We start from the raw sequence: 57,671 nt of genomic DNA on the forward strand, positions 1-57,671 counted from the left end.
GTTCCTGCCCCTGCCACTGGGCGGGGGTCAACGCGTCGGCGAGGTCGGCCAGGGCCTGCGGGTTGCCGGCGGCGATCGCGGTCAGTGCCGCGAGCACCGGTGCGGGCGGCTGCGGTCCGGGCCGCCGGTCGGCCAGCAGGCTGCGGCTGTCGCGATCTTCGAGCGGGAGCAACCGGTGGGTGCGGATCCCGGCCACGCCGGTGTCGCTGCCGGCGCTGAGCAGGATCGTGACCGGCAGGTGGTGCAGGCGCCGGGCCACGAAGGCCAGGGTGCGCGCGGTCGGTGGATCGCCGAGGTCGAGATCGTCCACGGTGCACAGCAGCGGACGGTTTCGGGCGACGGCGGTGAGCAGTCCCAGGACCGCCGTCGACAGGGCGAGCCGGTCCTCCTCGGGACACCCCTCCCCGGCCAGGGCGCACCGCAGCACCTGCCGCTGCCGCCCGGGTAGCGCCGCGGCGCGGTCGAGCACGGGATCGAGCAGCCGTTGCAGGCCCGCGAAGGGCAACGTGGCCTCGTCGGGCAGGCCGGTCGCGGCAAGCAGCGCGCGACCGCCGGCATGGCGCTGGGCGTACGCCAGCAGGGCGCTACGGCCGGCGCCGGGCTCCCCGTGCAACAGCAGCGCTCCCCCGGCCGGCCGGTCGAGCAGTTCCCGGATCTCGCGGCACTCGTGCTCCCGCCCCCGCAGCACGGTTATCTGCACTCTCGATGCATAAACCATGCATCGAGTCTCGCCCATGGAAGACCGCTTGAGAAGAGCTGAGCTGGAAAGAGGCGACCATCGCTGTCACCACCGTCAGCCACTCCACCGGACACGCCGCCCGGCGGGAGCCGGTCAGCGGTCGGCGGGCTCCGCGAGTAGGGCACCGACCGTCCGGGCCATCACCGCGCGGGCGGCGTCCACGCCCAGCCCGAGGCCGTCGCGCAGGGTCGACCAGGTCGGCCAGGTGCTCGCCGCCACCACCGCGTTGACCACCTGCTCCCGGCCCGGGTCGGCTCGATCCAGCTCGGTGGCGAAGAGCTTCTCGACCTCGTCGCGTACCCGGGCGATGTGCTTGAGCCGGTTCCGGCGCAGTTGGGCGGAGAACGGCTCGCGCATCTGCGCGGCGCGCGCCGACGGCGCGATCAGTTGCAGCAGCTTCGCCCGCTGCCGGCAGTACGCGTCGACCCGCTTGGCCAGCGGCAACGTGGGCGAGATCGGCCGCCAGGCGGCATCCTGCTGGCGGAGTAGCTCCGCGCCGCTCGCCTCGAACAGGGTCTCCATGTCCTTGAAGTTGGTCCAGAGCGTACGCAGGGAGATGCCGGCCCGCTCGGCGATCCGCTCGCCGGTGGGGCGCAGGTCGCCCTCGGAGATGAGCGCGAGGTGCGCCTCGACGATCGCCGCCCGGGTGCGTTCGGCCCGAGCGGTCCGCCCGTCGACCCGGCCCGCCGGCTCGCCCCGCCCCGGCGCTTCGGCCCGGTCCGGCGCCTCGGCCCTGCCCATCCGCGCCCGTCCTCTCCCCGTCCGGTCTTCTGTTCGTGCGAGCCGAGTCTAGACGCGCGCCGGCGAGGGCGTTTCGACCCGATACCGGCGTAGTTCCCGGCGGGCCAGCGACTGCCGGTGCACCTCGTCGGGACCGTCGGCGATCCGGACCGCCCGGGCTCGGCTCCAGAGCCGGGCGAGCGGGGTGTCCTGGCTGACCCCGGCCGCACCGTGGGCCTGAACGGCCCGGTCGATGATCCATTCGACCGTCTCCGGCACTGCGATCTTGATGGCCTGGATCTCCGTGTGGGCATGCCGGTTGCCGACGGTGTCCATCAACCACGCGGTCTTGAGCACCAGTAGGCGGGCCTGCTCCAGCCGCACCCGGGCCTGCGCGATCCAGTCCCGCACCACGCCCTGCTCGGCCAGTGGACCGCCGAAGGCGTGCCGCTCGCCGACCCGCCGGCACATCAGCTCGAGTGCCCGCTCCGCCATGCCCAGCAGCCGCATGCAGTGGTGCACCCGGCCCGGTCCCAGGCGGGCCTGGGAGATGGCGAAGCCGGAACCCTCCGTGCCGACCAGGTTCTCCACGGGCACCCGGACATCGACGAAGTCGATCTCCGCGTGGCCGCCGTGGTCGCTGTCGTCGTACCCGAAGCTCGTCATGCCGCGCCGGACGGTGACCCCCGGCGTGTCCCGTGGCACGAGCACCTGGCTGTGCTGCTGATGCCGGGGCGCGGACGGGTCCGTCCGTCCCATCACGATGAAGATCGCGCAGCGAGGGTCCATCGCGCCGGTGACGAACCACTTGCGGCCGTTGATCACGTAGTCGTCGCCGACCCGTTCGACGCGGGTGGCGATGTTGGTGGCGTCGGAGGAGGCGACCGCCGGCTCGGTCATCGCGAACGCGGACCGGATGCGGGCCTCGAGTAGCGGCTCCAGCCAGCGCTCCCGCTGGACGGCCGAGCCGAACTGCGCGAGCAGTTCCATGTTGCCGGTGTCGGGAGCGGCGCAGTTGAGCGCCACCGGGGCCAGCCACGGGCAGTGCCCGGTGATCTCGGCCAGCGGCGCGTACTGCAGGTTGGTCAGGCCGGCGCCGTGCTCACCGGGCAGGAACAGGTTCCACAGCCCACGCCGGCGTGCCTCGGACTGGAGCTCGGCGACGACCGGCGGCACCGTCCACGGCTCGTCGGGTTCGCGGGCCTGGGCGGAGAAGACCGGCTCGGCCGGGTACACGCATTCGGCCATGAAGCCACGCAGGCGCTCCCGCAGCCGCTCGGTCGTCTCGTCGTAGCGGAAGTCCATCTCATTGCCTCCGAATCGTGGCCAGGCCCTCGGCGACCAGCCCGGGCGCGGTCCGGTCCAGGTACGCCGCCAGCCGGCCCAGGTCGAGTCCGGGCAGCGCCGCCGCTCCGCTCGCCGCGTCAGGCGGAGCCACGGCGCCGGACCGGTCAGCCACGGGGACGCTCCGCGTCCTGCTGGAGGCGGTTCATCCCGCGCAGCCAACGGTCCGGGTCGGCGGCCCGATTGGCGTACCAGGTGGCGACCTCGGGATGCGGCAGCACCAGGAACCGGTCGTCGGCCAACGCCTCGACCACACATTCGGCCACCCGCTCGGCGGTCAGGGCGGTGGAGTCCAGCAGCGCGCTGCTCATCGCGTCGGCCCCGGCAAGCATCGGGGTACGCACACCCTGCGGGCAGAGGGCCTGGACGGTGACGCCCCGGTGCGCGTACGTGGCGCGCAGCCATTCGGCGAAGCCGAGCGTGGCGTGTTTGGTCACCGCGTACGGCGCCTTGCCGAGCAGCGTGAGCAGGCCGGCGGCGGAGGCGGTGACCAGCAGCCGGCCCCGCCCGGCGGCGAGCCAGTGCGGGAGCAGCTCGCGGGCGGCGTACACGTGGGACATCACGTTGACCCGCCAGGCCGCCTCCCATGCCTCGTCGACCGCGTCGATGCCGCCGCCGGGCGCCACTCCGGCGTTGGCGCAGTACAGATCGACGCCGCCGAACCGCCGGCGGGCGAAGCCGACGAGCGCCGCCACGCCGGACGGGTCGGCGGCGTCGCCGGGGCAGGCGTGGCCACCGACGCGCGCCGCCACGGCCCGGGCCGCGCCGGCGTCCAGGTCGTTGACCACCACCCGGGCGCCGGCGGCGGCGAACCGGGAGGCGAGCGCCGCCCCGATGCCGGAGCCCGCACCGGTCACCACGACGGTCGCGCCGGGCAGCGCGAACGCGGTCATCCGGCACCCCGGGCCGCGAGTACCCCTGAAGGCGCGCCGACGATCCGCGTGTTCGGCGGGGGCATGTTTCTCCGTCCACTGGTTCGGGCGTGGTCCGCACCGGGACGCGGTGCGGACCACGGGAACGAGAGGGTCAGGCGGTCGGTACGCCGTTGGCCGGTGGCGTCACCGCCGGGGCGGCGTACTCGTTGACCGGCCCGTCGGACTCGTCGGTCTCGTACGTCGGGCCGAAGTAGCTCTGCTTTCCTCCGCTGACCCGGCTCAGCCGGCCGCCGCCGTACCCCGAGTGGTCGGTGCCGGAGAAGCGCAGCGGAGCGACTCCCGGCCCCTGGTAGCCGCCCTTGGCGACGGCTTCCACCAGTGACTCGCGGGTCAGGTCCTGGCCGGCGGCCTGTAGCACCTGCACGAAGAGGTAACCGACGGCCATGCCGTAGACCGTGTTGCCGTCGAACTCCGCGCCGCCGTTGTGCTCGGCGTTCACCTTGGTGAACAGCTGGATCCACGGGTCGGCGGTGTCACCCTGCATCGGCAGGTAGTTGACGCCGACCAGCCCCTCCAGCAGGCCGGCGGCGTCGCCGAGCTGCCGGGACAACGTCGGGTGGTCGGCGCCCACGTTCGACACCAGCCACTGTGGGCTGAATCCCAGCCGGGCGGCGGTGCCGATGGAAAGTGCGGTGAAGCCGGGCACGGTGGCGAGGATGACGACCTCGCAGCCGGCCGACTTGAACGCGCCGATCTGGGGAGCCACGTTGGTGTTGCTGGTGACGTACGTCTGGCGCGCCGCGACGCCGTCAGCGCCGAGCACCTTCTCCACCCCGACCAGGGCGTCCCGGCCGAAGTCGTCGTCCTGCCCCAGGAAGCACACCTTCTTGCCGGGCAGCTCGGTCTTCACGTGGTTGGCCAGGATCTTGCCCTCGACGGTGTAGTCGGGGTTGAAGCCGAAGGTGCCCGGATAGCGGTCGGGCTGGTCCCAGCTGCGACTGCCGGAGGCGACGAAGAGGTCGGGCACCCGGTTGGTGTGCAGGAAGTCCAGCACACCGGTGTGGGTGGGCGTGCCGAGCCCGTTGAGGATGGCGAAGACCTTGTCCTGCAGGACCAGTTGGCGGACGACCTGCTGGGTGGTGGCGGGGTTGTACCCGTCGTCCATGATCTTGTAGGTGATCTTCCGACCGTGCACGCCGCCATTGGCGTTGACGTAGTCGAAGTACGCCTTCGTCGCCGGGGCGATCTTCGAGTAGCCGGCGGAGGCCGGACCGGTCAGCGGCATGTGGGTGCCGACGACGATCTCCGTGTCGGTGACGCCGGGCACCGGCTGACCGGCACCGGGACCATCGTCGGAGCCGCAGGCGGCGGAGGTGAGCAGGAGAGTGAGGGTACTGGCGATGGCGAGACCGCGCCGTGCCGTGGATCGCATGGGACACCGACCTTTCATCGGTCCGGTTACGCGAATTGGGGTGAGGGGATGGTGGGTGGGACGGACTACGAACGGTGGTGGCGCCACCGGACCCGCAGCGTCCCGGTGAGGCGGGACAGCAGACCCTGCACGCCACCGGGCGCGGCGATCATGACGACGATCAACGTGACACCGAAGATCGCCAATGGCAGGTTGCCCTCCAGCCGCTGTGCCGCCGCCGGCGAGAGGGTGAACAGGCTGGTCAGGGAGTGCGTCAGGTCGGGCAGGGCGACCAACAGGAAGGCGCCCCACACCGCGCCGGCGAGCCGACCGAGACCACCGATGACCACCGCCATCAGCAGGAACAGCGACAGCGTCAGACCGAACGCGCCGGGCGAGACGCTCTGCGCGAGCACCGCCAGCAGCGCGCCGCCGAGGCCGGCGCTGGCCGCGCTGACCACGAACGCGATGACCTGGGTGCGGGCGACGTGGATCCCGGCCAGGCGGGCGGCGACCTCGTCGTCGCGTACCGCCCGGAAGGCCCGGCCGTACCGGCTGCGAACCAGGTTGGCCAGCAGCACCAGGCAGAGCAGCGTCGCCACGGCGGCTGTCCAGAGCTGCCACCGCTCGTACGGGAAGTAGGGGCCCAACGCCCGGGGAGCGGGCGCCATCGGTACCGAAAGGCCCTGCTCGCCGTTGAAGACGCCGTTGAAGGTGACGGTCAGCGCCGGCACCACCACCGCCACCGCCAGGGTGAGCCCGGCCAGGTACGGGCCGCGCAGCCGGGCGGCGGCCACCCCGACGACCGCGCCGACGACGACGGTGGCCAGCACCGCCACGGCCAGCGACAGGATCAGCAACCCGCCGGCGGTGAGGCCCCGCTCGGCGAAGGCGTTCTGCACCAACGCGAGGGTGTACGCGCCGGTCGCCATCAGCGCGCCGTGCCCCAGCGAGAGCTGCCCGCAGAGTCCGGTGAGGACGGTCAGCCCGGCGGTGGCGCAGAGGTACGCCGCCACGGTGGCCAGTTGGAAGTTGCGGAACGAGTCGAGCTGGTAGCTGAGCACGAGCACCACCAGCGCGGCGCCGGTGGCGAACGCGAGGTGGCGCAGCACGGTCGGCACGCTCCGGCCGGGGCGGACGGGCTCGGCGGCGTGGCGGGCGGGCGGTGCGACCGCCCGGGTGGCGCTCACACCCGCCTCGCCGTGACCGGGGCGAACAGCCCACCGGGACGCAGCAGCAGCACCGTCAGCAGCAGCGCGAGCACCGCGAGGGGTATCAGGTCGCCGCCGGCGTAGCCGCTGACGTAGGAGAGCAGCAGGCCGACGCCGAGCCCACCGACGACGGCGCCGGGCGGGCTGTCCAGCCCGCCGACCACCGCGGCGGTGAACGCGGAGACGAAGACCAGATCCATCGCGTGCGGGTGCAGTCCCAGTTCGGTGGGGATGACCAGCATCCCGGCCAGGGCACCGACACCGGAGGCGAGCGCCCAGCCGAGGGTGAGCATGCCGCCCACGTTGACCCCGAGCAGGCGGGAGACCTCGGGTGCGAACGCCGCCGCGCGCATCCGCAGCCCGATCGCGGTCCGGGTGAAGATCCAGACCAGTGCCGCGCCGACCACGCCGACGGTGCCGAAGACGAACAGGTCGTACGGGGACAGCACGGCGGTGCCGCCGACCGTCAACGCGGTGCGGCTGAACGGTGCCCGCGCCGGCAGGTACTCGTTGCCGTAGACCATGCCCAGGACCGCCTGGATCAGCAGGACCAGCCCGAGCGCGACGATCACGGGGTTGAGCGGTGACCGGTGGTCCACCAGCCGCATCACCGCGACGTCGACCACCACGCCGAGCAGCAGGCCGGCGACCAGCGCCGCGGCGAAGCCCAGCCAGTACGAGCCGGTCGCGGCGGTGACGCTGTACGCGACGTACGCGGCGGCGACCGCCATCGCCCCCTGCGCGAAGTTGACGATCCGACCGGCCCGCCAGATGAGCACCAGCGCGAGCGCGAACGCGGCCAGGACCGCGCCTCTCGACAGGCCGTCGAGAGTGAGGAAGAGAAAGCGGTCCAACGATCCTCCTTCCCTTCAGAATCCGAGGTAGGCGTGGCGTAGGTCGGTGTCGTCGCGCAGCTGGGCGGCCGGTGCGGCGAGCACCACCCGGCCGAGCGACATGACGATGCCCTGGTCGGCGACGGCGAGCGCGCTGCGCACGTTCTGCTCGACCAGCAGCACGGTCAGCCCGGTGTCGTCGCGCAGTTGCCGCAGCAGGGCCATGGTCTGGGCCACCACCTTGGGCGCCAGGCCGAGCGACGGCTCGTCGAGCAGCAGCAGTCGGGGCCGGCCGACCAGCGCCCGGCCGAGGGCCAGCATCTGTCGCTCGCCACCGGAGAGCTGGTGGCCGAGGTGGCGCCGACGCCGGGCCAGCGGCTCGAACAGCTGGTATGCCTCGTCGAGGGCGCGTGCGGCGGCTGCCCGGTCACGCCGCCACAGCGCGCCGAGGCGCAGGTTCTCCTCGACGGTGAGTTCGCCGATGACGCCACGTCCTTCCGGCACGTGTGCCACGCCGCGCCGGACGAGCTGCTCGACCGGGGTGCCGCGCAGGTCCTTCCCGTCGAGCAGGATCCGGCCGGCGGTCGGACGCAGCATGCCGGAGAGGGTGCGCAGCAGGGTGGTCTTGCCGGCGCCGTTGGCGCCGATGACGGCGGTGATGGTGCCGAGCGGCACGCTGAGGTCCACGCCGTGCAGCACCGGCACCGGACCGTAGCCGGCGGCGAGAGCGTCGGCGCGCAGCAGATCATTGCTCATGTCGGCGCTCCGCTTCGCTGCGCTCCGCTTCCACGGTCGCGCCGAGGTAGGCGTCCACCACGGCCGGGTCCTCGCGGACCGCCTCGGGGGGCCCGGCGGCGACGACCCGTCCGAAGTCGAGGACCACGATCCGGTCGCAGACCGCCATGACCAGGTCCATGTGGTGTTCCACCAGCAGCACGGCGCAGGGGTCGGCGGCCCGGTGCGGCAGGCCCCGGATCAGGTCGGCCAACGCGTCGACGTCCTCGGCGCCGAGGCCGCCGGCCGGCTCGTCGAGCAGCAGCAGCCGGGGGCGGGCGGCCAGCGCCCGGGCCAGACCGACCCGCTGGCGTACCGCGAACGGCAGGGTGTCCGGCGCGGCACCGGCGTGGGTCGCGATGCCCAGCTCGTCCAGGACGGTCAGCGCGTGCTCGCGCAACCGGCGCTCGTCGCGGTCGCTGCGGGGCAGGCCGAGCAGGGCCGGCAGCAGGCCGGCACGCGCGGTGTGCGTTGCGCCGGCCATCACGTTCTCCAGCACGGTGAGCCCGGCGAACAGGCCGGTGCCCTGCAACGTCCGGGCGATGCCCAGCCGGGTGAGCCGGTGCGGTCGTGGGCGCAGCGGCCGGCCGTCGAGGCTCAGTGAGCCGGTCTGCGGGGTGACGAAGCCGCAGACGACGTTGAACAGGGTGGTCTTGCCGGCACCGTTGGGGCCGATCACGCCCACCACCTCGCCCGGGCAGACCCGCAGCGAGACGTCCTCGAGTGCGGTGAGGCCGCCGAAGCGGACACCGATGTGGTGCAGGGCGAGACCGTCCTCCATCAGCCCTCCCTCACCCACGATCCGAAGTTATTACACTGGGAGTGTACATTTCTGAATTGTTTCGTCAAGGCCTTCGATGCCACTCGTTCCCTGCCCACCGACGGTGAGCCGCGCCAGGACCCGGCTCGGTCAGTCGGCCCGGTCGGGCACCTCGGCGGGCGCGGGCAGGTCGACCAACCGGGCCAGTGCGGCCCGGTGCCGGTCGGTGGTGCCGAAGGCGACGGCGGCACTCTTGGCCCGCTTGAGGTACAGGTGCGCCGGGTGCTCCCAGGTGAACCCGAGCCCGCCGTGCAGCTGGACGCAGACCTCGGCGGCCCGCACCGCCACCGGAGCGCAGTACGCCTGCGCCAGCGCGGCCGCCAGCGACGCCTCCGGATGGCCGGCGGCGAGGCGGTCGGCCGCGTGGCGAGCCACCGCCCGCGCCTCGGTGATCTCCACCCACAGGTCGGCCAGCCGGTGCTTGACCGCCTGGAACGAACCGATCGGGCGGCCGAACTGCCGGCGGTCCCGCACGTGTGCGACCGTCGCGTCCAGACACCACTGCGCCAGGCCGACCTGCTCGGAGGCGAGCAGCGCCGCGCCGGCGGTCAGCGCGGCCGACACCGCCCGGGCCGCCATAGGGCCGGCGGCGACCAGCCGGGCCGGCGCACCGGTGAACGCCACGTCGGCCAGCGGCCGGGTGGCGTCGAGCGACACCACGGGGGTCAACCGCACCCCCCGGTCGGCCGCGTTCACGGCGTACAGCCCGTCGCCGGCCGGCACCAGCAGGACGTCGCCGGCCAGCGCGTCGGCCACACCGGTCACCGTGCCGGTCAGCACCGGACCCGGCGCCACCGTGACCGGTCGGGGTGCGGCGTCCGGCGCGGTGGCGAGGCAGACCGCCAGGGCCACGTCCCGCTCCCCGGTGGCCAGCTGGCCGAGCAACTCGCGCTCGCCGCAGGCCAGCAACGCCCGGGTGGCCACCACCACGCCCAGGAACGGCACCGGCGCGACCGCCCTACCCAGCTCCTCCAGCACCACCGCGACCTCGCGGAAGCCGGCCCCGGCTCCGCCGTACTCGACGGGTACGGCCAGGCCGGTCACGCCGAGCTGGTCGACCAGCCGGGTCCACAGTGCCGCGTCGTAGGGCTCGCCGTCGTCGAGGCGGGCCAGGGTCCGCTGCCACGGGGCGTGCGCCGCCAGCAGCGCCCGCACGGTGTCGCGCAGGGCCTCCTCGTCGGAGTCGTAGAGCAGGTCGCTCATTTGTCCACCCGGGGTTCGGCGGGCAGCCCGAGCACCCGCTCCGCGATGACGGTGCGCAGGATCTCCGAGGTGCCGCCCTCGATGGAGTTGCCCCGGGCCCGTAGGTAGCGGAAGGTGGCGGTGCGGCCGAGCAGGTCGGGTTCCGTCGGGCGGCGCATCGTCCAGTCGTCGTACCGCAGCCCTTCGGCGCCGAGCAGCTCCACCTCCAGTCCACTGATCCGCTGGCTGAGTTCGGCGAAGGAGAGCTTCACCGCCGAGCCCTCGGGGCCGGGCTGACCGGCGGCGACCAGCTGGCGCAGACGCAGCGCGGCGAGTCGGGCCGCCTCGGCGCGTACCCACGAGCGCAACACCTCCTCGTGCAGGCCCGCGGTACGCAGCTCGGGCCGCTCCCGCCAGAGCCGCGCCAGCACGCCGACCATGCCGCCCTCGCGGGGCAACGGTCGCCCGCCGATCGCGACGCGCTCGTTCATCAGGGTGGTGCGGGCGATCTGCCAGCCCTCCCCCACCGCGCCGACCCGCTGGTCGTCCGGCACCCGGACACCGGTCAGGAAGACCTCGTTGAACTCCGCCTCGCCGGTGAGCTGGCGCAGCGGGCGTACCTGTACCCCCGGTGCGGTCATGTCGCAGACGAAGTAGGTGATGCCGCGATGCTTGGCCGCGGCCGGGTCGGTGCGGGCCAGCAGGATCGCCCAGCGCGCCTCGTGGGCCATCGACGTCCACACCTTCTGACCGTCGACCACCCAGTCGGCGCCGTCACGGACCGCCCGGGTACGCAGGCTGGCCAGGTCGGATCCGGCGTCGGGCTCGCTGAACAGCTGGCACCACACCTCCTCGCCGGTCCACAACGGCCGCAGCCAACGTCGGCACTGCGCCTCGGTGGCGTGTCGCAGCAGGGTCGGCGCGGCCATGCCGAGGCCGATGCTGTTGCGCCGGGGGCGGTTGTCCGGCGCGCCCGCCTCGGCGAAGGCCGCGTCGGTGACCGCCTGCAGCTGCGGCGGCGCGCCCAGGCCACCGTGCCCGGGCGGGTGGTGCACCCAGGCCAGCCCGGCGTCGAACCGGGCCCGCAGGAAACCGACCCGGTCGCCGCGCGGGTCGTGGGTACGCAGGAACGCGGCGACCAGCCCCCGCAGCTGGTCGGCGGTGTGCTCGGACACTCGCCACCTCCAATCTAGTTGCACTGACAATGCAATATAGTGCCGCCGGTCCTCGGGACGGAAGACCGGCGGCCGGACGCTCCGGGGGTGGCCGCCGACGCGACCACCCCCGGGCGACGTCAGTGCGGGCAGGTGTTGCGGTACTCCTCGACGGCCAGGCCGCTCGGACCCGGGCAGAGGAACTGCTCGTAGCGGGTGTCGTCGTCGACGAACCGCTTCAGCCAGGCGACCATCTGCTTACCGGTCGGCGTGTTGACCGTGTTCGGGAAGAAGTGGCTCGCGTTGTTCAGCTCCAGGTACGCCTTCTCCGCCGACGCCGGGATGCTGTTGTAGAACGGCACGGAGTGCGACGAGACCGGCGCGACGCTGTCACTCTCGCCGCCGATGATCAGCGTCGGCACCCGCAGGCTCGACCAGTTCTTGCTCAGGTTCCACGGCGCCAACGGCACGGCGGCCTGCAACGACGGGCGGCTCGCGGCGGCCTCCAGGCTGCCGCCGCCGCCCATCGAGTGGCCGGCCACGGCGAGCCGACCGGCGTCGACCCGGCCGCGCACGGAGCTGCGCTCGGTCAGGTAGTCCAGCGCGGCCAGCAGCTGCCGGCCCCGGCTGGCCGGCTGGTCGAGGCGGCTGTTGGTGTCGATGCCGATCACCACGAAGCCGTGCGAGGCGATCCGCGGGCCGAGCCAGTCCATGCTCGACCAGGAGGCGGTGTAGCCGGGCGAGATGGCGACGGCGCCGAAGGTGCCCTCGCTGGTGGTGGTCGGGTAGTAGATGACGCCGCCGCCGAAGCCGCTGACCAGCGACGAGACGTTCGTGGAGGAGGTCGCGAAGGGGCCGCGGCTGGCCTCCAGGACCGCGTTGGTCGGCGCCGGTCCGCGCTCGTACGGGTTGGCGGCCTGGGCGGGGGACGAGGTGGCGACGACGCCGCCGGTGGCCAGCACGGCGGCCATCGCCAGTCGGGCCACGAGGGACACGGAACGGGGACGGGTGGTGGTGGGTGATCGCACGTCGGTACTCCCTTTGCGTTGGAGCTGTATCGACTGCGATCAGTGTTTGTGCTGGTCCACCGGCGGCGCATCGGCAAAATCACCAGTCACCGGTGCCGCCGGTGGAGCGGTTCGGCTCCACCGGCGGCCCGGGGCTACCTCACCGGGTGGTGCAGAGCGTGCCGTTGAGCCGGAACGCGATCGGCGGCACGTTCGGCCCGCTGTACGCCCCGACGAAACCCGCGCTCGTACTCCCGCCGGCCGGGATCTGGCGGTTGTCGTCGGTGCCGGTGACCCGCACGGCGGTGCCGACCTGTTCCCAGTTCGCGCTCCAGCCGCTGCTCACCTGCTGCCAGGTCGTCGGCCAGGTCCAGGTCAGCGTCCAGCCGGTGATCGGCTCGGCCCCGTTGTTGACGATGTCGACGCTGGCCACGTAGCCGTTGCCCCAGTCCGTGGTGCTGGTGAAGCGGATGGCGCAGGTGCTGGTGGCCGGGCTGCCGGTGGTGAAGGTGAGCGGCGGGGAGGCCCAGGAGACCCGGCCCGCGGTGTCCCGGGTCAGCACGTTGACCGTGTACCTGCTGCCGGGGTCGAGGTTGCCGACGGTGAACGAGGTGCCCGAGGTCTCGCCGAGTTGCTCGCTGACCGCGCCGTGCTGGCGGTACACCTCGTACTTGGCGATCGGGCTGGCGCCCCGGGTGGCCGCCGGCCAGGAGATCGTCGCGCCCCGGTCGGTGACGTCGCTGGCGGCCGGTTGGCCGGGCGCACCGGGCTGACCGGCGGCCGTGGCGGCCGGGCGTACCACCAACGTGGTCAGCGAGTACGGCGGCAGGGTCCGGCTGGTCGCGCTGCCACTGCGGCCGCTGGTGATGGCGGTGGCGCCGTTGGTGTGGGCGTGCACCGTCGGCGCCTCGGCCGACGGGGTGAAACCGGCGTAGTCGATGGTGACCGGGTGCGCGTTGTCCGGATCCTTGTTCACCAGCAGCACCGCGACCTCTCCGGTGGAGCGACGGACGGCGTGCGCGGTGACCAGCGGCTCGTTCGTGGCGGCACGGATGAACTGGTCGCCGGTGTGCGCGAAGCGGCTCATCATGGACAGTCCGTGGTAGGCCGCGAACGGCGTGTTCAGCGGCGGCTCGCAGACCGAACCGTCCGAGGTGCAGGTGCCGCTGGAGAGCATGCCGAAGTCGCCGTAGTCGGTCTGCCCCGCCACGGTCGACACCGTGCCGATGCCGTTGCGGACGTTCCACCAGTGGACGGTGAAGACCCCGTTGGCCAGCAGCCCGCTGTAGGCGTCGGCCAGGAACAGCGCCGCCGGCTGGCTCGTCATGCCCGAGGAGGTGACGTTCACCTCGGTGAGGCTGATGCCGATGCGTGAGGCGTTCGACCCGGCGTACCGGGTCAGCTGCTGCCGGAGCAGGTGGACCGCGTCGGTGATGTGGCTGGTCCGGGGCAGCGACTCGGCTGCGCTGCCCCCCGGGTACCAGTGCACGTCGACGAAGTCGATCTTCGGGCCGGCGATTTCGAGCACGGTCTGGTTCCAGGGGCCCGGGTCGGCACCGGCGGTCAGGGCGTCCGGCCAGTTCGCCGGCATGGTCAGCACCGCGCCGACCTTGATGGTGGGGTCGACCGCCTTCATCGCGTCGGCGTAGTCGACCACCAGGTTCGCGTAGTAGGTGGCGCTCTTGTCGGGGTGGTGGTCGGCCTCCCAGGCCGATCCATAGTGGCCGTTTCCGTAGTTCTCGTTGCCGACGGTCCAGTACCGGGCGTCGTAGCCCTTCGTCACGTTGGCGTACCGCACCCACTCGGCCGCCTCCTCCGGCGTGCCGGTGCCGTAGTTCGCGATGATCATCGGCTGGGCTCCCGCCCGGCGGGCGCCGGCCATGAAGGTGTCGAAGTCGGTGTCCGGGGCCACGTAGCCGCCGGGCGCGGTGTGGTCGCGCCAGTGGTAGATGTCGGCGTACGAGCCGCCCGGGTAACGCATCATCTGGACGCCGGCCGCACGCAGCAGGTCCGACGTCTCGACGGTGCCCAGCTGCGAGTCCCAGATGGCGTGGTTGACGCCGAGCGCGGTGTCGGGCACGGTGGCCAGCCCGGCCCGGGTATTCACCGTCACGGTCACCGGCGCGGTCGCCGCGCCGACGCTGGGTTGGTCGATTCCGACCAGCGCCGCCGTGGCGAGCAGCAGGCTGGCCACGAGTGCCGCCCGGCCAGGCCGGGAGAGCCGCAGCGGCGGGGTGGGGAGTCGAACACCGTACCTGTTCGAGATCGTCATGGTTGTCCTTCGTTGATCACGGCGGAGATCCGCCGGCCCCCGAGCCCTGGTGGAACGGGCTCGGGGGCCGGCGGACACAGGAGACAGCTCCGGTCACCTACCGTCGTCCCCCGGAACCGTGACGGTCCCGGTTGCCCATCGGGCGACGGTCACTCACGCGCGACAACGCATCGACACATTGACACCATCGACGCATCAGAATCCCACAGCATCCCGCGCCGACTCAACGGTCCGTTCCGCCATTGCGTCGAACTTTAGTAAAGTTTGTGAACAATAGATGTTACTATCACCGCCATCGATGGCGATCCTGCCGTCGACGTCCCGCTCCCACGGAAGGAGTGATTCACATGTCGAAACTGCGCGCCCTGGCCGCGCTCGCGGCGCTGACGCTCGCCGGCGCGCTGCTGGCGGTCATCCCGTCGACCGCCGCCTCCGCCGCCACCTGCGCCACGCCGTGGCAGTCCTCGGCGGTCTACACCGGAGGCATGCAGGTCTCCCACAACGGCCGCAACTATCAGGCGAGGTGGTGGACCCAGAGCGAGGCCCCGCCCGGCAGCACCGGGGTCTGGCAGGATCTCGGCGCCTGCGGCGGCGGCAGCACACCGCCGCCCTCGAGCGGCACCTGCAACCACCCGAACTGGGTCGCCGGCACCTGGTACCCGGCCGGCAGCATCGTGCGATACACCAACGGCCAGTACTACATCGCCGAGCACGACAATCCCGGCTACGACCCGATCGTCAGCACCTGGTACTGGAACCCGTACACCTGCTCGGGCACGCCGCCCACCAGCAGCCCACCGCCCAGCAATCCCGGCTCCTTCGTGGTCAGCGAGGCCCAGTTCAACCAGATGTTCCCGGGCCGAAACTCCTTCTACACCTACTCCGGGCTGGTCTCGGCGCTCGGTGCCTACCCCGCGTTCGCCCGCACCGGCAGCGCCACCGTGCAGCGGCAGGAGGCCGCCGCCTTCCTTGCCAACGCGTACCACGAGACCGGCGGTCTGGTGCACATCGTGGAGCAGAACACCGCGAACTACCCGCACTACTGCGACGGTGGCCAGCCGTACGGCTGCCCGGCCGGCCAGGCCGCCTACTACGGGCGCGGGCCGATCCAGCTGAGCTGGAACTTCAACTACAACGCGGCCGGCATCGCCCTCGGGCTGCCGCTGCTGACCAACCCCTGGTTGGTGCAGAACGACGCCGCCGTGGCCTGGAAGACGGCGATCTGGTACTGGATGACGCAGAACGGCCCCGGCACGATGACCGCGCACAGCGCGATGGTCAACAGCGCCGGATTCGGTCAGACCATCCGCAGCATCAACGGCTCGATCGAGTGCAACGGCGGCAACCCCGGCCAGGTGCAGAGTCGGGTCACCCGGTACCAGCAGTTCGTGGGCATCCTCGGGGTGCCCGCCGGAGCGAACCTCTACTGCTGATCCCTCGGTCCGGCGCCGCCAAGACCCTGACGGCGCCGGACCGGTCAGCCCACCTTCGGGGTGGCCCGGTCGATGATCGCGGCGAAGTCGACCCCGGCCGGCAGCGTCCCGTACGCGTGCCCCCGGTCCTCGGCCAGCCGGGAGGCGCAGAAGGCGTCGGCGACCGCCGGATGGCCGTGGCGCACCAGTAGTGCGCCCTGCAGCACCAGGGCCAACTGCTCGACCACCCGCCGGGCCCGCACCTCCACCTCGGCCGGGTCGGCCAGCGCGGCCTGGACCTGGCGGACGGCGGCGTCGAGCCGTGGATCAGCGCCCGCAGCGGCGTCGACCTCGGCGTGGAACGCCGCCACCACCTCGGGCTGACCGGCCAACGCGCGCAGCACATCCAGCGCCGCCACATTGCCGGAGCCCTCCCAGATGGAGTTCAGCGGCGACTCCCGGAACAGCCGCGGCATGCCGGACTCCTCGACGTAACCGTTGCCCCCCAGGCACTCCAGGGCCTCGGCGGCGTGGCCCGGCCAGCGCTTGCAGACCCAGTACTTGCCGACGGCGAGGGCGATCCGCTTGAACGCGGTCTCCCCCGCGTCGCCCCGGGCGGACCGGTCCGTCGCCCCGGCCAGGCGCATCATCAGCACGGTCGCGGCCTCGGACTCCACCGCCAGGTCGGCCAGCACGTTACGCATCAACGGCTGGTCGGCCAGGTACCGGCCGAAGGCCTGGCGGTGAGCAGCGTGGTGGGCGGCGGTGATCACGCCCTGACGCATGCCCGCCGCCGCGCCGATCACGCAGTCCAGCCGGGTCAGGTTGACCATGTCGATGATGGTGCGGACGCCCCGGCCCTCGTCGCCGACGCGCCAGGCGACCGCGTCGTCGTACTCGACCTCCGCGGAGGCGTTGGAGCGGTTGCCGAGCTTGTCCTTCAGCCGCATCAGCCGCATCGGGTTGCCGGTGCCGTCGGGCAGCACCCGTGGGACCAGGAAGCAGGTGAGCCCGCCCGGCGCCTGGGCGAGGGTGAGGAAGACGTCGCACATCGGCGCGGAGGTGAACCACTTGTGCCCGACAAGCCGGTAGCTGCCGTCGGGCTGGGCACGCGCGACGGTGGTGTTGGCCCGCACGTCCGAGCCGCCCTGCTTCTCCGTCATCGACATGCCCGCCAGCAACCCCCGCTTGGTCAGCGGCACCCGCAACCCGAAGTCGTACGTCTTGGCGGTGAGCAGCGGCTCGTAGCGCTCGGCCAACTCGGGGGCGTGCCGCAGCGCCGGCACCGCCGCGTACGTCATCGAGATCGGGCAGCCGTGCCCGGCATCGGGGCGCCAGGTGTAGAACTTGGCGGCCCGAGCGACGTGCGCCCCGACCCGCTCGTCGGCCCAGGGCGCGGCGTGCAGGCCGTAACCCACGGCGATCCGGATCAGCTCGTGCCAGGAGGGGTGGAACTCCACCTCGTCGACGCGGTGGCCGTAGCGGTCGTGAGTGCGCAGCACGGGCGGGTGCTCGTTGGCCAGCCGGCCGTGCTCCGCGGCCTGCTCGGTGCCGGCCAGCCGACCGAGCTCGTGCAGCTCCGCGGCGGCCCAGCCGGCTCCCTCGCGGGCCAGCCCGTCGAGCAACGCCTCCTCGTCCGCCGTGTCATGGCCGACCAGCGGTGGTACCTGGTTGAACACCTGGTGTGTGGTCACGGCGAAACTCCCAGTGCGCGGTGGATGAAGGTGGTCAGGCCGCCGATGGTGTCCGGGCCGGCGACGCCGGCGGCCAGCGGGCCCACCAACGCCTCGGCCAGGGCACCGACCACGGCGGTGGAGGCCAGCTCGGGATCCTGCGGCGGCAGTTCACCGCTGGCCACACCGCCGGCGATGTAGCCGGCGAGCAGCGCGGCGTGGGCGCGTCGGAAGACCAGCCGCTGCGTCTCGACCGCCGGGTCGACCGGTTCGACGAGCAGCGCGTACGCCAGTCGCGGAGACTGCAGGGCCCGGCCGGAGAAGGTCTCGACGACCGCCCGGATCCGCTCGGCGGCGGTGCTCTCCCGGGCGGCGGCCCGGGCCACCGCGTCCACCTCACGCTGACTGGCGGCGCGGAACACCTCGGCGAACAGGTCGGCCTTGGCGGGAAAGTGGCGGTACACGGTGCCGGTCGCCAGGCCGGCACGTTCGGCGACGGCGGCGACCGAGCAGCCGGCGTAGCCGTGTTCGGCCAGAATGCCGATCGCGGCGGCCACGATGCGCTCCCGCGAGGCGGTCAGCCGCGCCTTCACCCGCTCCGTGCTCCGGTATGCCACGCAAGAATTGAACCATCATTCATTTCTTATCGGCAAGGCTCCGCCCGGCGGCAAGGACCTGCCCGCTCCGCGCGGATCGCCGCTCAGCACAGCGGCTTGGCGAACCAGTGGTGGGCGTAAGGGTTGTCGTTGTAGCGCGGGATCTCGTGGTAGCCCTCGGCGCGGTAGAGCCGCATCGCCTCGGTGAGGGTGCGGTTGGTGTCGAGGCGCACGCTGGTGGCGCCGGCCGCCGCGGCGTGCCGCTCCAACTCGCCGAGCAGGCGACGTCCGACGCCGAGCCCGCGTACCGAGGCCGACACCCAGAGGCGCTTGATCTCGGCGGGCTCGCCCGGGGGCAACCGCAGCGCGCCACAGCCCACCGCCTCGGTCGAGACGGTGGCGACCAGGAAGAGGCCGGCCGGAGGCACGAGTTCCTGTTCGTCGACGCCACCACGACTGAGGTCGAAGCCGACGTCGAACCGCTTGGCGAGTTCCCGCGCGTACGCCCGCAGGCAGGCGCGGGCGCGAGGCTCACCGGGATGGCAGGGACCGATGGTGACCAGCGATGCCATCAGCAGGCGCTCGACCTCGGCCATGGCGGAGGTGAGCCGGGCACGCTGACCGTCGGTGAGCGGCGCGAGGACCGACCAGGCCAGCTCGTCGGACCTGCCGTCCAGCAGGTGCCACTCGACGCGGCCGGCGTCGGTGAGGCGGACGGTCCGCACCCGCCCGTCGGACTCGCCGGGCCCCACCACGACGAGCCCCGCGCCCTCCAAGGTCCGCAGCAGCCGGCTGAGGTAACCCGCGTCGAGATCCAGCCGGGTCCGCAGGGCCGCGACTTCGGCGCCCGCCGGGCCGATCTCCCACAGCAGACGTGACTGTGCCAACGGTCGGTCACGGGCGAGGTAGCTGTCGTCCAGCGCGCCGACACGCTGGGTCACGGTGCGGTTGAAGCGCCGTACCGTCTCGACCATTCCGCGATCCATGATTGCTGACTTTAGTCAGCCATTTCGGGATCCGGTAGTGGACACCGCCGCGCCGGACGGAGAATGTCAGCCGCTGCGGGCAGGATCGGGTGCGCTGACAACGACGGTCCGAAGGAGCCGACATGCGCAGGATCATCAACTCGACGTACATCAGCCTCGACGGCGTCATCGACGAACCCGCCTGGACGATGCCCTACTTCGACGACGAGGCCGCCGCCTTCGCCGGGGAGCAGACTGCCGTGGCCGACGCCCTGTTGATGGGCCGGCGGACGTACGAAGGCTTCGCCGCCGCCTGGCCCACCCGCGACGAGAGCGACCCGAGCACCGGCGCGGCCTACTTCAACAACGTCAGGAAGTACGTCGCGTCGACCACCCTTGTCGATCCGGAGTGGCGTAACAGCGAGGTGCTCAAGGGCGACCTGGTCGAGGCCGTCACCGCGCTCAAGGCCCAGCCGGGCGGTGACATCCTGATGTACGGCTACGGCGTGGTCACCCAGGCCCTGGTCAAGGCGGGCCTGGTGGACGAGGTCCGCTTCTGGATCCATCCGGTCATCGTCGGCGGGCCGTCGCTCTCCGCGGCGCTGGCCGATCCGCGCACCACCCTGGCGCTGGTCGGCACGCGGGTCTTCGCCAGCGGCGTCATCGTCGCGACCTACGCACCGACCACCGGCTAGCCGGCCGCGGATCGGCTAGCCGGCCGCGGATCGGCGAGGCGAGCAATCCGGTGACTCGGCGACAGACCCGGTCCGCCGGGTCACCGGCGCAGGGCGGACGAGGTCAGGGCCACCATTGCGGTCGCCGCCAGCACCCCCGCGCAGGCGTACAGCACCGCCGCGGCACCGACGATTCCGGCGAGCGAGCCGAGCGCGTTGGTCGTCAGCAGCAGTGCCAGACTCTGCACGAGGACGAGCACGGACTGCACCCGGCCCAGGTGCGTGACCGGCGCGGCAGCCAGGATCAGCGGGCCGACGTGGGTGGCGAAGAGTCCGGAGCCGGCACCGAGGACCACCCCGGCGCCGACCGCCGCCAGCGGCCAGTCGCCGACGACCAGTACCGTCGACCCGCCCGCGAACAGCAGGGCGACGCCGACGGCGGCCACCAGCAACCCGGCGGCAGCCGCCACGCCCGGGCGGGACAACGCACCGCGTACCAGCACGGTCACCGCGACGGTGACGGTGCCCAGCGCCACCGCCGCGACGACCGCACCGGCAACCTGCGACGACCACCCCTGCTCCCGGCCCAGCAGCGGCACGAGCAGCGAGGGGACCGGCAGGAGAAAGCCCGCCGCGACACCGGTGACCAGCAGCGCCGGCCGCAGCGTGCGGTGCCGCCAGGCAAGGCGTAGCCCGTCCAGCGCGGTCCGCCAGACCGGGCGGGTCGGCTCCGTCCGGTCGCCCGCCGACCGGGCCGCCTCCGTCGATTCGAGGCCGTCCCCGCGCGGACGCAGGGCCACCAGGACGCACAGCATCACCAGGAAGGTCGCGGCGTTGGCCAGGGCCACCCCGGCCAGCCCGGTCGCGACCAGGATCAGGCTGCCCACCGGCGGTCCGGCGAACAGGGCCAGCTGCCCGGCCAGGTGACGGGCAGACATCGCGCGGGCGAGGGCGACGGGCGGCACCAGGCGCCGGGGCATCGAGCCCGTGCTCGGCAGGTAGAACGCGTCGACGATCCCGATGGCCAGGGCGGTGAGCAGCAGGGGCAACCGTGGGTCGGTCGACGACCAGGCGGCGTTGGCCAGCGCCACCATCACCACGACCATCGCCGTGTCCGAGCCGACCATGACCGGCCAGGCGCCGACCCGGTCGGCAACCGCCCCACCCACCAGGAGCAGGAGCACCCGGGGCAGTGTTATCCCGGTCAGCACCAGCGCGGCGAAGCTGCCCCCCTGCCCCGCCGCGACCCAGCCCATCGCGAAGGCCATGGCCTGCGCACCGACCAGACTCACCGCCGTGCCACCGAGCCAGGCCCAGTACCTGCCCGGCACTTCCGACCGGGTTGCAGTCGCCACCACAATGGCCCCCCGCCCACCGCGGGCCGGCGGGCGCCGGCCGGTCTCGCGTCCGGAGGACTCTCCGACCTCCACCGGGTCGAGAGTCAAGCTCCGACGATGCGGTGCTGCGTCGGACGCCCCGAGCCGGCCGGCCTGGAGCAGCGGTCGCGATTGCGGAGGAACATTGCGGGCCCGTTTCGGTCTGACGACGTACCGGAAACCCAGGGGTTGCGCGGCCCGCGAGGGTGCCGCTATGTTAGCGATAACATAGATGATACGTCATATCATCGACCAACCTACCACCACCGCGCGTGGCGCCCCGTCCCCGCACGCCGCGCGTCCGCCGGGGCGTGGCCGTCCGCCGGGGCGCACCGGCTCGGCCGCGCCGCGACACGCGCCACCGGTCGGCCCGTGCCCGGCAATTCATCAGCCCCGAATCCAGGAGGCCGTCATGCCGTACCCGTCCCTCAATCGTCGGCACGTACTCCAAGCCGCTGGCGCGGCGGTCGTCGCCACCGCCGTCGGCCCCCACCTCGTCGGCGGCTCCGCCGGCGCGGCGATCCCCCCGGCCCGGCCCGACATCGGCGTCTCCGCCTATGCGTTCGACATGGGGCAGGTGCGGTTGACCGCGAGCCGCTGGCTCGACAACCAGAACCGAACCCTGAACTATCTGCGCTTCGTCGACGTCAACCGGCTGCTCTACAACTTCCGCGCCAACCACCGCCTCTCCACCGGCGGGGCCGCGGCGACCGGTGGCTGGGAAGCACCGAACTTCCCCTTCCGCACCCACTCTCAGGGGCATTTCCTGACCGCCTGGTCGCACATGTGGGCCGTGCTCGGCGACACCAACTGCCGCGACAAGGCCAACGTGATGGTGGCCGAGCTGGCCAAGTGCCAGGCCAACAACGCGGCGGCCGGCTTCAACACGGGGTATCTCTGCGGCTACCCCGAATCCGATTTCACCGCCCTGGAAGCCCGCACGCTCAACAACGGCAACGTGCCGTACTACACCATCCACAAGACCATGACCGGGCTGCTCGACGTGTGGCGGCACATCGGCAACACCCAGGCACGCGACGTCCTGCTGGCGCTCGCCGGCTGGGTCGACTGGCGCACCGGCCGGCTCACCTCGGCCCAGATGCAGGCCATGCTGGGCACCGAGTTCGGCGGGATGAACGCGGTGCTGACCGACCTGTACCAGCAGACCGGCGACGCCCGCTGGCTGACCGCCGCCCAGCGCTTCGACCATGCCGCCGTCTTCAACCCCCTCGCCGCCAACTCCGACCAACTCAACGGCCTGCACGCCAACACCCAGATCCCGAAGTGGATCGGGGCGGCCCGGGAGTTCAAGGCCACCGGCACCACCCGCTACCGCGACATCGCCGGCAACGCCTGGAACCTGACCGTCAACACCCGCACCTATGCGATCGGCGGCAACAGCCAGGCCGAACACTTCCGGGCCCCCAACGCCATCGCCGGATACCTGCGCAACGACACCTGCGAGCACTGCAACACCTACAACATGCTCAAGCTGACCCGGGAGCTGTGGCTGCTCGACCCGAACCGGACGGCATTCTTCGACTTCTACGAGCGGGCCCTGCTCAACCACCTCGTCGGGGCACAGAACCCGGCCGACAACCACGGGCACATCACCTACTTCACGCCCCTACAGGCCGGCGGCCGGCGCGGGGTGGGGCCGGCCTGGGGTGGCGGTACCTGGAGCACCGACTACAACTCCTTCTGGTGCTGCCAGGGCACCGGGCTGGAGAGCAACACCACGCTGATGGATTCGATCTACTTCCACAACGGCACCACGCTGACGGTGAACCTGTTCATGCCGTCGGTGCTCGACTGGTCGCAGCGCGGCATCACGGTCACCCAGACCACCAGCTACCCGGCCAGCGACACCACGACCCTCACCGTCGCCGGCAGCGTCGGCGGGTCGTGGACCATGCGGATCCGCATTCCCAGCTGGACGCAGGGCGCCACGGTCAGCGTCAACGGAACAGCGCAGAACATAGCCACCACGCCGGGCACGTACGCCGCCCTCACCCGCTCCTGGAGCCCGGGCGACACCGTCACCGTACGCCTGCCGATGCGGGTGATCGTGTCGCCCGCCAACGACGACCCGAACGTCGTGGCGCTCACCTACGGCCCGGCGGTGCTCTCCGGCAACTACGGCAACACCGCGCTGTCGGCGCTGCCCGCCCTGGCCACCACATCGGTCACCCGGACCAGCAGCTCAGCACTCGCTTTCACCGCCACCGCCAACGGCGCCACGGTCAACCTGATCCCCTTCTACGACGCGCACGGGCACAACTACACCGTCTACTGGAGCGCCGGCGGCCAGACCGGCCCCGCCGGTGCCACGTTCCGGCTCGTCAACTCCGCCACCGGCCAGGTGCTCGGCATCGAGAACATGTCCACCGCCGACGGCGCCCCGGCCCTGCAGTGGGGCGACACCGGCACCCTGGACCACGACTGGCAGCTGGTCGTCGACGGCAGCACGGTGAAGCTCCGCAACGCCAACAGCGCCAAGGTGCTCGGCGTACAGAACATGTCCACCGCCGACAACGCACAGGTCGTGCAGTGGTCGGACACCGGCACCGCCGACCATCGATGGACGATCGTCGACGTGGGCGACGGTTCCCAGAAGATCCGCAACGGGCACACCGGCAAGCTGCTCGCCATTCTCAACGGCTCCACCGCCCAGGGTGCCCGGGTGGTGCAGGATCCCGACAACGGTACGCCGGACAACCAGTGGCGGTTCGTACCCAACGGGGCCCGCCGGATCCAGAACCTGGCCACCGGTCTCGTGCTCGGGGTGCAGAACATGTCCACCACCGATGGCGGCCTCGTGATCCAGTGGGGCGACACCGGCACGGCGGACCACCTCTGGACCGCGATCGTGGACGGCAACGGGTATCTGCGGCTGCGCAACTCGCACAGCGGGAAGGTGCTGGGTGTGGAGAACGGCGGCAGCGGCAACGGCGCCCGAGTGGTGCAGTGGGCCGACAACGGTGCGGCCAGCAACCGCTGGCGGTTGCGGTACGGGGCCAACGGCTACTTCCGGATCCAGTCCGCCAACGGCGGACGGGTCCTCGGCGTGAACGGAGCCTCGTCCAGCCAGGGCACCCAGATCGTGATCTGGGACGACAACGGCGCGAGCGACCACCGCTGGCGGTTCATCTAGTCGACCCGGTAACCGGGTGGCGGCCCGGTGTGGCAGGCGGATCGACCGTCTGCGGCACCGGGCCGACCCGTCTGGCCCACACATCGCCGCTGTCACGGCTCATCGGCTCGTCTCGCGACAGCCTTCACATCAATCGGTATCACTTGAGCATGTTATCGATAACATGCTAGCTTCGGGCCAAGGAGCAACGGGCACGCTCCTGTTCGAGGTCGCCGGCCATCCGGCCGACGCGGGGTGTCAACCGAAACCGCCGCCGACCGGCGACCTGTCCGGGCCAGAGCCGCGAGGAGCCGCGCGTAACCAACCGCGCGGAGGGCACCCTCGACGGCCGGCACCACCGATCCGCCTCGAGGCAACCGGCTGTCCCGAGCGGGCGGACACACCACAGATCTCACTGGCATCGACGTGCCACGTCGCCGCGTCGGCCTGGCACCGCCGTGCCCAGATCGTCCGCCGTCGCGTCCCCGCAACGTGCCGTACCACCCCAGAAAGGTCCAGTCATGAATCTCAGCTCCAACACCGGCGATTCGCCGAGAATCCGGCCGCGTACCGTCCTGCTGTCCCTCGCCGCCGGTGCGGCGCTGCTCGCCCCGATCGCGCTGATCGCGCCGGCCGCCAACGCCGCCGCCACCACGCTGGGTGCCGCAGCGGCCCAGAGCGGCCGCTACTTCGGCGCGGCGGTCGCGGCCAACAGACTTTCCGACAGCCAGTACGCCACCATCCTCAACCGCGAGTTCAACTCGGTGGTGGCCGAGAACGAGATGAAGTGGGACGCCACCGAACCGCAGCAGGGCGTCTTCAACTTCACCAACGGGGACCGGATCGTCAACCACGCCAGTTCCCGTGGCATGTCGGTGCGCGGCCACGCCCTGCTGTGGCACGCCCAGCAGCCCGGTTGGGCGCAGAACATGTCCGGCAGCGCGCTGCGCAACGCCGCGATCAACCACGTCACCAGGGTCGCCAGCTACTACCGCGGCAAGATCCACTCGTGGGACGTGGTGAACGAGGCGTTCGCCGACGGCGGCAGCGGCGGCCGGCGTGACTCGAACCTGCAGCGCACCGGCAACGACTGGATCGAAGCCGCGTTCCGGGCGGCCCGCGCCGCCGATCCCGGCGCCAAGCTCTGCTACAACGACTACAACACCGACGGGATCAACGCGAAGTCCACCGGCATATACAACATGGTGCGTGACTTCAAGGCCCGCGGCGTGCCGATCGACTGCGTCGGCTTCCAGTCCCACCTGGGCACCACGCTCGCCAGCGACTACCAGGCGAACCTGCAACGCTTCGCCGATCTCGGCATCGACGTGCAGATCACCGAGCTCGACGTCGAGCAGGGTGGCAACCAGGCCAGCATCTACGAGCGGGTGACCCGCGCCTGCCTCGCCGTGACCCGCTGCACCGGCATCACCGTCTGGGGGGTGCGCGACAGCGACTCGTGGCGCAGCGACAACCCGCTGCTCTTCGACCGCAGCGGCAACAAGAAGGCCGCGTACAACTCGGTGCTCAACGCGTTGAACAGCGTCTCCGGACCCACCCCGACCAACCCGCCGCCGACCACGACCCCACCCCCGACCGGTGGCGCCTGCACGGCCTCGGTGTCGCTGAACTCGTGGAACGGGGGCTTCGTGGCCACCGTGCGGGTGGTCGCCGGCTCGTCGGCGATCCGCGGCTGGACGGTGCGGATCACGCTGCCCTCCGGCTCGGCGGTCACCGGCACCTGGAACGCCCAGGCCAGCGGCGGTACCGGGACGGTGGCGTTCAGCAATGTGAGCTACAACGGCCAGGTCAGCGCGGGAGGTAACACGGAGTTCGGCTTCCAGGGCACCGGTGTCGGCCCGTCCGGCACCCCGACCTGCACCGCCAGCTGATCCGAGAGACGGACGTGCCCGGCCCGGCAACCCCGGGCCGGGCACCCGGCCTCGGGGCGGACAGCGACGGAGCCGCAGCGGTCGACTCAGCGACGGGGCGGCGGGCCGACGCTCTGACGGGGCACCAGGGACGGCGCGATGGTCTCACGCAACGCGCCGCCGCTGGCCGACCCGATCTGGGCCAGCAGCATCGCCAGGCTCGCCCGGGCCACCGCGCCGAAGTCCGGTCGCACGGTGGTCAGCGGCGGGATGAAGTAGGCGGCCTCGGGGACGTCGTCGAAGCCGACCACGCTGATGTCGTCGGGTACCCGGCGGCCGTGCTCGTGCAGCGCTCGCAGCACCCCGAGGGCCAGGTGATCGTTGGCGGTGAAGACCGCGGTGACGTCGGGCATCCGGGCCAGCATCTGGCCGCACCGGTAGCCGGCCGCGGCAGACCAGTCCGCCGGTACCAACGGCGGTATCTCCGCTCCGGCCGCGAGCAACGCCGCCCGCCAGCCCTCGATACGGCCGGCGCTGTCGAACCAGTCGGACGGCCCGGACACGTGCCAGACCGTGCGGTGGCCGGCGTCGAGCAGGTGCTGGGTGGCGGCCCGGGCACCGGCGGTCTGGTCGACCGTCACCAGCGGCATCGGCCGGCGGGGATCCCCGTCGACGGTGACCAGTGGGACGTCCTTCGGTAGCCGCTCCAGCGCCTCGCCGGCCGACTCCACCGGAGCGATCACGACGATGCCGGCGACCCGGTGTGCCAGATGCCGCTCGACCGACGCGGAGATCGAACGGTGATCGAGATCCCGCACGCTGCCCACGCTGACCGCGAAACCCGCCTCGGCGGCGGTCTGCTCCAGCGCGGCCAGCAGCGACGCCGGACCGTAGAGGGTGGTGTTCTGGGCGACCACGCCGATCACCTGCGATCGACCGGTGACCAACGCGCGGGCCGCCCGGTTCGGCCGGTAGCCCAGCTCGGCGATGGCAGCCTGGACCCGCAACCGCGTCTGCTCACGCACGTTGGGGTGACCGTTGAGCACTCGCGACACCGTCTGGTGAGAGACACCAGCGAGGCGGGCCACGTCCGTCATCGCAGGATCGCGTACGGCCATCTCACACTCCCCGCATGCCCGTCGGTCGCCGCTGCCCGTCGACGCTGACTGGCACGGCCTGGATAGAGAGAACCCCTCGCGCGGCGCCCACACCGGCCCGTGCCGACCGGGTGGAGAGCGCTAGATCACGCACAGTCTACGCCAGCGCCGTCTCCGGACGCCGGGAGGTCAAGGACGTGTGCCGGATGTCGGTCTCGTCATCGATAACGATTGACAAAGATGATCTGGCCGCACCGTTGGCCGTGGCGGAGGCCGGGCCACCGCCACACCCGTGGGGTCCGGCCGCAGCGTACGGACGGACCCCGTCCAGGCGTACGCGGGTGGCGCCCGGTCCATCACCGGGCACCACCCGCGGGTCACCGGAGTACGGTGACCTCCGCCCCGGCGGGCGGCGCTGCCGGAGGTGAGCGCCGCACCCGCTCCGAGGTTCGCGTGATCAGCAGGATCACGGCGTGGTCAACTCGAAGCGTCGCACTGTCACCGCGCCGCCCAGTGCCTGGGTGGCGTGGTTGAAGATGGCGAACCGGTATCCCATGAAGAACGTCCAGTTGTTGTTGAGCGTCAGGGCGTTGCCCAACGAGACGAAGTTGACTCCGTCGGTGCTGTACGAGAAGCGTGCCTGCCGGCCGCTGCCCGGTCTGATGTCGGCGTTGGCCCGCAACCAGATCCGCCCCCCGGAGACCGCCGCGCTGGCGATCTCGCTGCCCGTACTGGTGGTGTCCCAGTTGTTGCTGCCCATGGTCAGGCCGTTGGTCATCACCACCCGGGTGGCCCCGTTGTCCCGCCGGACGCCGATCCAGGCCGAGGCGTCCCGCAGCATGGCCAGCCCGGTACGGTCACCGTCGCGCATCGTGGAGTAGTCGAGCTCGATCGTCGCGGTCGAGGTCGGCCCCTGGATGCGGTGGGTCACCGTGTTGCGTGCCCGGTAGAGGTCGTTGGTGACGGTCGCGGTCTGCAGGCGCAGCCCGTTGCTGACCGACCACCGGCTGTTGTCCGGGTTGTGGTTCCACTCCCACTGCGGGCCCAGGGTGGTGCCGGCGAAGGTGTCGGCACCGGTGAGGGGCTTGACCGGCCGCAGCGGCAACGGGTTGGGGTAGTTGACGCCCCAGGCGCCGTTGACCGTCTGCACCTGCGGCCAGCCGTCGGCGGTCCAGGTGATGGGTGCCAGCGTCGGCATCCGGCCACCCGGGTAGGCATCGGTGAACGCCATGTAGTACCAGGCGCCGTTCTGGGTCTGCACCAGGCCGCCCTGGTGGGGCACCCCGCCGCCGGAGATCGGGCCCTGCATGTTGAGCAGCACCTGTCGCTGCTCGTACGGGCCGAACGGACCGTTGGTGGACTTCAGCACGTACTGGCCGTTGGCGGGGCGGGTCAGCCAGATGTAGTAGGCGCCGTTGCGCTTGTAGAAGCGCGCCCCTTCCAGGGTGCCGATGCTCGACGGCGTCTGGTACACCTGCTGGGCCCGCACCTGGGTGCGTCCGTCCGCCGACAGCTGCGCCACGCTGATGGTGCCGTTGCCGTACGCGACGTACATGGTGTCGTTGTCGTCGATCAACAGGCCGGCGTCGTAGTAGCAGTTGGGAATGGTGGCGTGCCGGCTCCAGGTGCCGTCGACGGAAGACGCGGTGTAGATGTGTGTCTGGGCGAAGTCGATGCACCCGGCCCAGTAGTACGTCTGGTTGCTCTGCCGGTAGTTCAGGGTCGAGGCCCAGATGCCGTCCACGTACGCATGCTGCCCACTGCCCATGTCGTACTTGGTGCCGAAGTCCAGTCGTGGCACCGAGTGCCCGGCGAACTCCCAGTTCACCAGGTCGTACGAGCGCAGCACCGGCGCGCCCGGCGAGTAGTGCATGGTCGAGGCGGACATGTAGTAGACGTCGCCGACCCGGATGATGTCGACGTCGGCGAAGTCCTGCCAGACCACCGGGTTGGTGAAGTTGCCACCGGGGTTGCCCGGGGTGCCGGCGTCACCGACCCGGACCAGTTGCCACTGCTGGTTGTTGCCGCCCCAGTCGTCGTACTGCACGATGTTGCCGCCGTCGGCGGTGGAAGCGTTCTGCACCTCCACCACCTTGTTGCTGTTCCGGTTGATCAACCGCACGTACCCGCCGGCCGAGTCCGCCAGCCGGAACTGCTGATTCGTTCCGTTGCCGTCGGCCCACTGAACGATGCTGGCACCGTTGGCGGTGGAGAAGTTGTAGACGTCCAGCACCTTGCCCGAGTGCCGTGACTTCAGCCGGTAGTAGCCGCCGCCGGAGTCGACGAACTGCCACTGCTGCTGGTTGCCGTTGTTCCGGGCCCACTGGGTGATCCGCGCCCCGTCGTTGGTGGCCAGGTTGTACACGTCCAACGCCTTGCCGCTGTTGCGGTTCAACAAGACGTACCAGGCATTCGTGTCCACCGTCGCGGCCGACGCCGGTGACGGCGCCACCGCCACGAGGGTGCCACCCACCACCAGCGCCGCGGCCGCGGCGGCGACCCGCGACAACCACCCGCGCCGCCGCGGCAGGGCCCACGAGACCTCGCCTGAGGTAGCCATGATCCTCCTTACCAAGCTGTTGAGAAGCCGAACGATCACACGGGACGGTCGCTACTGCGGCGGGTTCCCCCGAGCAAGATGTGATCGCTAACAACAGCACCCCGCCCAGGGGAAAGCCACGCGATCATGCTTTTCGAAGAGACGCGCTAGGGCCCGGCAGCCACAGATATCGTCCGTCTTCACTGTCGACTGTGAGCGATAACACGCCGTTAGTCAAGACGTAACATCGACGACTTCCACTGCGTGACGGGAGAGCTCCCACGGCCCGGTCAGAGCCGGCCTGGCGCAGCTGAACCAGCGGGGTGGGAACACGCTACGGCCACTGCCCCGGCAGCGGCGTCAGGTGGTTCCCGGCCGGTGGGGATGGCACACCGGCCGGGAACCCGGTCGGCCCGAGCACTCGGGCCGCCGGAGAGGGCTTGACGGACGACCTCGGTCGTCGGACGGTGCTGGTCGTCCGACGGCCACCGCGGCAGTACGGAGCGCCGTCAGAGCCGCATCATCGTTCAGAAGCCCCGGGCGAGACGGTAGTACGCCTGGTTCCATCGGAGCTCGTCGGCGAACCGGCGGGGCTCGGTGTCGGCGTCGATGACGACGAGCTCGGTGCGGCTCATCTCGGCGAGGTCGTGCAGCTCCTCCACCCCCACCGCCTGCGACAGCACCGTGTGGTGCGGAGCGCCCGCGGTGATCCATGCCTCGGCCGAGCCAGCCAGGTGCGGCCGTGGCCGCCAGACCGCCCGGGCCACCGGCAACCGCCGCAGCGGCTGCGGCGGGGGCACCACGTCGACCTCGTTGGCCACCAACCGGAACCGCTCGCCCATATCGGCCAGGCCGAGCACCACCGCCGGGCCCGGCTCCGCGTCGAAGACCAGCCGGACCGGGTCCTCCCGACCGCCGATACCGAGTGGGTGAATCTCCACGTTCGGCACGCCGGCGGCGATCGTCGGACACACCTCCAGCATGTGGGCGCCGAGGATCAGCTCCTCTCCGGGCGTCAGGTCGTAGGTGTAGTCCTCCATGAACGACGTTCCGCCGTCGGTGCCCACCGCCATCGCCTTCAGCGTGTGCACGAGGACCGAGGTCTTCCAGTCCCCCTCACCGCCGAAGCCGTAGCCGTCGGCCATCAGCCGCTGCACGGCGATGCCGGGCAGCTGGCGCAGGCCACCGAGATCCTCGAAGTTCGTGGTGAACGCGCGGAACCCGCCCGCATCCAGGAACGTACGCAGACCCAGCTCCAGCCGGGCGGCATAGCGCAGCGAGTCGTGCCGCTCACCGCCGGGCCGCAGTTCGGCGGCGACCCGGAAGGTGTCGTCGTACTCCTTGACCAGGTCGTCGATCTGCGCCTCGGCAACCTCGTCGACCACCCGCACCAGGTCGTTGACCCCGTAGGTGTTCACCGAGACACCGAAGCGCAGCTCCGCCTCGACCTTGTCCCCCTCGGTCACCGCCACGTCGCGCATGTTGTCGCCGAAGCGGGCCAGGCGTAACGAACGCATCGCCGACCAGCCGATCGCCGCCCTGGTCCACGCGCCGACCCGGGTCACCACCCGCGGGTCGGAGACGTGCCCGGCGACCGTCTTGCGGGCCACGCCCAGCCGGGTCTGGATGAACCCGAACTCCCGGTCGCCGTGGGCGGCCTGGTTGAGGTTCATGAAGTCCATGTCGATCTCGTCCCATGGCAGCCGGACGTTGGCCTGGGTGTGCAGGTGCAGCAACGGCGTGCGCAGCGTGTCCAGGCCGGAGATCCACATCTTCGCCGGCGAGAAGGTGTGCATCCAGGCGATGACCCCGACCGCACCCTGCACGGCGGCATCCCGGCAGATCTGCAGGATGTCGGCGCTGGTGGTCAGGACCGGCTTCCAGACCACCCGGGCAGGGATGTGCGGCGAATCGTCGAGCAGGGCGGCGATCTGACGGGACTGGTCGGCCACCTGCCGGAGGGTGTCCTCGCCGTACATCGCCTGGCTTCCGGTGAGAAACCAGACCTCGGGTGCAGGGTGTGTTGCCATGGGAGTTGCCTTCCGCGAGAGGGGCGGTTACTTGTAGCGGATGCCGATCAGGCGCTGGAGCAGGATGAACGCGAAGAGCAGGCCGCCGATCACAATTTTGGTCCACCAGGAGTTCAGGCTGCCATCGAAAGTGATCAAAGTCTGAATCACGCCGAGCACCAGGACCCCGAGCACGGTGCCGAAGACGTACCCGGAGCCACCGGTGAGCACGGTGCCGCCGATGACCACGGCCGCGATCACGTCGAGTTCCATTCCCACCGCGATCAGCGGCGCGCCGGAGAGCGTGTAGAACGACAGCAGGATCCCGCCGATCGCCGCGCACAGGCCACTGATGGTGTAGACCGCGATCCGGGTACGCCCCAGCGGCAGGCCCATCAGCAGCGCCGACTGCGGGTTGCCGCCGATCGCGTACACGTTGCGGCCCAGCCGGGTGTACGCGAGCACGTACGCGGCGACCAGGACCACGACGAACGCGACGATCACGCTGACCGAGACGAAGTTGCCGCGGGGATCCCCGATCCGGTACTGCGACATCGTGGTCCAGAAGCCGTCGGTGATGGGGATCGACGCGTTGCTGATGAACGTGCACATGCCGCGGGCGAAGAACATCCCGGCCAGGGTGACGATGAACGGCTGGATGTCGAAGAAGTGGATCGCGCAGCCCATCAGGAACCCGAGCAGCGGGCCGATGAGCAGGGCGATGACCAGCACCAGCAGGGCCGGCAGGCCCGACTGGAGCAGCCATGCCGAGACCATCGCGGTCATCGCGGCCACCGACCCCACCGACAGGTCGATACCGCCGGTGAGGATGACGAAGGTCATCCCGACGGCGATGACGAGCAGGAACCCGTTGTCGATGAAGATGTTGAAGATGACCTGGACGTTCGAGAACGCCTGGTACTGGGACACCCCGATGCCGTACATCACCAGCAGCAGGGCGAGGGTGGCCAGCACCGGCATCTGCCGCCGGGGCAGCTTGGCCCAGCTCGGCCTGGTGGTCAGCGAGCTGACGCTCATGCCGGCACCTCCTCCTTCTGCCGCTGCGGCGACGGGGCCGGCGGGGGCGGGGTGCCACGCCTGCGCCGGCCGAACTTGGCGCGGAAGGCCGGTGCCTGGATGAGGCAGACGGCGATGACGACGACCGCCTTGAACAGCAACGCGGTCTGCGGGGAGATGTTCATGGCGTACACACTCGTGGTGAGGGTCTGGATGATCAGGGCGCCGAGGATGGTGCCGCTGAGATAGAACCGGCCACCGGCCAGTGAGGTGCCACCGATGACGACCGCGAGGATCGCGTCGAGCTCCACCCAGAGGCCGGCGGCGTTACCGTCGGCGCTGGAGACGTTCGCGGTGATCATGAAGCCGGCGATGGCGGCGCAGGCGGCGCTGACCACGTAGACCAGGAAGACGACCCGTCCCGACCGGATGCCGGCCAGCCGGCTCGCCTCGCGGTTGCCACCGACCGACTCCACGATCATGCCGAGCGCGGTCCGGCGGGTGAACGCCGCGATGAGCAGGGCCGCGCCCAACGCGATGAAGATCGCCAGCGGCAGGGTCAGGAAGTGCCCCAGGCCGATCGCCCGGTACGGACCGGAGTTGATGGTGATGATCTGACCCTCGGTGATCAACTGCGCCAGACCCCGGCCGGCCACCATCAGGATCAGCGTGGCGATGATCGGCTGAATGCCGATGATCGAGACCAGCACGCCGTTCCACGCGCCGAGCACCAGCGCGACGCCGAGGGCCATCGCGAGTGCGGTGAACACCATGCCGAGATTGTTCTGATCCGGCGCCTCGCTGATGTAGAGGCAGGCGATGGCGCCGCTGATGGCGCAGATCGAGCCGACCGAGAGGTCGATGCCGCCGGTGGAGATGACCAGGGTCATGCCCAGCGCGACCAGGATCAGCGGCGCGCTCAACCGCAGGATGTCGATCGGAGTGCCGTACAGGTGCCCGTTGTTGACCTCGATGGCGAGGAAGCCGGGGCGGTAGATCGTGTTGGCCGCCAGCATGGCCACGAGGACGGCGACCGGCCAGAACAGCCGATGACCGACCAGGGTACGCAGACGGAGGTTGGCGTCGCTCATGACAGCACTCCGCTTCGTTTCGCGCTGTCATGAGGCACCAACGCAGTGCGCGCGCTCATTGGTTCGCCTCCTCCCGCTGGGTTCCAGTGGCGATGGTCTGCATGACCCGGTCGGCGTCGACCGTGTCGTCGTTGACGAGATGCGCGACCATCTCCCGGTCGCGCATCACCGCGATCTTGTGGCTCAGCCGCAGCACCTCCTCCAACTCGGCGGAGATGAACAGCACCGCCATGCCGCCGTCGGAGAGCTGCACCACGAGCTTCTGGATCTCCGCCTTGGCGCCGATGTCGATGCCTCGGGTCGGCTCGTCGAGGATGAGCAGTCGGGGCTCGGTGATCAACCACCGGGCCAGCAGCACCTTCTGCTGGTTACCGCCGGAGAGGTTACGTACCGGCATGTCGGGGTTCGCGGGGCGGATGCTCAGCGCCTTGATGTACTTGTCGACGAGCTCGTCCTGACGGCGACGCGGGATGCGTCGCAGCCAGCCGCGGGCGGCCTGCATCGCGAGGATCATGTTCTCGCGGACCGTCAGGTCCGGGATGATCCCCTCCGCCCGCCGGTTCTCGGAGCAGAAACCGATGCCCTGGTTGATGGCCTGCACCGGGTTGCGGAGGCTCGCCGGCTCGCCGCTCACGGCGACGTCACCGTGGTCGGCCCGGTCGGCGCCGAAGAAGAGCCTCGCCACCTCGGTACGGCCGGAGCCCAACAGGCCGGCCAGGCCGACCACCTCACCGGCGTGGATGGTCAGGCTGAACGGAGCGACCGCGCCCCTGCGGCTGAGCTGCGACACCTCCACGAACGGGGTCCCCTCCTCCAGGGTCGCCAGCTCCGGCCGAGGCTGCTCCTCGATCCGTTCGAGGACGTCGAGATCCTTGCCGATCATCTTCTCCACCAGCGCGAGCTGGGGCAGTTCGGCGGTCGGGTACTCGCCGACCAGGGTTCCGTTGCGCAGCACGGTGATCCGGTCGGCGATCCGGTAGACCTGGTCGAGGAAGTGGGTCACGAAGAGGATGGCGATGCCCTCGTCGCGCAGCTGGCGCATGATGCGGAACAACTGCTCCACCTCACCGGCGTCCAGGCTGGAGGTCGGCTCGTCCAGGATCAGCACCTGGGCCCGCACGTCGATCGCCCGGGCGATCGCGACCATCTGCTGTACGGCCAGCGAGTAGCTCGCCACCGGCGCGGTCACGTCGATGTCGAGATCCAGCCGGGTCAGCAGGGCTCGGGCGCGCCGCCGCACCTCTGCCCAGTGCACGGCGCCGAACCGGCGGGGCTCACGGCCGATGAAGATGTTCTCCGCCACCGACAGGTTGGGGCAGAGGTTGACCTCCTGGTAGACCGTGCTGACCCCGGCGCCGGCCGCCTGCATCGGCCCGCTGAAGGCCACCTGCTCGTCGCCGAGGATGATGACGCCTTCGTCGATGCCATAGACACCGGTCAAAACCTTGATCAGGGTCGACTTGCCGGCGCCGTTCTCGCCCATCAGGGCGTGCACCTCGCCGGGGAAGAGCCGGAAGTCGACGTCGTGGAGTGCGCGCACCCCGGGAAAGGACTTGCTGATCCCGGTCATCGTCAGGACCGGACGGCTATCCGTCATCCCATCAGACCTCTTCTGGGTTCGATCGGCACGGAAGGGCCATGGCCTCCCCGTGGCACCCGCCCGGCCGGCCCTGTAGGGCCGGCCGGGCGGGTGCCACGTTGTCGGGCCAGGCGCCCATTCCGTCAGGAGTGGGCGACGCGGCGGGGTCGCCACATCAGCGGCGACCCCGTGCGTCGATCAGTACTTGCGGTTGGGCAGGGCCTCCTTGGCCTGCTCCTGGGTGAAGGTGGTCTCCTCGGTCTCGATCCGAGCAGGCACCTCCTCGCCGGCGTGCACCTTCTTGGCCAGGTCCATCAGCTGCGGGCCGAGCAGCGGGCTGCACTCCGCGATGAAGTTGAACTTGCCGTCGGCCAGGGCCTGCATGCCGTCCTTGACCGCGTCGATGGTGATGATGGTGATGTCCTTGCCGGGCTCCTTGCCCGCCGCGGTGATCGCCTCCAGCGCGCCGAGGCCCATGTCGTCGTTGTGCGCGAAGAGCACGTCGATCTTCGGGTGGGCCTTCAGGAACTGCTCCATGACCTGCTTGCCACCGGCCCGGGTGAAGTCACCCGACTGAGAGGCGATGACCTTCAGCTTGGGGTCGGCGGCGATCGCCTCGGCGAAGCCCTTCTTCCGGTCGTTGGCCGGGGCCGAGCCGGTGGTGCCCTGCAGCTCGACGATGTTCACGTCGCCGGTCGCGGCCTTGGAGTTCTCCACCAGCCACTCGCCGGAGAGGCGGCCCTCCTTGACGAAGTCCGAGCCGAGGAAGGTCTTGTACAGCGACGTGTCGGCCGAGTCGACGGCGCGGTCGGTCAGGATGACCGGAATGTCGGCGTCCTTGGCCTCCTTGAGCACCGTGTCCCAGCCGGACTCCACCACCGGCGAGAAGGCGATCACGTCGACCTTCTGCTGGATGTAGTTGCGGATCGCCTTGATCTGGTTTTCCTGCTTCTGCTGGGCGTCGTCGAACCTCAGCTCGATGCCCGCCTCGGTCGCGGCCTCCTTGATGGAGTTGGTGTTGGCCGTACGCCAGCCACTCTCCGCGCCGACCTGGGAGAAGCCCAGGACGATCTTGCCGTCGTCGGTGGCCTCGCCGCCGCCGCCGGTGTCGCTGTTGCCGCACGCCGCCACCGTGCCGGCGAGCAGGACGGCGGCGATGACTGCGACGGCGCGCCGTGGCGCCAGGGACGTTCGCATGTTTCTCATCGGATCTCCTCGGGTGGGTGCGGGTGTCCACGCCGTCCGTCGACGTACCCGAGCGGCGCGCGCTGGTGGTGCGGATCTGGTCCCGGCCCGCCCGCAGACGGCCCGGGACCGGCTAGGAGTTCGCCGGAGGCGAGGAACGTTGGCCGTAGACGTTCTGGTAGCGGTCGTAGAGGGCGTCGATGTCGGCCTGCGCCATCGGCACCGGCTGGCCCAGCACCCGCGCCAGGTGTGCGGTCCGGGCGACGTCCTCGCACATGACCGCGGCCTTGACCGCGGCCCGGGCGTTGCCTCCGATGGTGAAGACGCCGTGGTTGCGCATCAGCACCGCTGGCGAGCGGTGGCCGGTGAGGGTGCTGACGATCCCCTTGCCGATGTCGTCACCGCCGATCAGCGCGAACGGCCCGACCGGGATCTCCCCACCGAACTCGTCGGCCTGTGCGGTCAGGTGGCACGGGATCGACTCACCACACGCCGCCCAGGCGGTGGCGTACGTGCTGTGGGTGTGCACGACGCCGCCGACCTCCGGCATGGCCCGGTAGACGTAGGCGTGCGCCGCGGTGTCGCTCGACGGTGACAACTCCCCCGCCACGGGTCGGCCGTCGAGGTCGCAGAGCACCATGTTCTCCGCCGAGAGGTCGTCGTAGTCGACACCGCTGGGCTTGATCACCATGAGGTCGTGGCCGGGCACCCGCGCGGAGACGTTGCCCGCCGTCCAGGCGACCAGGTTGTACCGGGTCAGCTCAGCGTGCAGGCGGGCGACGCTCTCACGCAGCTCGTTCACCTGACGGGTCAGTTCGGCGTTCATGCCGACGCTCCCTTCCGTGCGGCGGCCTGCTCGACGGCCGTGTTCCGGATCGCCCGCAGACGCAGCATCACGTCGTTGGCGCCCCGACCGAAGTGGTCGTGCAGCGTCCGGTACTCGGCGTAGAGCGCGTCGTACGCGCGAACCCGGTCCGGGTCCGGCCGGTAGACCGCCTCCCGTACCCGGCCCATCGCCTGCGCGGCCTCCTGGATCGAGGGGTGCACGCCGGCGGCGACGGCGGCGTGGATGGCCGAGCCGAGCGCCGGTCCCTGCGCGGAGCCGATGATGCCGAGCGGCCGGTTGGTGACGTCGGCGTAGATCTGCATCAGCAGCTCGTTCGAGGTGAGGCCGCCAGCGATCACCAGATCGTCGACCTTGACCCCCGCCTCGACGAAGGCCTCGATGATCATCCGTGTGCCGTACGCCGTCGCCTCCAGCAGGGCCCGGTAGATGTCCTCGGGCCGGGTGGCCAGGGTCAGGCCGATGATCATCCCGCTGAGATCGTGGTTCACCAGCAGCGACCGGTTGCCGTTCCACCAGTCGAGCGCGACCAGCCCGTGGGCGCCGACCGGCTGGGCCGCGGCCAGCTCGGTGAGCCGCTCGTGCGAGTCCGTCCCGGCCGGGGCGGCGTGCTTGACGAACCACCCGAAGATGTCGCCGACACCGCTCTGCCCGGCCTCGTAGCCCCACGCGCCGGCGCTGATGCCGCCGTCGACCACGCCACACATGCCGGAAACCTCGGCCGGGTGGTTGCCGTTGACCACGTGACAGGTGGAGGTGCCCATGATGGCCACCAGCCGACCGGGGTTGAGCGCCTGCGCGGAGGCCGCGGTGACGTGTGCGTCGACGTTGCCCACGGCGACGGCGATCCCCGCCGGCAGGCCGGTCCAGCTGGCGGCGTGCGGGGCCAACTCGCCCGCCTTGGCGCCCAGCGGCATCAGCGGACCGTCCAGCTTGGCCACGAAGTCGCCGAACGCGGGGTTGAGCGCGGTCAGGTAGTCCACCGACGGATACTTGCCGTCCTGCATGATGCCCTTGTAGCCGGCCGTGCAGACGTTGCGTGTCTCGACGCCACAGAGCTGCCACACGATCCAGTCCGCGGCCTCGATGAAGCGCTCGGCCCGCCGGTAGACCTCCGGGTCCTCCTCCAGGATCTGCAGACCCTTGGCGAACTGCCATTCGGCGGAGATCTTGCCGCCGTAGCGGCCGATCCACGGCTCGCGGCGCTCGTGGGCGATCGCGTTGATCCGGTCGGCGTGCGGCTGGGCGGCGTGGTGCTTCCAGAGCTTCACCCAGGAGTGCGGGCGCTGACGCAGCTCCGGCACCTCGCACAGCGGGGTTCCGTCGGCGAGCGTGGGGAGCACCGTGCAGGCGGTGAAGTCGATGCCGACACCCACGACGTCGCCGGGGTCGATCCCGGCGGCGGCGACGGCCGCCGGCACGGCGTACCGCAGCACGTCGCGGTAGTCCTGAGGATCCTGCAACGCCCAGTCGGGCGGCAGCGGGGTGCCGTCATCCGGCAGGGCGGAGCTGATGACCGCGTTGCGGTACTCGTGCACCGCCGTCCCCAGCTCGGCACCGTCGCGGACCCGGACCACCAGGGCCCGCCCTGACAGGGTGCCGTAGTCGACGCCGACGACGTACCGGTCGTCTGCTTCGTCCACACCGCTCATCTTCACCTCCGGCCGATGACAGCCCTCAGTGTTAACGCTCACATCAGGCGCCGTCAAGACACCTCCCGGCAACAGGTACGTAACGGAGCGCACCGTGACGCCGACCACCCCGACCGGCCGCTGGCGACACCGCCACCGACTCCTCTTTTCGCACCTCAACGTGGGTGCGTGCCGGCCACCGAAGGCGGCCGACACGAACACCCGTCACGCCCCGCGACCGTCGCCGTCCGATCGGAAGGTCCATCCCTGGCGGCCGGGCACCCGCCGTCCCCGTTCCCGCCGCATACGCCGGGTACCACTCCCGCGAGGCACCCGGCGGAGCGCACCCCGCCGCCCCGTCCGCCGGCGAAAGATCGACACCACCGTACGGCAGGCCGGGTGGTGGACACGAAATTAGCGTTAACAACTCGGTTTCCTTGAAATGATCTTCTCGGCGGCCGGCTCGCCGGCATCGCAATCGGCACCCGGGTCACCGTCCGGCCGGAGAACTGCCCTGACGTGCTCGTTCAGGCGCAGGATGCCAACCGTCGTCGGATCCTGAGCAACCAGAAGCCCCAGTCGATCATCGGAGGCCGATTTACAGAAGTAGATGTCAGCGATAACATTGCCGACATCTACGCGCCATCTGCCCGGGTGGACGACCGCACCGGACACGGCTGGCGCGGCGACAGTGACGGCCAGCTCGATTCGCGCGCGCACCGTCGGCGGCAGGCATCCCCGCCACGGTCCGGTGGCTCCCGTCCGACCGGCGACGAGCAGGCGACGCCTGATCTGCCCTTCGCCTTCCGACGACACCTGTGCTCCCCCGCCACTCGTGGATGGTCACCCAACGAACAGCACGTCTCCAAGGAGGTTCGAATGCGCGTACGACCACGATGGTTGGCCGTCCTGAGTGTCCTGATGTTGACGCTCGCCACGGTCGTCGTCGACGGGTTCCACTCCCCGAAACCCGCGCAGGCGCTGAACAACGGCGTGGCCCGCACTCCCCCCATGGGGTGGAACACCTGGAACACCTTCGGTTGCAACATCAACGAAACGCTGATCCGGCAGATGGCCGACACCATCGTGGCCAACGGGATGCGGGACCTCGGCTACAAGTACGTCGTCGTCGACGACTGCTGGTTCAACCCGAACCGCGACGCGCAGGGCAACCTGCAGGCCGACCCGGGCCGTTTCCCCAGCGGCATGAAGGCGCTCGGCGACTACCTGCACGCCCGTGGCCTGCTCTTCGGCCTCTACCAGGTGCCGAGGGAGAAGACCTGCGCCCAGTACTTCGGGGCGTGGCCCGGCTCCACCGGCAGCCTCGGACACGAGTACCAGGACGCCCGGCAGTTCGCCGCCTGGGGGGTCGACTTCCTCAAGTACGACTGGTGCTCGCCCTGGGGCACCATCAACGACCAGATCGCGGGCTTCGCCCTGATGCGTGACGCCCTCGCGGCCACCGGCCGGCCGATCGTCTACAGCATCAACCCGAACAGCATCCACGAGAAGACCGGCCCGCAGCGCAACTGGGGCGACGTGGCCAACATGTGGCGGACCACCGAGGACATCACCAACTCGTGGAACACCGGTCAGACCAACGGCTACCCGATGGGCATCCAGAACATCGTCAACGTCAACGTGCCGATCGCGTCGTACGCCTCGCCGGGCTCGTTCAACGACCCGGACATGCTCGTGGTCGGCAACGGTGGGATGACCGACACCGAGATGCGCAGCCACTTCGCCCTCTGGTCGATCATGGCCGCACCGCTGATCGCCGGCAACGACATCCGCAACGCCAACGCGGCGACGTTGAACATCCTGCGGAACCAGAACCTGATCGCCATCAACCAGGATCCGCTCGCGTTGCAGGCGGTGCAGGTGTCCAACGACGGCACCCGCCGGGTGCTGGCCAAGCGGCTGGCCAACGGCGACGTCGCCGTCGCCCTGCTGAACCAGGGCAGCTCGACCACCACCGTCGCCACCACCGCGGCGGCGATCGGCAAGTCGGGCAGTTCGTTCACCCTGCTCGACGCCTGGACCAACGGCACCTCGACCAGCACCGGTGCCATCTCGGCCAGCGTGCCGGCGCACGGCACGGTGGTGTACCGGGTCAGCGGTGGCGGGACGACCAACCCGCCGACGCCGACCACCTTCCGGCTGCGCAGCGAGTCGTCCGGCCGCTGTCTGGACGTCAACAACGGTGGCACCGCCAACGGCACCGCGACGTTGATCTGGGACTGCCACGGCGGCAGCAACCAGAGCTTCACCCAGAGCGGTCAGGCCCTTCAGGTGCTCGGCAAGTGCCTCGACATCTCGACGAACGCGACCGCCGGCACGCCGGTGCAGATATGGGACTGCAACGGCGGCACCAACCAGCAGTGGACCTTCAACGGCAACGGCACCATCAGCAGTGTCCGCTTTCCCAACCTCTGCCTGGACGTCAACAACAACGGGACCGCCAACGGGACCACCGTGCTCGTCTGGAGCTGCCATACCGCCGCCAACCAGCGATGGAGCCGCGCCTGATCTCCTGCTCGCCGGCGTTGACCCCGACGGGTCAGCGCCGGCGGGCCGAGGCGGCGAGCAGGCCCAACGGGTCGGCGAGCAGCGGGGCGAAGCCGAGTTCGGCCGCACCGACCAGAGTCGCGTCGCCGCCGAGGGCCGCGGTGCGCAGCCGTACCTGTTCCCGAGCGACCGGCAGCACGTTGCGGCAGATCCGCCCGCGTACCTGCGACGCCACGCCGGGATACAGGTCACACAGCATCCCGCCGAAGATCACCATTCCCGGGTTGAACAGATTGATCAGGTTCGCCACGCCGATGCCGAGCCAGTCGCCGACGCGGCGCAGCGCCTCCCGGGCCATCGGGTCACCGCGGTCGGCGTCGTCGACCACGGATCGGATCGCGTCCCGGCCGAACAGCTCGGCCGGCCGACCGGCGGCGTCGAGCAGGGCCCGCTCACCGACCTCCGCCTCCAGGCAGCCGGACGAGCCGCAGCCGCAGGGCCGACCGTCGTACGGGTTGACCACCATGTGCCCCAGCTCGCAGCCGTAGCCGCCGTCGCCGCCCAGCAGTCGCCCGCCGACGATGATGCCACCGCCGACACCGACATCGCCGTGCAGGTAGACGAGGTTGTCGAGGCCGACACCGGCCCCGCGTTGCTGCTCGGCCTGCGCGCCGAGGTGAGCCTCGTTGCCCACCGCCACGGGCAGGCCGAGCCCGAGGCGGCGGCCGAGTTCGACCCCGAACGCCTGGTCCACCCAGCCCAGGTCCGGCCCGAAACGCACCATGCCGTCGCCGGGCCGGATCATGCCGCAGTACGAGGCGCCCACACCCACACAGGTCGCCTCCGGCCCGGCCGCGCGGTGCAGCTGACGACCGAAGTGGGCGAGGACCTCGGCCACCCGATGCAGGTCTGGTCCGGCGCGCGGGCGCGCCGCCTCCCGACGCTCCAGGATGGATCCGCCGAGCCCGACGCGGGCGGCGACCAGCCGGTCCACCGCGACATCGAAGGCCAGCACGTAGCACCGGTCCGTCGGCCGGACCAGCAGCGAGGGCCGGCCGGCGCGCCCGGTGTCCGGGGGCGGCTCCTCCTGGACCAGGCCCACCCGGGTCAGCTCGGTGGTCAGAGCCATGATGGTGCTGCGATTGAGGCCCATCCGCTCGGCCAGCCCGGCGCGGGACACCGGACCACCGAGGTGCACGTGCCGCAGCAGCGTGCCGGCGTTGCGTCGGCGGATCGCCTCCTGGACCACTCCGACCTCCGGCGTCAGGCCGCGATGGGACGGACATCTGACGCGAGGGAGTGTTTCCAAGACCTGACAGCGACGTCAAGCGTGGGCCGACCGGCCCCGGTCGGCCCACCGGCGAACCCGTCAGCGGCTCGCGCCAGCACGTCGCTTGTTGTAGACGTCGAAGGCCACGGCGATCAGCAGCACCAGGCCCTTGACCACCGACTGCAACGACTGGTCCACGCCCATCAACTGCATGCCGTTGCTCATCACCGCCATGATCAGGCCGCCTACCATGGCACCCACGACGGTGCCCACGCCACCGGTGACCGCCGCGCCGCCGATGAAGGCCGCGGCGATCGCGTCGAGCTCGAACATGTTGCCGGCCGCGGGCTGTGCGCCGTTGGAGCGCGACGAGAAGATGATGCCCGCCACGGCGGACAGGAAGCCCATGTTGACGAAGATCCAGAAGTTGACGGTGCGGACCTTCACGCCTGACAACATCGCCGCGGAGAGGTTGCCGCCGATCGCGTAGACCTGCCGGCCGAAGACGGTGCGGCGGGTGAGCAGGCCGTAGACGAGCACCAGCGCCGCGAGGATGATCAGCACGATCGGCAGACCGCGCGCGTGCGCCAACTGCCAGGCGAAGTACATGACCACGGCGCCGACCAGTGTCATCCGCGCGACGAACAGCGCGAACGACTCGACCGGCTGCTGGTACCGGATGCGCGCGACCCGGGTACGGAAGCAGCTCACCACGTAGCCGGCCACCCCGATCGCACCGATGAGCAGGGTGAAGGCGTCGTAGCCGTCGCCGCCGATCAGGCCGTTGAGGAAGCCGGCGGCGATCCGGTTGTACTCGGCCGGGAACGGCGACAGCGAGATGTTGTCGAGCACCCGCAGGGTGAGGCCGCGGAACAGCAGCATGCCGGCCAGGGTCACGATGAAGGCCGGAATGCCGACGTACGCCACCCAGAAGCCGTGCCAGGCACCGACCGCGATTCCGACGGCCAGGGCGGCCAGCACGCCGACCCACCACGGATGGCCCTGCCGGATGACGACCACGGCGGAGACCGCGCCGGTCAGGGCGACCACCGAGCCGACCGAGAGGTCGATGTGCCCGCCGATGATCACGATGACCATGCCGATCGCGAGCACGAGGATGTAGGAGTACTGCAGGACGATGTTGGTGATGTTGCCCGGGCTCAGCGAGAGGCCGTCGGTCAGGAACGCGAAGAGCGCGACGATCACGACGAGGGCGACGAAGATCCCGCTCTGCCGCAGATTGTTCATGATCAGCGTACGGGGATCGCTGGTACCCACGTGCAGCGCGGCGGCGGGTACGCTCTCGGTCGGCTTCTTGCCCGCCGCCGACGGCTTGGTGCTGGTCATCCGACGGTTTCCTTGTCCTTCGCCATGAGTTCCATGAGCTTCTCCTGGGTCGCCTGCGCGACCGGCAGCACGCCGGTGATGCGGCCCGCGGACATCGTGTAGATGCGGTCGCACATGCCGAGCAGCTCGGGCAGTTCCGAGGAGATGATGATGACCGCCTTGCCCTCGGCGACCAACCGGTTGACGATCGTGTAGATCTCAAACTTCGCCCCGACGTCGATGCCCCGGGTCGGCTCGTCCAGGATCAGCACGTCGGGGTCGGTGAACAACCACTTCGACAGGACGACCTTCTGCTGGTTGCCACCGGAGAGCTTGCCCACGACCGACATCACGCTCGGCGCCTTGATGTTCATGTCGCGCCGGCTCGTCTCGGCGACCTTGATCTCCTCGTTGTCGTGCACCCAGCCGAAACGGGCGAGCCGGCGCAGCCCGGCCGCCGAGATGTTACGCCGGATGTCCTCGATGAGGTTGAGCCCGAAGCGCTTGCGGTCCTCCGTCGCGTACGCGATGCCGTTGCGAATCGCCTCCGCGACGGAGCGTGTCCTGATCTGCTTTCCGTGCATGAAAAGCCGGCCGGTGATGTCCCGGCCGTACGACCGTCCGAACACGCTCATGGCGAATTCGGTACGCCCGGCACCCATCAGCCCGGCGATGCCGACCACCTCGCCGGCGCGTACGTCGAGGCTGGCGCCGTCGACGACGAGGCGGTCCTGGCTCGGGTGGCGCACCGACCAGTCCTCGATCCGCAGCACCTCCTCGCCGGGCGACGAGACCCGGTCGGGGTAGAAGCTCTCCAGGTCCCGGCCGACCATGCCGCGGATGATCCGCTCCTGGGTCACCTCGCCCGAACGCATTTCGAGGTGCTCCACCGTCTGCCCGTCCCGCAGCACCGTGGTCGAGTCGGCGATCGAGGTGATCTCGTTCAGCTTGTGCGAGATCATGATGCAGGTGATGCCCTGGTCGCGGAGCCGGCGCATCAGGTCGAGCAGGTGCGCGGAGTCGACGTCGTTGAGCGCGGCGGTCGGCTCGTCGAGGATGAGCAGCCGGACCTTCTTGGAGATCGCCTTGGCGATCTCCACCAGCTGCTGCTTTCCGACCCCGAGCTGCACGACGGGCGTGACCGGGTTCTCGGGCAGCCCGACCGAGGCGAGCAACTTGGCGGCCTCGGCGTTGGTGCGGTTCCAGTCGATCAGCCCGGCGGGACCGCGCTGTTCGTTGCCGAGAAAGATGTTCTCGGCGATCGACAGGTACGGCACCAGGGCGAGCTCCTGGTGGATGATGACGACGCCCCGGTGCTCGCTGTCGCGGATGCCCCTGAAGTGCACCGGCTCGCCGTCGAGAAGGATGTCACCGTCGTAGCTGCCGGACGGGTAGACGCCCGAGAGCACTTTCATCAGGGTGGATTTTCCAGCGCCGTTCTCGCCGCAGATGGCGTGGATCTCTCCACGGCGTACGGCGAGTGAGACGTCCTGGAGCGCCGCCACCCCCGGGAAGGTCTTGGTGATGCGACGCATCTCGAGGATGTTGTCGTCCATGCTCACCGTCCTGGCGGTCTAGATCGTCCTGAGTGGCCGGTTCGTGCCGGGCCCGGCGGCGGCGTGCACCGCCGCCGGGACCCGAGGATTGCCGTCAGCCCTGTGCCTGGCCGGCGGCGACCTCCTCCGCGGTGAAGTAGCCGGAGTCGATCAGGACCGGCTTGATGTCGTCGGCGAAGACGGTCTGGACCGGCAGCAGGTACGACGGGACGACCTTGACACCGTTGTTGTAGGTCTCGGTGTCGTTGGCCTCCGGCGTCTTCTCCTGCAGGAACGCCTCACCGGCGACCACGGCCTGCTCGGCCAGCAGGCGGGTGTCCTTGAAGATGGTGGAGCTCTGCACCCCGTCGCTGATCAGCTTGACCGAGGCGATCTCGGCGTCCTGACCGGTGACGACCGGGAACTCGGCGCCGCGGTAGCCGGCGTTCTGCAGCGCCGTGATGATGCCGCGCGAGAGGCCGTCGTACGGCGACAGCACGCCGTTGACCTTGCTGTTGTCGTTGTAGCTGGAGGTCAGCAGGTCCTCCATCCGCCGCTGCGCGGCCTCCTGCTGCCACCGCAGGATCGCCACCTGCTCGATCTTGTTCTGCCCCGACTTCACCTTCAGCGTGCCGTCGTCGATGAACGGCTTGAGGGTGTCCATGGCGCCGTCGAAGAAGAAGTGGGCGTTGTTGTCGTCGAGCGACCCGGCGAACAGCTCGATGTTGAACGGGCCGGTCGCGTCGCCCTTCGAGCCGTCCTTGTTCTGCACGCCGAGGCCGACCAGCAGCGCGGTGGCCTGCGCGACGCCGACCTTGTAGTTGTCGAAGCTGACGTAGAAGTCGACGTTCGGGCTGTCCCGGATGAGCCGGTCGTAGGCGACCACCGGGATTTTCGCGTCGGCCGCCGCCTGCAACTGCCCGCTCAGCGCCGTTCCGTCGATCGCCGCGATGATCAGCACGTCGGCGCCCCGCGTGATCATCTGGTCGACCTGCTGCGACTGGGTGGGGATGTCGTCACCGGCGTACTGGAGATCGACCTTGTAGCCCTTGGCCTCCAGCTTCTCCTTGACCGAGTTGCCGTCGGCGATCCACCGCTCGGAGGTCTGGGTCGGCATCGAGACGCCGATGGTCAGGTCGGCGGGCTGGTCGCCGTCGGTTCCGCCACTGCCGGCACCGTCACCACTGCAAGCCGCCATACTCAGCGCCAGTACGGCGCTACCGAGAGCGGCCAGGACTCTTTTGCTCACTGGCTTCCCCAATCTGGAACTCGCGCCGTCGGACCGGCTGCGCGGGTCGCACTTGGGGCCCAAGTGTTAGCGCTCACAATGCCTAGGTCAACACCTCGCCGGAAATACCGCGGTCACGGTCTCGTAACGAACACCCCACTCCCCCGGTCGGCCGATTCGACGCAGGTCAGGAGGGTGATCACCGGGTGTCGCGGCGGGGTCTGACAGGTCGACCGGCCAGTGACCATCGACGTCAGAGAATACGGCAAGCCAGGGCCGGTGGACAGCCCCTCGCCCCGCGTCTGTCCACACCCGACCTACCGCCGCCCGGGCCAGGCCTGCGGAACGCACCGTCGCCGCAACGGATGAACGGATGGTTTCCACGCCGTCACCAACCGCATCTTGACACGGACCAAGCCGAAGTCGATGCTCTGCTAAATCAGTTTAGCGACCGTTTCTCCCCCAGCTCACCAGAGCGGGTCCGCCAGCGACGCCGGTCGGCAGCCGGGCCAAACGGACGCGTCCAACAAGGAGGGCCGATGAAACTGCGCAGGACGCTTGTCTCCGTCGCCGCAGTGCTGCTGCTCGCCACGTCCGGCACGGCCGCCTACGCCGCGACCAGGGACCACGGCGGTACCGGTGGCACGGGTGGCATCCGCAGCGTCACACCGATCACCACGGTCTACACATACGGCCAGAAGGTGTCGGCGGTCGCGATCGAGTACGGGGCCACGGTCAACCCCCACCAGCTCGACAACTCGACGTTCTCGGTCTCCGACACCAGTTACAACTTCCGCTTCAATCCCATCGAGGACCTGCCCAAGCTGACCGACCGTAAGATCACCCACACGTACACCAACAGCTCCGCCACCACCCGCGCCGACCGCCGCTCCGTCCCCGGTCGGTACGTCATCGTCGAGCTGGACCCGGACCAGAACGCCGGTTGGACGGTCATCGTCTCCAAGTGCCCGACCTTCCTGTGCACCGTCAAGGTGAACACCGATCTGCCGACCCGGGTCACCCAACGCAAGGACGTGCACGCCCAGCCGGGCAAGGGCAAGGGCAAGGGCAAGGGCAAGGGCCCGGTGCTGGCCAAGGCCACGCCGAAGACCTCGCGTGGCGTCACCGAGCCGCCGGTGAACCTGCTGGTCGACGAGTTCCGCTACGGCTCGTACCTCAACGGCGGCATGGTGCTGCCGTACCACTACCACCTGCCGAAGAACTACCAGCCCGGCAAGAAGTACCCGCTGATGGTCGTCCTGCCCGGGCACGGCATGGGCTGGGACGGCGACAACACCGGAGTGCAGATCGCCGCCGACATCCCGGCGACTGCCTGGCTGCAGCCGAACGTGACCGGCAGCCGGGAGGACGTCATCGTGCTCGCCCCGCAGAACCAGCGGGTGGGGGACGTGGCGGAGGCGGATCTGCTGGTCAAGCTGATCGACCAGTTCAGCAAGGACCACGCGGTGGACACCGACCGGGTGTACGCGACCACCGTCTCGTACGGCTCCCGCCTGCTGTGGGAGGCGTTCGCCAAGCGTCCCGGCCTGTTCGCCGGTGGTCTGGTGACCGGTGGTTTCCAGGTCAGCGCCGCCCAGGCGACGGCCATCGCCGCCGCCGAGATCCCGCTCTGGATCACCCACGGCGTCAACGACCACCTGCTCAACATCTCGCTGGCCCGCAACACGCACACGGCGCTGCGCTCGGCGTACGAGGCGCGGGGCAAGACGCCCGAGCAGATCGCCGACCTGCTGCGCTACACCGAGTACGGCAACGACGCCTTCACGCTGCCGGACTACCACGCCGCCTACGGCCCGACCTACGCCGACCAGGGCATCCTGCGCTGGCTGCTGACCCAGGACAGGGGGTGACGGGCCGGCGGGCCGGAACGTCCTGACACACCGGACGGGCTTCCCGGCCGCGATACTCGACTTCGCGGCCGGGAAGCCCGCCGGTGTCCGCGCCGCAGCACCGAACGCCCGGCGGGTCACCCGATGATGATTCGACGACGCGGCACCAGGGTCAGTCGCGGGCCTTGATCACCTCGTAGAGCGCCGTCCAGTCGCTGGTGCCGTGGCCGGCAGCGATGGCGCGGTCGTAGTGCGACTTGACCGCTCTGGGTAGCTCGACGTCGATGCCCGCCTGCTCGCTGGCCCGCAGGATGTGGTCGGCCGTAGCGCCCATCATCAGCGTGGTGCTGAGATCACCCGGGTGCTCACCCGCCTCCAACTGGCGGGCGGTCTGCTCGGCCCCCCGCTCGCCGATCAACGCCGGGATGCCGGTGAGGAAGGTCAGCGCGCCGGGCAGGAACGTCGAAGCCGGGACACCCGCCGAGGTGACAAGTGCCGTGGCATGGAGCAGGCTCGACAGCGTCGTGAGGAACACGTCCAGGTGCGCCTGGTAGAAGAGCTGCGCCAGCCCTGGGTCAGCGCCGAGGTAGTTCGGCTCACCGATCAGCCTCAGCATGGGCTCGTACGCGTCGAACACCTCCTCTGGTCCGCTGTAGAAGACGTACGCGTCCGGGGTGCCGACCACGGGAGCGGGCACCATCACCCCGCCGGTCAGGAAGCCGGCCCCGTGTTCGGCCGCCCAGGCCGAGGCCGTGCGGGTGACCTCGGGGGTGTCGGAGCTGAGGTTGACGACGACCTTGCCGGCCAGCACATCCCGGGCCGTTGGGGCGAGGACGTCGTACATCGCCTGGTAGTCCGTGAGGCTGAGAATGATCACCTCACTCGCGGCGACGGCGGCCAGCGGGGTGGGCGCGAGCGTGGCGCCCGCGGCCACGAGGTCCTCGGCGCGGCTCGGCGTACGGTTCCACACCGTGACGGGATGCCCGGCCCTGGTCAGCGTCGCAGCCATCGCGCGGCCCATCGGGCCGAGGCCGATCACCGTCACCGGGCTGAGGTCGGCTCTGGCGGTCATCGGGTGCTCCTCATCTCCTCGAAGATCCGGTCGGTGCCCGCCGTGCCGTGCCCGGCCGCGACCTGCCGGTGGACGAGGTCCCGTACCGGACGCAGCACCTCGACGCTCACCCCCTGGTCGATGCTCGCCTGCACGATCGTGTCGAGAGCGACCTGGGTGAACTCCAGGCTCTGTTGGCCCTCGCCCGCGTAGTTCCGGGCGTCGATGGCCGCCGCGGTGCCGGCGAGCGAGCCGGTCATGGCGGCGAGGAACGGCGCTGCCCGGGTGGCGAACTCCGTCGCGGGCACGCCTGCCGAGCCGACCATCGCCGCGCCGTGGGTGAAGCCGGCGAACATCGTGTACATGCCGGAGAGGATCGCCAGGTCGTAGAGCGAGGCCAGGCCGGCGTCGATCCCGAGGTAGCTGCTCTCGCCCCACAGCTCGAGCAGGGTCCGGTGCTTCTCGAAGGCCGGGGCCGAGCCACTGTAGAGCAACGTGGATCCTGGGCCACCGATCATCGCCGGGACGGCCATGACCGCGCCGTCGAGGTAGTCGATGCCGTGCACGCCGGCCCAGGTGGCGAGGTCGCGCGCCTGGTTCGGCGTGGTGGTCGTGAGATTGACGAGAGTACGACCGGACAGTCGCGCGGCGACCGGATCGAGCACGCCACGCACCGATCGGTGGTCCAGCAGGCACGCGACGATCACGCCGTCGCCTGCGACGGCCTCCTCGACGCTGCCGGCAACGACAGCACCGCGCTCGCCGAGACGCTGTGCCCGATGTGGCGTGCGGTTCCAGACGACGATGGGTCTGTCGGCGTCGACCGCTGCCATCGCGAGCGCACCGCCCATTGCGCCCAGTCCAAGGAACGTGGTCCTGGTCATCACATCTTCCTCTGCTCCGTCTGATGGTTGTCGCTGGCGCGCCGCTCGCCATGCTCCGCCCACACCTACCCCAGGACAAGTACCTACTAATTTGTTCAATACTCACCTCGTGGTAAGTATTGAGCGTGACCACGTCCTCGGGAGGTTCGATGGCAACAGGTGCGAGACGCGGGCCCTACATCTGTGGCATCGACGCCGCTATGGACGTGGTCTCCGGAAAATGGAAGTCGCTCATCCTGTGGGAGCTGGCCAACTACGGCACGCGCCGCTTCGGCGAGCTGCGGCGGGGCCTGCCCGGCGTCAGCGAGAAGATGCTCATCCAGCACCTGCGCGAGATGGAGGAGGACGGGTTGGTCCACCGCGAGGTGTACCGCGAAGTCCCGCCGCGCGTGGAGTACTCCCTCACCGAGCACGGCACGTCGCTCAACGAAGCCCTCCGCTCGCTGGGCACCTGGGGAACCGCCCGTTGCGAGCGCCTCGCCGCCGAGGAATCGCTGGTGTCGTAGCCCTGGACGGCGACTCCGGTCTACCGGGTGGTGCTGCCCCGGCACGCGGATCGCCGGGCCAGCCACGGCCGGCGCGTGGGGTTCAGCAGCAGGTGAGCAGGTACGACCGCAGGTCGTCCAGGACGCTCAGGACGCCGTCGCGGTCGGCGCGGTAGAGCACGATCTTGCCTTCCCGGCGGGAGTCGAGGATGCCGCCGCGTCGCAGCAGCGCCAGCTGCTCAGATGCCGTCGACTGGCCGATGCCGGCGCGCTCGGCGACCTCGCTGACCGACAGCTCCGCACCCTGGGCGAACAGCAGCATGATGCGCTGCCGGGACGAGCTGGCCAGGGCCTTCAGGAAGTCGTGAGTCCGCTCTGAGAGTTCCACCGGCCCTGGGCTCTCAGGGCCGCGCGCGCCGGTCAGCGACGCGGCCACCTCCTGGCTGTTTGTCGGTTCTCCCATGCCACCAACTCTAAGACCACATCATATCGTCATTTCGCGAATTGACGATATGATTTCCGAATGAGTGACGAATCTCGACCTGTGGTCGTCATCGGCGGCGGCCAGTCCGGCCTTGCCGCCGCGCGCGCGGTACGACAGACGGGCCTGCGCCCCCTGGTGCTCGAAGCCGGGCCACGGGCCGCCGGCTCCTGGCCCGACTACTACGACAGCCTGACCCTGTTCTCGCCCGCCCGTTACAGCGGCATGCCGGGTATGCCGTTCCCCGGCGACCCCGACCACTACCCGGGCCGGGACGACGTTGCGGCCTATCTCGAGAGTTACGCAGCCAGCCTGGACGTGGAGATCAGGACGGGCAGCCGGGTCGAGGCGGTGGAGCGGGCCGAGAACGCCGGGTTCGTCGTGCGTACCGCCGACGGCGGGAGCATCGAGGCCGGCGCGGTGGTGGCCGCCAGCGGCTCGTTCGGCAACCCGGTCCAGCCCACTCTGCCCGGGCGGGAGGACTTCTCCGGTGAGGTGCTGCACGTGGCGGCCTACCGTGGCCCGAAGCCCTACGCCGGCAAACGGGTCGTGGTGGTCGGCGGCGGGAACTCCGCGGTCCAGGTGGGCCACGAGTTGGCCGAGGTCGCAACGGTACGTCTGGCCACCCGGCAACCGGTCTGGTTCGTTCCGCAGGTGCACGGCGGTCACGACCTGCACCACTGGCTTGAGGTCACCGGGTTCGACGCGTTGCCACCGGCATGGCTGGCCCGGTTCGTCGACCGGACGCTGGTGCTGGACACCGGCAGCTACCAGGAGGCGATCACCTCCGGTCGGCTCACGCGGCGGCGGATGTTCACCGCGTTCACACCCGACGGTGTGCGGTGGCCGGACGGGACCCCGGAGCAGGCCGACGTGGTGATCTTCGCAACCGGGTACCGGCCCCACCTGGAGTACCTCCGACCGCTCGGCGCCCTGGACGCGGCCGGCGCTCCCCGGCACGCCGGGGGCGTCTCGGTCACCCACCCCGGACTGGTCTACGTGGGGCTGGAATTCCAACGCTCGTTCGCCTCCAACACCCTGCGTGGCGCGGCCCACGACGCCGCGTACGTGGCGTCGCCGTTGGCCGCGTACGTCCGTGGTGCCGCCGGCCTCCTCAGCGCCTGACGGTGCCCCGCCAGCGGTTGTGCGGTTTCCACCAGGCGGGTGTTTGAGTGGTCCCTGGCGGCCGGGCCCCGGCCCGGCCGCCAGGGACTCATCACGCCGGAAGGAAAGGCTTCGATGCCTGAGGGATCGGACGTGCCGGCCGGCACCGCCCTGAAGTTTTCCGCCGGGCGCGGGGCCGAACCGGGTACGGTCGTCGACCGACCGCGCCCTCGTGGGGTGCTCGGCGCCTTCTGCGTCACGGAGATCACCAGTTGGGGTGTGCTCTACTACGCCTTCCCGGTCCTGGCACCGGCGATCCAGGCCGACACCGGGTGGTCGGCGTCGATCACCGCCGCCGCGTTCTCTGCGGCCCTGGTCGTCGCAGCGGTTGCCGGCATTCCGATGGGGCGGGTCCTGGATCGACGCGGGCCTCGCGCAGCGATGACTGCCGGGTCGGTGCTGGCGAGCCTCGCCACGGTGGGGGTGGCCGCCGCGCCGAATCTCGCCTGGTTCACCGTGGCCTGGCTGCTGGTCGGGGTGGCCATGTCGGCGGTGCTCTACCAGCCGGCGTTCGTGGCCCTGACCCGCTGGTACGGGGGTCGTCACGTCTCCGCCCTGACGACCGTCACCCTGGTGGCCGGGCTCGCCAGCACTGTGTTCGCCCCATTGACCGCCGTCCTGTCGACCCATCTGAGCTGGCGGGGCGTCTACCTGGTCCTGGCGGTGATCCTGGCCGTGGTCACCATTCCCCTGCACGCCCTGGCCCTGCGGCGTCCCTGGCCGGCCGCGCCGCCCGCGCCGCCGACCGGTCACCACGCCGGCCATGCCCGCTCGGTGATCCGCAGCCGCCCCTTCCTTCTGCTGGTGGCTGCGTTGACCACCGCGTCGCTGGCCATGTTTGCCACCATGATCGGTCTCGTTCCCCTGCTCACCGAGCGGGGTGCCACCGCCACCGCCGCCGCCTGGGCACTGGGCCTCGGCGGCGTCGGGCAGGTCGTCGGGCGTCTCGGGTACGGAATTCTGGTACGCGCGACGAGCGTCCGTACCCGCACGGTCTGGATCCTCGGCGTCGCCGCCGTGACCACCATCGCGCTGGCGGTGGTGCCTGGACCGGTGTGGCTGCTGGTTGTCATCGCCGTCGTCGCGGGTACCGCCCGAGGGATTGCCACCCTGCTCCAGGCCACCGCGATCAGTGACCGGTGGGGAACGACCGCCTACGGCACCCTGTCGGGGATCCTCGCCGCCCCGGTGACCGCCGCTTCCGCCCTCGCCCCGTGGGCCGGCGCCGCGCTGGCCGGCCCACTGGGCGGATACCCGCAGACCTTCGCTGCCCTGGGCGTCGTCGCCGTGCTGGCCATCGTCCTGGCCGCGGGGAGCGTCCCGGGCCCTTCGAGCCAGCCGGCGACTCGGGCACCGTCGACTGTGCGTTCGCCGTCAGCCGTCAGGCCAGGCACTCCCGGACGGCGGCGGCGAGGCGGTTGGCGCGCTCGTCGTCCACGCCGCCCATCTGGTTGACCACGTAGCCGAAGCCGACCTGGTGGGTGTCGTCGGCGAAAGCCAGGTGTCCGCCCGCACCGTCGTGACCGAAGCTGCGTTCACCGACCATCGGCCGCGGCACCGAGTGCACGAGGAATCCGGTGCCCCAGCGGTGACCGGCATCCGGGTCCCCGTACACCTGTTGGCCGGCGGCGCGGACGGTGACCGCGTCGTCGACGGACGCGGTGCTGAGCAGCCGTGCTCCGTCGACCTCGGAGACGCACGCGGCGTAGAGGCGGGCCAGGCTCTCGGCGGTGCTGACCGCGCCCGCGCCGGGGATCTCGGCGGCCTGGATGGCCGGGTCGTTGAAGCTGACCAGGCCGTTGTCGTCGGCGGGGAAGGCGAAGGCGCCGCCCATGGTGATCCCGCGTTCGGCGACCGGGTGGCCGGCCGGACCAGGCTCGCCGATCGGCGCCAGCATCCAGGCGACCGCGTCGCGCTCGGCGGCCGGCAGACCGATCCAGGTACGCAGGCCGAGCGGCTCGCCGATGGTACGGGCGAAGTACGCACCGGGCGTCTCACCGGTGATCCGCCGGATAACCTCGCCGATCAGCCAGCCGTAGGTGATCGGGTGGTAGCTGTGCGCCGTGCCCGGCTGCCACAGTGGAGTCTGAGCCTCGATCGCCTTGATCACCGGATCCCACGCGAGCACCTCCTCGCGGGTGAACGGCTTGTCCAGCGCGGGCAGGCCGGACTGGTGGGTGAGCAGCCAGCGGACCGGGATCTCCGCCTTGCCGTGCTGGCCGAACTCGGGCCAGTAGCGGGTGACCGGGGCGTCCAGGTCGAGCCGCCCCTGCTGCACCAGCTGGTACGCGCAGATCGCCATGATCCCCTTGGTGACGGAGAAGACGACCGCGGGCGAGTCGGCGGTCCAGGGCCGACCCGACCGGGGATCGGCCAGCCCGCCGTACAGGTCGACGACCTTGCGACCGGCCACGTAGACGGCGACTGCGGCGCCCGCCTCACCCCGGCGGGCGAAGTTGTCACGGAACACGTCGGCGACCCGGCCGAAGCCTTCGTCGGTGTCTCCGTGGATCTGGGTGTCGGTCAACTCGTCATCCCTTCACGGACCCTTGGAGCAGGGCCTTGATGAACTGTCGCTGGAAGATCAGGAACACGATGAGGGTCGGGGTGAGGATGAGCAACGAGCCGGCACAGAGCAGCACCAGGTCGGTCCCCCACTGACCCTGGAAGGCACCGAGCGCGCCGGCCATCGTCCGTTTGGTCGCGTCGTCCACGAGGACGATGGCGAGCAGGAACTGGTTCCAGGTCCAGAGGAACAGCAGGATGGTCAGCGAGGCGATGGCCGGCCGGGCGAGCGGCACGTGCACCCGCCAGAACAGCTGCCAGGTGTTGCTGCCGTCGACCCGCGCCGCCTCGGACAGCTCCCGGGGCACGTTGATGAAGTGGGCACGCATCCAGAAGACCGCGAACGGCATGTAGAGGCCGATCAGCGGCAGCACGATCGCCCACCGGGTGTTGAGCAGCCCCAGGTCCCGCATCTGGTAGTAGAGCGGGGTGACCACCGCCTCGAAGGGCAGGGTGAGGCCGAGCAGCAGCAGCCCGAAGGCGAGGTGGCCGCCGGGCACCCGCAGGTGACCGAGGCCGAAGCCGGCCATGGTCGCGATGAGCACGCCGACCGGCACCACCCCGGCCACGATCAGGGCGCTCGACTTCAGCAGGGCGCCCATGTTCGCCGCGGTGAAGGCGTCGGCGAAGTTGCCCCACTGTGGATCGGTGGGCCAGGCCAGTCCGGTGGGTACGGTGCCGCGCGGTTGCAGGGCCGCCGACAGCATGCTGAGGAACGGCAGCAGGGTGACCACGACCAGCGCGATCAGGAAGATGCGTCCGGTCAGCCGTTCACTGCGGGTGGTCAGGTTCATTACTTCTCCCCCCGGGTCAGCCGCTGGATCGGCAGCACGCACACCAGCACCAGCACCATCAGCACCACGGCCAACGCCGAGGCGAGTCCGACCTGGCGCTGCGAGAAGGCGAGCCGGTAGATCTCCAGTCCGGGCACGGTGGTCTGGAGTCCCGGGCCACCGCTGGTCGAGATGTAGACGATGTCGAAGCTGGCCAGCGCCGCGATGATGGTCACCGTCAGGCAGATCCCGATCTCCTGGCGCAGGCTGGGCAGGGTCACCGCGAAGAATTCACGCACCGGGCCGGCGCCGTCGATGCGGGCGGCCTCGTAGAGCGAGGGGTCGATCTTGCTCATCCCGGTGATCAGCAGGATCGTGCAGAGGCCGAGCATCACCCAGGTGCCGATGACACCGACCGCCGGCAGCGCGGTGTCGAACTCGCCCAGCCAGGCCCGGGTGACACCGTCCAGACCGACCGCCCGCAGCGCCTGGTTGACCAGGCCATTGGTGGAAAACACCCAGCTCCAGGCGATGCCGGCCGCGACGAGCGGGATCACCTGGGGCAGGAACAGCACCGTGCGGACCATCGTGCCGGCGGGGCCGGTGGTGATCCGCCGGACCAGGCTGGCCACCAGCAGACCGAGGATGACGGGGATGAAGCTGAAGAAGATGATCAAGATGAACGCGTTCGAGATGATCTTCAGTAGGTCCCGGTCGGTGAAGACCGTGAGGTAGTTCTCCAGCCCGGCCCAGCGCGCCGCGCCGATGCCGTTCCAGTGGTACATCGAGTACTGCACGGTGAGCACGAGCGGACGCAGCACGAAGACGGCGTACATGATCAGGGCGGGCAGCACCCAGAGCCACCCGGTCCACCGGACCGTGCGGCCCCACCGCTTCCGGTGGGGCCGCACGGGTGACCGGGTGTCCCCCCGGCCGGACCGGAACGCGGTGTCCGGCCCGGCCGGGACGCTGCCAGAGGCAGACGTCATCGGGACAGTTCCTTCTCGTACTCGGCCTGGACCGCCTTCACGTACCCCTCGGGGGTCTGCTGGCCGGCGATCAGCTTCTGCATCTCCGGCGTGATGGCCGCGGCGAAGATGCCGCCGGTCGCGTTCGCGGTGAAGTCGACGGCGCCGTTGTCGGCGCCCAGCTGCTGCGAGGCCTTGAGGGTCTCGGCCAGCACCGTGCCCTCGGAGACGGGCGGCAGCGCCAGGTCGGCCGGCCCACCGGGGTGCGAGCCGCCGACGGTCACCGAGATCTCGCGGGCCTTGTCGTTGGTGTGCAGCCAGTGGAGGAAGTACGCGGCGGCGTCCGGGTTCTTCGCCTTGGCGCCGACGCCGAAGGTGTTCGGCGCGGACATCGCCACCCGCTTGGCGTCGGGGGTCTCACCCGGGAAGAGGAAGAACCCGACCTCACCGGCCATGTTCTTGTCCAGGTTCCCCGACTCCCAGTCGCCGTTGAACATGAACAGGCCGTTGCCCTGCTGGAACTCGCCCATCATCGCGGTGTAGTCGATG

At 70.5% G+C, this 57,671-nt stretch carries 48 protein-coding genes (2 of these 48 only partly in view); 9 read left to right on the plus strand and 39 right to left on the minus strand.

The window, feature by feature from the left end; all coding sequences use genetic code 11:
- From BMY89_RS06135 to BMY89_RS06195, 14 genes are all read right to left on the minus strand, one after another.
- Positions 1 to 718, minus strand: the 5' end (the start) of a protein-coding gene (locus BMY89_RS06135) for a helix-turn-helix transcriptional regulator (protein WP_092376277.1). The gene continues 2,075 nt to the left of window position 1, outside the view; only the first 718 of its 2,793 coding nucleotides appear in the window; its start codon is at positions 716 to 718; its stop codon lies off the left edge, out of view.
- Positions 719 to 832: 114 nt separating this feature from the next.
- Positions 833 to 1,480 (minus strand): TetR/AcrR family transcriptional regulator, encoded by a 648-nt coding sequence (locus BMY89_RS06140; protein WP_092376281.1) that lies wholly within the window; start codon positions 1,478 to 1,480, stop codon positions 833 to 835.
- Between the two features lie 48 nt (positions 1,481 to 1,528).
- A complete protein-coding gene (locus tag BMY89_RS06145; protein ID WP_092376284.1) occupies positions 1,529 to 2,764 on the minus strand; it encodes an acyl-CoA dehydrogenase family protein in 1,236 nt (411 codons plus the stop codon).
- A 1-nt stretch (position 2,765) separates the two neighbouring features.
- The gene (locus BMY89_RS30265; protein WP_170147665.1) at positions 2,766 to 2,918 is read right to left on the minus strand and encodes a hypothetical protein; all 153 of its coding nucleotides are present in this window, start codon (positions 2,916 to 2,918) and stop codon (positions 2,766 to 2,768) included.
- Positions 2,911 to 3,696, minus strand: coding sequence for an SDR family NAD(P)-dependent oxidoreductase (locus BMY89_RS06150; RefSeq protein ID WP_092376288.1), 786 nt, complete (start codon positions 3,694 to 3,696; stop codon positions 2,911 to 2,913). Before BMY89_RS06150 ends, BMY89_RS30265 begins: the two co-directional genes overlap by 8 nt.
- Positions 3,697 to 3,829: 133 nt before the next feature.
- Complete coding sequence (locus tag BMY89_RS06155) at positions 3,830 to 5,110, minus strand: ABC transporter substrate-binding protein (protein WP_092376291.1); 1,281 nt, start codon at positions 5,108 to 5,110, stop codon at positions 3,830 to 3,832.
- Between the two features lie 65 nt (positions 5,111 to 5,175).
- Positions 5,176 to 6,279: a branched-chain amino acid ABC transporter permease gene (locus tag BMY89_RS06160; protein WP_092376294.1), complete on the minus strand. Its 1,104-nt coding sequence runs from the start codon at positions 6,277 to 6,279 to the stop codon at positions 5,176 to 5,178.
- The gene (locus BMY89_RS06165) at positions 6,276 to 7,154 is read right to left on the minus strand and encodes a branched-chain amino acid ABC transporter permease (RefSeq protein ID WP_092376297.1); all 879 of its coding nucleotides are present in this window, start codon (positions 7,152 to 7,154) and stop codon (positions 6,276 to 6,278) included. The genes BMY89_RS06160 and BMY89_RS06165 overlap by 4 nt, the downstream gene beginning before the upstream one ends.
- A gap of 15 nt (positions 7,155 to 7,169) precedes the next feature.
- Positions 7,170 to 7,889, minus strand: a complete 720-nt coding sequence (locus BMY89_RS06170) for an ABC transporter ATP-binding protein (RefSeq protein ID WP_092376301.1) — start codon at positions 7,887 to 7,889, stop codon at positions 7,170 to 7,172.
- Positions 7,879 to 8,688, minus strand: a complete 810-nt coding sequence (locus BMY89_RS06175) for an ABC transporter ATP-binding protein (RefSeq protein WP_092376304.1) — start codon at positions 8,686 to 8,688, stop codon at positions 7,879 to 7,881. The genes BMY89_RS06170 and BMY89_RS06175 overlap by 11 nt, the downstream gene beginning before the upstream one ends.
- A gap of 129 nt (positions 8,689 to 8,817) precedes the next feature.
- A complete protein-coding gene (locus BMY89_RS06180; protein ID WP_092376307.1) occupies positions 8,818 to 9,930 on the minus strand; it encodes an acyl-CoA dehydrogenase family protein in 1,113 nt (370 codons plus the stop codon).
- A complete protein-coding gene (locus tag BMY89_RS06185) occupies positions 9,927 to 11,084 on the minus strand; it encodes an acyl-CoA dehydrogenase family protein (protein ID WP_092376310.1) in 1,158 nt (385 codons plus the stop codon). Before BMY89_RS06185 ends, BMY89_RS06180 begins: the two co-directional genes overlap by 4 nt.
- Positions 11,085 to 11,203: 119 nt before the next feature.
- A complete protein-coding gene (locus BMY89_RS06190) occupies positions 11,204 to 12,034 on the minus strand; it encodes an alpha/beta hydrolase family protein (RefSeq protein ID WP_092377453.1) in 831 nt (276 codons plus the stop codon).
- A gap of 196 nt (positions 12,035 to 12,230) precedes the next feature.
- Positions 12,231 to 14,342, minus strand: coding sequence for a cellulose binding domain-containing protein (locus BMY89_RS06195; protein WP_092376313.1), 2,112 nt, complete (start codon positions 14,340 to 14,342; stop codon positions 12,231 to 12,233).
- Between the two features lie 347 nt (positions 14,343 to 14,689).
- On the opposite strand from BMY89_RS06195, the gene BMY89_RS06200 reads away from it, so the two are divergent.
- Entirely contained in the window at positions 14,690 to 15,775 is a 1,086-nt protein-coding gene (locus BMY89_RS06200; protein ID WP_092376317.1) for a glycoside hydrolase family 19 protein, read from the plus strand.
- Positions 15,776 to 15,819: 44 nt separating this feature from the next.
- Here the strand turns inward: BMY89_RS06200 and BMY89_RS06205 are convergent, their stop codons facing one another.
- From BMY89_RS06205 to BMY89_RS06215, 3 genes are all read right to left on the minus strand, one after another.
- Entirely contained in the window at positions 15,820 to 17,448 is a 1,629-nt protein-coding gene (locus BMY89_RS06205) for an acyl-CoA dehydrogenase family protein (RefSeq protein WP_092376320.1), read from the minus strand.
- Entirely contained in the window at positions 17,445 to 18,044 is a 600-nt protein-coding gene (locus BMY89_RS06210; RefSeq protein ID WP_092376323.1) for a TetR/AcrR family transcriptional regulator, read from the minus strand. Before BMY89_RS06210 ends, BMY89_RS06205 begins: the two co-directional genes overlap by 4 nt.
- Positions 18,045 to 18,127: 83 nt before the next feature.
- Positions 18,128 to 19,009 carry a bifunctional helix-turn-helix transcriptional regulator/GNAT family N-acetyltransferase gene (locus BMY89_RS06215; RefSeq protein ID WP_092376326.1) on the minus strand — a complete coding sequence of 294 codons (882 nt, stop codon included), beginning with the start codon at positions 19,007 to 19,009 and terminating at the stop codon, positions 18,128 to 18,130.
- Positions 19,010 to 19,131: 122 nt separating this feature from the next.
- On the opposite strand from BMY89_RS06215, the gene BMY89_RS06220 reads away from it, so the two are divergent.
- Entirely contained in the window at positions 19,132 to 19,683 is a 552-nt protein-coding gene (locus BMY89_RS06220) for a dihydrofolate reductase family protein (protein ID WP_092376329.1), read from the plus strand.
- A gap of 80 nt (positions 19,684 to 19,763) precedes the next feature.
- Here the strand turns inward: BMY89_RS06220 and BMY89_RS06225 are convergent, their stop codons facing one another.
- Positions 19,764 to 21,017, minus strand: coding sequence for an MFS transporter (locus BMY89_RS06225; protein WP_232521086.1), 1,254 nt, complete (start codon positions 21,015 to 21,017; stop codon positions 19,764 to 19,766).
- A gap of 433 nt (positions 21,018 to 21,450) precedes the next feature.
- Here BMY89_RS06225 and BMY89_RS06230 point away from each other — a divergent pair, with 433 nt between their 5' ends.
- Positions 21,451 to 24,192, plus strand: coding sequence for a beta-L-arabinofuranosidase domain-containing protein (locus BMY89_RS06230; RefSeq protein ID WP_092376335.1), 2,742 nt, complete (start codon positions 21,451 to 21,453; stop codon positions 24,190 to 24,192).
- Positions 24,193 to 24,692: 500 nt separating this feature from the next.
- Positions 24,693 to 26,063, plus strand: a complete 1,371-nt coding sequence (locus BMY89_RS06235) for a glycoside hydrolase family 10 protein (RefSeq protein ID WP_092376338.1) — start codon at positions 24,693 to 24,695, stop codon at positions 26,061 to 26,063.
- A gap of 86 nt (positions 26,064 to 26,149) precedes the next feature.
- Here BMY89_RS06235 and BMY89_RS06240 read toward each other — a convergent pair whose 3' ends face one another.
- The 10 genes from BMY89_RS06240 to BMY89_RS29800 all read right to left on the minus strand — a co-directional run bounded on the left by BMY89_RS06240 (position 26,150) and on the right by BMY89_RS29800 (position 39,850).
- A complete protein-coding gene (locus BMY89_RS06240) occupies positions 26,150 to 27,139 on the minus strand; it encodes a LacI family DNA-binding transcriptional regulator (RefSeq protein ID WP_198413983.1) in 990 nt (329 codons plus the stop codon).
- A gap of 466 nt (positions 27,140 to 27,605) precedes the next feature.
- Positions 27,606 to 29,699, minus strand: coding sequence for a family 43 glycosylhydrolase (locus tag BMY89_RS06245; RefSeq protein ID WP_092376345.1), 2,094 nt, complete (start codon positions 29,697 to 29,699; stop codon positions 27,606 to 27,608).
- 506 nt (positions 29,700 to 30,205) lie between these two features.
- Entirely contained in the window at positions 30,206 to 31,708 is a 1,503-nt protein-coding gene (gene araA / locus BMY89_RS06250) for an L-arabinose isomerase (protein ID WP_092376348.1), read from the minus strand.
- A gap of 27 nt (positions 31,709 to 31,735) precedes the next feature.
- Positions 31,736 to 32,725 carry a galactofuranose ABC transporter, permease protein YjfF gene (gene yjfF / locus BMY89_RS06255; protein WP_092376352.1) on the minus strand — a complete coding sequence of 330 codons (990 nt, stop codon included), beginning with the start codon at positions 32,723 to 32,725 and terminating at the stop codon, positions 31,736 to 31,738.
- Positions 32,722 to 33,795 (minus strand): ABC transporter permease, encoded by a 1,074-nt coding sequence (locus tag BMY89_RS06260; RefSeq protein ID WP_092376355.1) that lies wholly within the window; start codon positions 33,793 to 33,795, stop codon positions 32,722 to 32,724. The genes yjfF and BMY89_RS06260 overlap by 4 nt, the downstream gene beginning before the upstream one ends.
- A 55-nt stretch (positions 33,796 to 33,850) precedes the next feature.
- A complete protein-coding gene (locus BMY89_RS06265; protein WP_092376358.1) occupies positions 33,851 to 35,392 on the minus strand; it encodes a sugar ABC transporter ATP-binding protein in 1,542 nt (513 codons plus the stop codon).
- A 180-nt stretch (positions 35,393 to 35,572) separates the two neighbouring features.
- Positions 35,573 to 36,580, minus strand: a complete 1,008-nt coding sequence (locus BMY89_RS06270) for an ABC transporter substrate-binding protein (protein WP_175510312.1) — start codon at positions 36,578 to 36,580, stop codon at positions 35,573 to 35,575.
- A 112-nt stretch (positions 36,581 to 36,692) separates the two neighbouring features.
- Positions 36,693 to 37,385 carry an L-ribulose-5-phosphate 4-epimerase gene (locus tag BMY89_RS06275; protein ID WP_175510313.1) on the minus strand — a complete coding sequence of 231 codons (693 nt, stop codon included), beginning with the start codon at positions 37,383 to 37,385 and terminating at the stop codon, positions 36,693 to 36,695.
- The gene (gene araB / locus BMY89_RS06280; protein WP_092376361.1) at positions 37,382 to 39,055 is read right to left on the minus strand and encodes a ribulokinase; all 1,674 of its coding nucleotides are present in this window, start codon (positions 39,053 to 39,055) and stop codon (positions 37,382 to 37,384) included. Before araB ends, BMY89_RS06275 begins: the two co-directional genes overlap by 4 nt.
- 399 nt (positions 39,056 to 39,454) lie before the next feature.
- The gene (locus BMY89_RS29800) at positions 39,455 to 39,850 is read right to left on the minus strand and encodes a hypothetical protein (protein WP_139217911.1); all 396 of its coding nucleotides are present in this window, start codon (positions 39,848 to 39,850) and stop codon (positions 39,455 to 39,457) included.
- Positions 39,851 to 39,913: 63 nt separating this feature from the next.
- Here BMY89_RS29800 and BMY89_RS06285 point away from each other — a divergent pair, with 63 nt between their 5' ends.
- Positions 39,914 to 41,563, plus strand: a complete 1,650-nt coding sequence (locus BMY89_RS06285) for a glycoside hydrolase family 27 protein (RefSeq protein WP_092376364.1) — start codon at positions 39,914 to 39,916, stop codon at positions 41,561 to 41,563.
- Positions 41,564 to 41,594: 31 nt separating this feature from the next.
- Here the strand turns inward: BMY89_RS06285 and BMY89_RS06290 are convergent, their stop codons facing one another.
- From BMY89_RS06290 to chvE, 4 genes are all read right to left on the minus strand, one after another.
- On the minus strand, positions 41,595 to 42,791 hold the full coding sequence (locus BMY89_RS06290; RefSeq protein WP_092376368.1) for an ROK family transcriptional regulator: 1,197 nt from the start codon (positions 42,789 to 42,791) through the stop codon (positions 41,595 to 41,597).
- Positions 42,792 to 42,911: 120 nt separating this feature from the next.
- Positions 42,912 to 44,159 carry a multiple monosaccharide ABC transporter permease gene (gene mmsB, locus BMY89_RS06295; RefSeq protein ID WP_092376372.1) on the minus strand — a complete coding sequence of 416 codons (1,248 nt, stop codon included), beginning with the start codon at positions 44,157 to 44,159 and terminating at the stop codon, positions 42,912 to 42,914.
- Positions 44,156 to 45,694 (minus strand): multiple monosaccharide ABC transporter ATP-binding protein, encoded by a 1,539-nt coding sequence (gene mmsA, locus BMY89_RS06300; protein WP_092376375.1) that lies wholly within the window; start codon positions 45,692 to 45,694, stop codon positions 44,156 to 44,158. The genes mmsB and mmsA overlap by 4 nt, the downstream gene beginning before the upstream one ends.
- 94 nt (positions 45,695 to 45,788) lie before the next feature.
- On the minus strand, positions 45,789 to 46,922 hold the full coding sequence (chvE, locus tag BMY89_RS06305) for a multiple monosaccharide ABC transporter substrate-binding protein (protein ID WP_092376377.1): 1,134 nt from the start codon (positions 46,920 to 46,922) through the stop codon (positions 45,789 to 45,791).
- A 518-nt stretch (positions 46,923 to 47,440) separates the two neighbouring features.
- Between chvE and BMY89_RS06310 the strand changes: the two genes are divergently transcribed.
- On the plus strand, positions 47,441 to 48,772 hold the full coding sequence (locus tag BMY89_RS06310) for a hypothetical protein (protein WP_139217912.1): 1,332 nt from the start codon (positions 47,441 to 47,443) through the stop codon (positions 48,770 to 48,772).
- 151 nt (positions 48,773 to 48,923) lie between these two features.
- Here the strand turns inward: BMY89_RS06310 and BMY89_RS06315 are convergent, their stop codons facing one another.
- The gene (locus BMY89_RS06315; protein ID WP_092376383.1) at positions 48,924 to 49,823 is read right to left on the minus strand and encodes an NAD(P)-dependent oxidoreductase; all 900 of its coding nucleotides are present in this window, start codon (positions 49,821 to 49,823) and stop codon (positions 48,924 to 48,926) included.
- Entirely contained in the window at positions 49,820 to 50,686 is an 867-nt protein-coding gene (locus BMY89_RS06320; RefSeq protein ID WP_198413966.1) for an NAD(P)-dependent oxidoreductase, read from the minus strand. The genes BMY89_RS06315 and BMY89_RS06320 overlap by 4 nt, the downstream gene beginning before the upstream one ends.
- A 200-nt stretch (positions 50,687 to 50,886) precedes the next feature.
- Here BMY89_RS06320 and BMY89_RS06325 point away from each other — a divergent pair, with 200 nt between their 5' ends.
- Positions 50,887 to 51,192, plus strand: coding sequence for a winged helix-turn-helix transcriptional regulator (locus BMY89_RS06325; RefSeq protein ID WP_232521087.1), 306 nt, complete (start codon positions 50,887 to 50,889; stop codon positions 51,190 to 51,192).
- A gap of 82 nt (positions 51,193 to 51,274) precedes the next feature.
- On the opposite strand, the gene BMY89_RS06330 is transcribed toward BMY89_RS06325, so the two are convergent.
- Complete coding sequence (locus tag BMY89_RS06330; protein WP_092376392.1) at positions 51,275 to 51,634, minus strand: ArsR/SmtB family transcription factor; 360 nt, start codon at positions 51,632 to 51,634, stop codon at positions 51,275 to 51,277.
- A gap of 60 nt (positions 51,635 to 51,694) precedes the next feature.
- Here BMY89_RS06330 and BMY89_RS06335 point away from each other — a divergent pair, with 60 nt between their 5' ends.
- The gene (locus tag BMY89_RS06335; RefSeq protein ID WP_092376394.1) at positions 51,695 to 52,777 is read left to right on the plus strand and encodes a flavin-containing monooxygenase; all 1,083 of its coding nucleotides are present in this window, start codon (positions 51,695 to 51,697) and stop codon (positions 52,775 to 52,777) included.
- A gap of 114 nt (positions 52,778 to 52,891) precedes the next feature.
- Positions 52,892 to 54,271 carry an MFS transporter gene (locus tag BMY89_RS06340; protein ID WP_092376396.1) on the plus strand — a complete coding sequence of 460 codons (1,380 nt, stop codon included), beginning with the start codon at positions 52,892 to 52,894 and terminating at the stop codon, positions 54,269 to 54,271.
- Here the strand turns inward: BMY89_RS06340 and BMY89_RS06345 are convergent.
- The 4 genes in view from BMY89_RS06345 to BMY89_RS06360 are tightly spaced (at most 4 nt apart) and all read right to left on the minus strand, a layout consistent with a single transcriptional unit that may run on beyond the window.
- The gene (locus BMY89_RS06345) at positions 54,198 to 55,343 is read right to left on the minus strand and encodes a serine hydrolase domain-containing protein (protein WP_092376400.1); all 1,146 of its coding nucleotides are present in this window, start codon (positions 55,341 to 55,343) and stop codon (positions 54,198 to 54,200) included. The genes BMY89_RS06340 and BMY89_RS06345 overlap by 74 nt on opposite strands.
- Before the next feature lie 4 nt (positions 55,344 to 55,347).
- Positions 55,348 to 56,175 (minus strand): carbohydrate ABC transporter permease, encoded by an 828-nt coding sequence (locus tag BMY89_RS06350; RefSeq protein WP_092376402.1) that lies wholly within the window; start codon positions 56,173 to 56,175, stop codon positions 55,348 to 55,350.
- Positions 56,175 to 57,143 (minus strand): carbohydrate ABC transporter permease, encoded by a 969-nt coding sequence (locus tag BMY89_RS06355; protein WP_092376405.1) that lies wholly within the window; start codon positions 57,141 to 57,143, stop codon positions 56,175 to 56,177. Before BMY89_RS06355 ends, BMY89_RS06350 begins: the two co-directional genes overlap by 1 nt.
- Positions 57,140 to 57,671, minus strand: partial view of an ABC transporter substrate-binding protein gene (locus BMY89_RS06360; protein WP_175510314.1) — the final stretch only. 830 nt of this gene lie beyond the right edge of the window; only the last 532 of its 1,362 coding nucleotides appear in the window; its start codon lies off the right edge, out of view — the gene reads right to left on this strand; its stop codon occupies positions 57,140 to 57,142. The genes BMY89_RS06355 and BMY89_RS06360 overlap by 4 nt, the downstream gene beginning before the upstream one ends.

This window comes from Micromonospora phaseoli, assembly GCF_900109115.1.
GTDB lineage: Bacteria > Actinomycetota > Actinomycetes > Mycobacteriales > Micromonosporaceae > Micromonospora > Micromonospora phaseoli.

Coding starts and splice junctions, on each gene's coding strand:
- BMY89_RS06140 (WP_092376281.1), bottom strand. CDS start 1,480: ATGGGCAGGGCCGAGGCGCCGGACCGGGCCGAAGCGCCGGGGCGGGGC.
- BMY89_RS06145 (WP_092376284.1), bottom strand. CDS start 2,764: ATGGACTTCCGCTACGACGAGACGACCGAGCGGCTGCGGGAGCGCCTG.
- BMY89_RS06150 (WP_092376288.1), bottom strand. CDS start 3,696: ATGACCGCGTTCGCGCTGCCCGGCGCGACCGTCGTGGTGACCGGTGCG.
- BMY89_RS06155 (WP_092376291.1), bottom strand. CDS start 5,110: ATGCGATCCACGGCACGGCGCGGTCTCGCCATCGCCAGTACCCTCACT.
- BMY89_RS06170 (WP_092376301.1), bottom strand. CDS start 7,889: ATGAGCAATGATCTGCTGCGCGCCGACGCTCTCGCCGCCGGCTACGGT.
- BMY89_RS06175 (WP_092376304.1), bottom strand. CDS start 8,688: ATGGAGGACGGTCTCGCCCTGCACCACATCGGTGTCCGCTTCGGCGGC.
- BMY89_RS06180 (WP_092376307.1), bottom strand. CDS start 9,930: ATGAGCGACCTGCTCTACGACTCCGACGAGGAGGCCCTGCGCGACACC.
- BMY89_RS06190 (WP_092377453.1), bottom strand. CDS start 12,034: ATGGCCGCCGTGCTGGCCACCGGCGGCGTCGTCGCCACCTCGTCCCCC.
- BMY89_RS06195 (WP_092376313.1), bottom strand. CDS start 14,342: ATGACGATCTCGAACAGGTACGGTGTTCGACTCCCCACCCCGCCGCTG.
- BMY89_RS06200 (WP_092376317.1), top strand. CDS start 14,690: ATGTCGAAACTGCGCGCCCTGGCCGCGCTCGCGGCGCTGACGCTCGCC.
- BMY89_RS06215 (WP_092376326.1), bottom strand. CDS start 19,009: ATGGATCGCGGAATGGTCGAGACGGTACGGCGCTTCAACCGCACCGTG.
- BMY89_RS06220 (WP_092376329.1), top strand. CDS start 19,132: ATGCGCAGGATCATCAACTCGACGTACATCAGCCTCGACGGCGTCATC.
- BMY89_RS06230 (WP_092376335.1), top strand. CDS start 21,451: ATGCCGTACCCGTCCCTCAATCGTCGGCACGTACTCCAAGCCGCTGGC.
- BMY89_RS06235 (WP_092376338.1), top strand. CDS start 24,693: ATGAATCTCAGCTCCAACACCGGCGATTCGCCGAGAATCCGGCCGCGT.
- BMY89_RS06240 (WP_198413983.1), bottom strand. CDS start 27,139: ATGACGGACGTGGCCCGCCTCGCTGGTGTCTCTCACCAGACGGTGTCG.
- BMY89_RS06245 (WP_092376345.1), bottom strand. CDS start 29,699: ATGGCTACCTCAGGCGAGGTCTCGTGGGCCCTGCCGCGGCGGCGCGGG.
- araA (WP_092376348.1), bottom strand. CDS start 31,708: ATGGCAACACACCCTGCACCCGAGGTCTGGTTTCTCACCGGAAGCCAG.
- yjfF (WP_092376352.1), bottom strand. CDS start 32,725: ATGAGCGTCAGCTCGCTGACCACCAGGCCGAGCTGGGCCAAGCTGCCC.
- BMY89_RS06260 (WP_092376355.1), bottom strand. CDS start 33,795: ATGAGCGACGCCAACCTCCGTCTGCGTACCCTGGTCGGTCATCGGCTG.
- BMY89_RS06265 (WP_092376358.1), bottom strand. CDS start 35,392: ATGACGGATAGCCGTCCGGTCCTGACGATGACCGGGATCAGCAAGTCC.
- BMY89_RS06270 (WP_175510312.1), bottom strand. CDS start 36,580: ATGAGAAACATGCGAACGTCCCTGGCGCCACGGCGCGCCGTCGCAGTC.
- BMY89_RS06275 (WP_175510313.1), bottom strand. CDS start 37,385: ATGAACGCCGAACTGACCCGTCAGGTGAACGAGCTGCGTGAGAGCGTC.
- araB (WP_092376361.1), bottom strand. CDS start 39,055: ATGAGCGGTGTGGACGAAGCAGACGACCGGTACGTCGTCGGCGTCGAC.
- BMY89_RS06285 (WP_092376364.1), top strand. CDS start 39,914: ATGCGCGTACGACCACGATGGTTGGCCGTCCTGAGTGTCCTGATGTTG.
- mmsB (WP_092376372.1), bottom strand. CDS start 44,159: ATGACCAGCACCAAGCCGTCGGCGGCGGGCAAGAAGCCGACCGAGAGC.
- mmsA (WP_092376375.1), bottom strand. CDS start 45,694: ATGGACGACAACATCCTCGAGATGCGTCGCATCACCAAGACCTTCCCG.
- BMY89_RS06310 (WP_139217912.1), top strand. CDS start 47,441: ATGAAACTGCGCAGGACGCTTGTCTCCGTCGCCGCAGTGCTGCTGCTC.
- BMY89_RS06315 (WP_092376383.1), bottom strand. CDS start 49,823: ATGACCGCCAGAGCCGACCTCAGCCCGGTGACGGTGATCGGCCTCGGC.
- BMY89_RS06320 (WP_198413966.1), bottom strand. CDS start 50,686: ATGACCAGGACCACGTTCCTTGGACTGGGCGCAATGGGCGGTGCGCTC.
- BMY89_RS06325 (WP_232521087.1), top strand. CDS start 50,887: ATGGACGTGGTCTCCGGAAAATGGAAGTCGCTCATCCTGTGGGAGCTG.
- BMY89_RS06330 (WP_092376392.1), bottom strand. CDS start 51,634: ATGGGAGAACCGACAAACAGCCAGGAGGTGGCCGCGTCGCTGACCGGC.
- BMY89_RS06335 (WP_092376394.1), top strand. CDS start 51,695: ATGAGTGACGAATCTCGACCTGTGGTCGTCATCGGCGGCGGCCAGTCC.
- BMY89_RS06340 (WP_092376396.1), top strand. CDS start 52,892: ATGCCTGAGGGATCGGACGTGCCGGCCGGCACCGCCCTGAAGTTTTCC.
- BMY89_RS06350 (WP_092376402.1), bottom strand. CDS start 56,175: ATGAACCTGACCACCCGCAGTGAACGGCTGACCGGACGCATCTTCCTG.
- BMY89_RS06355 (WP_092376405.1), bottom strand. CDS start 57,143: ATGACGTCTGCCTCTGGCAGCGTCCCGGCCGGGCCGGACACCGCGTTC.